This window comes from Acidobacteriota bacterium, assembly GCA_040754075.1.
Classification (GTDB): domain Bacteria; phylum Acidobacteriota; class Blastocatellia; order UBA7656; family UBA7656; genus JBFMDH01.
Map to the genome: position 1 here is coordinate 304,903 of JBFMDH010000001.1, position 57,671 is coordinate 362,573.

At 49.5% G+C, this 57,671-nt stretch carries 39 protein-coding genes and 1 CRISPR repeat array; of the genes, 12 read left to right on the plus strand and 27 right to left on the minus strand.

The genetic code is table 11. From position 1 onward, the window contains the following. Positions 1-19: 19 nt before the first annotated feature. Positions 20-3,336: direct repeats of the CRISPR family, unit length 36 nt; unit sequence GTGCTCAACGCCTTTCGGCATCAATGGTTCTTTCAC. A 21-nt stretch (positions 3,337-3,357) separates the two neighbouring features. The 7 genes from cas5 to AB1757_01305 all read right to left on the minus strand — a co-directional run bounded on the left by cas5 (position 3,358) and on the right by AB1757_01305 (position 11,838). Continuing rightward, on the minus strand, positions 3,358-4,029 hold the full coding sequence (gene cas5, locus AB1757_01275) for a type I-MYXAN CRISPR-associated protein Cas5/Cmx5/DevS (GenBank protein ID MEW6125666.1): 672 nt from the start codon (positions 4,027-4,029) through the stop codon (positions 3,358-3,360). Next, positions 4,026-4,970 carry a DevR family CRISPR-associated autoregulator gene (locus AB1757_01280; GenBank protein MEW6125667.1) on the minus strand — a complete coding sequence of 315 codons (945 nt, stop codon included), beginning with the start codon at positions 4,968-4,970 and terminating at the stop codon, positions 4,026-4,028. Before AB1757_01280 ends, cas5 begins: the two co-directional genes overlap by 4 nt. A gap of 72 nt (positions 4,971-5,042) precedes the next feature. Beyond that, a complete protein-coding gene (gene cas8a1 / locus AB1757_01285) occupies positions 5,043-6,593 on the minus strand; it encodes a type I-MYXAN CRISPR-associated Cas8a1/Cmx1 (protein ID MEW6125668.1) in 1,551 nt (516 codons plus the stop codon). Further along, positions 6,590-9,073, minus strand: a complete 2,484-nt coding sequence (cas3, locus tag AB1757_01290) for a CRISPR-associated helicase Cas3' (GenBank protein MEW6125669.1) — start codon at positions 9,071-9,073, stop codon at positions 6,590-6,592. The genes cas8a1 and cas3 overlap by 4 nt, the downstream gene beginning before the upstream one ends. 2 nt (positions 9,074-9,075) lie before the next feature. After that, on the minus strand, positions 9,076-9,726 hold the full coding sequence (cas6, locus tag AB1757_01295) for a type I-MYXAN CRISPR-associated protein Cas6/Cmx6 (GenBank protein MEW6125670.1): 651 nt from the start codon (positions 9,724-9,726) through the stop codon (positions 9,076-9,078). A gap of 390 nt (positions 9,727-10,116) precedes the next feature. Further along, positions 10,117-10,710, minus strand: coding sequence for a type I-MYXAN CRISPR-associated protein Cas6/Cmx6 (gene cas6, locus AB1757_01300; GenBank protein ID MEW6125671.1), 594 nt, complete (start codon positions 10,708-10,710; stop codon positions 10,117-10,119). A 108-nt stretch (positions 10,711-10,818) separates the two neighbouring features. Then, positions 10,819-11,838, minus strand: a complete 1,020-nt coding sequence (locus AB1757_01305) for a WYL domain-containing protein (protein MEW6125672.1) — start codon at positions 11,836-11,838, stop codon at positions 10,819-10,821. Between the two features lie 310 nt (positions 11,839-12,148). On the opposite strand from AB1757_01305, the gene AB1757_01310 reads away from it, so the two are divergent. Beyond that, positions 12,149-12,739: a YetF domain-containing protein gene (locus AB1757_01310; GenBank protein MEW6125673.1), complete on the plus strand. Its 591-nt coding sequence runs from the start codon at positions 12,149-12,151 to the stop codon at positions 12,737-12,739. Positions 12,740-12,770: 31 nt separating this feature from the next. On the opposite strand, the gene AB1757_01315 is transcribed toward AB1757_01310, so the two are convergent. Then, positions 12,771-15,533 (minus strand): protein kinase, encoded by a 2,763-nt coding sequence (locus AB1757_01315; GenBank protein ID MEW6125674.1) that lies wholly within the window; start codon positions 15,531-15,533, stop codon positions 12,771-12,773. A 124-nt stretch (positions 15,534-15,657) separates the two neighbouring features. After that, positions 15,658-16,263: a sigma-70 family RNA polymerase sigma factor gene (locus AB1757_01320; protein MEW6125675.1), complete on the minus strand. Its 606-nt coding sequence runs from the start codon at positions 16,261-16,263 to the stop codon at positions 15,658-15,660. 156 nt (positions 16,264-16,419) lie between these two features. Between AB1757_01320 and AB1757_01325 the strand changes: the two genes are divergently transcribed. The 4 genes from AB1757_01325 to AB1757_01340 all read left to right on the plus strand — a co-directional run bounded on the left by AB1757_01325 (position 16,420) and on the right by AB1757_01340 (position 24,791). Further along, positions 16,420-17,208: a hypothetical protein gene (locus tag AB1757_01325; protein MEW6125676.1), complete on the plus strand. Its 789-nt coding sequence runs from the start codon at positions 16,420-16,422 to the stop codon at positions 17,206-17,208. Between the two features lie 311 nt (positions 17,209-17,519). Beyond that, positions 17,520-20,213: a PAS domain S-box protein gene (locus AB1757_01330; GenBank protein ID MEW6125677.1), complete on the plus strand. Its 2,694-nt coding sequence runs from the start codon at positions 17,520-17,522 to the stop codon at positions 20,211-20,213. Next, positions 20,210-20,683 carry a response regulator gene (locus tag AB1757_01335; GenBank protein MEW6125678.1) on the plus strand — a complete coding sequence of 158 codons (474 nt, stop codon included), beginning with the start codon at positions 20,210-20,212 and terminating at the stop codon, positions 20,681-20,683. Before AB1757_01330 ends, AB1757_01335 begins: the two co-directional genes overlap by 4 nt. Further along, positions 20,676-24,791: a PAS domain S-box protein gene (locus AB1757_01340; protein ID MEW6125679.1), complete on the plus strand. Its 4,116-nt coding sequence runs from the start codon at positions 20,676-20,678 to the stop codon at positions 24,789-24,791. The genes AB1757_01335 and AB1757_01340 overlap by 8 nt, the downstream gene beginning before the upstream one ends. Before the next feature lie 89 nt (positions 24,792-24,880). Here AB1757_01340 and AB1757_01345 read toward each other — a convergent pair whose 3' ends face one another. The 3 genes from AB1757_01345 to AB1757_01355 all read right to left on the minus strand — a co-directional run bounded on the left by AB1757_01345 (position 24,881) and on the right by AB1757_01355 (position 29,667). Continuing rightward, positions 24,881-27,037 carry a HEAT repeat domain-containing protein gene (locus AB1757_01345; GenBank protein ID MEW6125680.1) on the minus strand — a complete coding sequence of 719 codons (2,157 nt, stop codon included), beginning with the start codon at positions 27,035-27,037 and terminating at the stop codon, positions 24,881-24,883. 23 nt (positions 27,038-27,060) lie between these two features. Next, the gene (locus AB1757_01350; protein ID MEW6125681.1) at positions 27,061-27,501 is read right to left on the minus strand and encodes a PaaI family thioesterase; all 441 of its coding nucleotides are present in this window, start codon (positions 27,499-27,501) and stop codon (positions 27,061-27,063) included. Positions 27,502-27,618: 117 nt separating this feature from the next. Continuing rightward, positions 27,619-29,667 (minus strand): molybdopterin oxidoreductase family protein, encoded by a 2,049-nt coding sequence (locus tag AB1757_01355; protein MEW6125682.1) that lies wholly within the window; start codon positions 29,665-29,667, stop codon positions 27,619-27,621. A gap of 343 nt (positions 29,668-30,010) precedes the next feature. Between AB1757_01355 and AB1757_01360 the strand changes: the two genes are divergently transcribed. After that, positions 30,011-30,655, plus strand: coding sequence for an ACP phosphodiesterase (locus tag AB1757_01360; protein ID MEW6125683.1), 645 nt, complete (start codon positions 30,011-30,013; stop codon positions 30,653-30,655). Further along, the gene (gene argH / locus AB1757_01365; protein MEW6125684.1) at positions 30,636-32,012 is read left to right on the plus strand and encodes an argininosuccinate lyase; all 1,377 of its coding nucleotides are present in this window, start codon (positions 30,636-30,638) and stop codon (positions 32,010-32,012) included. The genes AB1757_01360 and argH overlap by 20 nt, the downstream gene beginning before the upstream one ends. Positions 32,013-32,121: 109 nt before the next feature. Here the strand turns inward: argH and AB1757_01370 are convergent, their stop codons facing one another. Further along, positions 32,122-35,289: a glycosyl hydrolase gene (locus tag AB1757_01370; GenBank protein ID MEW6125685.1), complete on the minus strand. Its 3,168-nt coding sequence runs from the start codon at positions 35,287-35,289 to the stop codon at positions 32,122-32,124. Between the two features lie 236 nt (positions 35,290-35,525). On the opposite strand from AB1757_01370, the gene AB1757_01375 reads away from it, so the two are divergent. From AB1757_01375 to AB1757_01395, 5 genes are all read left to right on the plus strand, one after another. After that, on the plus strand, positions 35,526-36,647 hold the full coding sequence (locus tag AB1757_01375) for a histidine kinase (GenBank protein MEW6125686.1): 1,122 nt from the start codon (positions 35,526-35,528) through the stop codon (positions 36,645-36,647). Then, positions 36,644-37,426 carry a LytTR family DNA-binding domain-containing protein gene (locus AB1757_01380; protein ID MEW6125687.1) on the plus strand — a complete coding sequence of 261 codons (783 nt, stop codon included), beginning with the start codon at positions 36,644-36,646 and terminating at the stop codon, positions 37,424-37,426. Before AB1757_01375 ends, AB1757_01380 begins: the two co-directional genes overlap by 4 nt. Positions 37,427-37,572: 146 nt before the next feature. Then, positions 37,573-38,061 (plus strand): nuclear transport factor 2 family protein, encoded by a 489-nt coding sequence (locus AB1757_01385; GenBank protein MEW6125688.1) that lies wholly within the window; start codon positions 37,573-37,575, stop codon positions 38,059-38,061. Positions 38,062-38,097: 36 nt separating this feature from the next. After that, positions 38,098-39,336 (plus strand): PQQ-binding-like beta-propeller repeat protein, encoded by a 1,239-nt coding sequence (locus AB1757_01390; protein MEW6125689.1) that lies wholly within the window; start codon positions 38,098-38,100, stop codon positions 39,334-39,336. A 384-nt stretch (positions 39,337-39,720) separates the two neighbouring features. Beyond that, a complete protein-coding gene (locus AB1757_01395; GenBank protein MEW6125690.1) occupies positions 39,721-40,929 on the plus strand; it encodes a hypothetical protein in 1,209 nt (402 codons plus the stop codon). A gap of 129 nt (positions 40,930-41,058) precedes the next feature. Here AB1757_01395 and argB read toward each other — a convergent pair whose 3' ends face one another. The 14 genes from argB to AB1757_01465 all read right to left on the minus strand — a co-directional run bounded on the left by argB (position 41,059) and on the right by AB1757_01465 (position 57,506). Further along, a complete protein-coding gene (argB, locus tag AB1757_01400; protein MEW6125691.1) occupies positions 41,059-41,946 on the minus strand; it encodes an acetylglutamate kinase in 888 nt (295 codons plus the stop codon). A 166-nt stretch (positions 41,947-42,112) separates the two neighbouring features. Then, complete coding sequence (locus AB1757_01405) at positions 42,113-43,120, minus strand: N-acetylornithine carbamoyltransferase (GenBank protein MEW6125692.1); 1,008 nt, start codon at positions 43,118-43,120, stop codon at positions 42,113-42,115. A 27-nt stretch (positions 43,121-43,147) separates the two neighbouring features. After that, positions 43,148-44,479 carry a PLP-dependent aspartate aminotransferase family protein gene (locus AB1757_01410; protein ID MEW6125693.1) on the minus strand — a complete coding sequence of 444 codons (1,332 nt, stop codon included), beginning with the start codon at positions 44,477-44,479 and terminating at the stop codon, positions 43,148-43,150. Between the two features lie 36 nt (positions 44,480-44,515). After that, the gene (locus tag AB1757_01415) at positions 44,516-45,688 is read right to left on the minus strand and encodes an aspartate aminotransferase family protein (protein MEW6125694.1); all 1,173 of its coding nucleotides are present in this window, start codon (positions 45,686-45,688) and stop codon (positions 44,516-44,518) included. 79 nt (positions 45,689-45,767) lie between these two features. Beyond that, positions 45,768-46,799: an N-acetyl-gamma-glutamyl-phosphate reductase gene (argC, locus tag AB1757_01420; GenBank protein ID MEW6125695.1), complete on the minus strand. Its 1,032-nt coding sequence runs from the start codon at positions 46,797-46,799 to the stop codon at positions 45,768-45,770. A gap of 124 nt (positions 46,800-46,923) precedes the next feature. After that, the gene (locus tag AB1757_01425) at positions 46,924-48,030 is read right to left on the minus strand and encodes a hypothetical protein (GenBank protein ID MEW6125696.1); all 1,107 of its coding nucleotides are present in this window, start codon (positions 48,028-48,030) and stop codon (positions 46,924-46,926) included. 75 nt (positions 48,031-48,105) lie between these two features. Continuing rightward, positions 48,106-49,317, minus strand: coding sequence for an argininosuccinate synthase (locus tag AB1757_01430; protein MEW6125697.1), 1,212 nt, complete (start codon positions 49,315-49,317; stop codon positions 48,106-48,108). Between the two features lie 75 nt (positions 49,318-49,392). Next, a complete protein-coding gene (locus AB1757_01435; GenBank protein MEW6125698.1) occupies positions 49,393-49,830 on the minus strand; it encodes an arginine repressor in 438 nt (145 codons plus the stop codon). A gap of 130 nt (positions 49,831-49,960) precedes the next feature. Beyond that, positions 49,961-51,298 carry a hypothetical protein gene (locus AB1757_01440; protein MEW6125699.1) on the minus strand — a complete coding sequence of 446 codons (1,338 nt, stop codon included), beginning with the start codon at positions 51,296-51,298 and terminating at the stop codon, positions 49,961-49,963. A gap of 3 nt (positions 51,299-51,301) precedes the next feature. Beyond that, positions 51,302-53,311, minus strand: a complete 2,010-nt coding sequence (locus AB1757_01445) for a DUF87 domain-containing protein (protein ID MEW6125700.1) — start codon at positions 53,309-53,311, stop codon at positions 51,302-51,304. Then, positions 53,311-54,138 carry a Dam family site-specific DNA-(adenine-N6)-methyltransferase gene (locus tag AB1757_01450; protein MEW6125701.1) on the minus strand — a complete coding sequence of 276 codons (828 nt, stop codon included), beginning with the start codon at positions 54,136-54,138 and terminating at the stop codon, positions 53,311-53,313. Before AB1757_01450 ends, AB1757_01445 begins: the two co-directional genes overlap by 1 nt. 199 nt (positions 54,139-54,337) lie before the next feature. Then, positions 54,338-54,778 carry a type II toxin-antitoxin system VapC family toxin gene (locus tag AB1757_01455; protein ID MEW6125702.1) on the minus strand — a complete coding sequence of 147 codons (441 nt, stop codon included), beginning with the start codon at positions 54,776-54,778 and terminating at the stop codon, positions 54,338-54,340. Then, positions 54,775-55,035 (minus strand): hypothetical protein, encoded by a 261-nt coding sequence (locus AB1757_01460; protein MEW6125703.1) that lies wholly within the window; start codon positions 55,033-55,035, stop codon positions 54,775-54,777. The genes AB1757_01455 and AB1757_01460 overlap by 4 nt, the downstream gene beginning before the upstream one ends. Before the next feature lie 161 nt (positions 55,036-55,196). After that, positions 55,197-57,506 (minus strand): trehalase family glycosidase, encoded by a 2,310-nt coding sequence (locus AB1757_01465; protein MEW6125704.1) that lies wholly within the window; start codon positions 57,504-57,506, stop codon positions 55,197-55,199. Positions 57,507-57,671 lie beyond the last annotated feature (165 nt).

The following is a 57,671-nucleotide window of genomic DNA, read 5'->3' on the forward strand; positions in this document are numbered from 1 at the left end:
GTCTATCAGTGAGCCGTTTGTGCTCAACGCCTTTCGGCATCAATGGTTCTTTCACGAGTTGAGTAATGAAACAGCCGAGGAAATTGAGCAAGTGCTCAACGCCTTTCGGCATCAATGGTTCTTTCACTCGCTTGCGGGTTTTTGACGTGCAGCGTTCCCTGTTGTGCTCAACGCCTTTCGGCATCAATGGTTCTTTCACGCTAGACGCGCCCCAAGTGCCGTCGCCCTTCAACAGTGCTCAACGCCTTTCGGCATCAATGGTTCTTTCACGCGGATTAATTTCATTCCTGGTTAGCCAGGCAAAGCGGTGCTCAACGCCTTTCGGCATCAATGGTTCTTTCACTCGGGGTATTGATTATCATGCTTTTGATTCCAACCGGTGCTCAACGCCTTTCGGCATCAATGGTTCTTTCACAGCGTGAATTTACCGGTCGAACGAACCACCGCTTTTTGTGCTCAACGCCTTTCGGCATCAATGGTTCTTTCACCCCCGCGCCGGGTTTGCGTTTTCGGGTCGGCTTAGTGTGCTCAACGCCTTTCGGCATCAATGGTTCTTTCACATTCAATTACGAATATGCGCGGCGGTTCGTTGGTGTGCTCAACGCCTTTCGGCATCAATGGTTCTTTCACCGAACAGCGAAAATGCCCAGTGGTCAAAGTGGACACGTGCTCAACGCCTTTCGGCATCAATGGTTCTTTCACTCGGCGTACTCATAGGCTGCCAGTGAGTGACAATAGTGCTCAACGCCTTTCGGCATCAATGGTTCTTTCACCTTCCATTGAATCCATCCGTGAGAAATCTCATTAAGTGCTCAACGCCTTTCGGCATCAATGGTTCTTTCACGGGTGGTAATGTGACCTTGGATGCAAAAGGAACACGGTGCTCAACGCCTTTCGGCATCAATGGTTCTTTCACGATTTCCGCTTCTATGTCCTGCACCAGCCAGGTTTGTGCTCAACGCCTTTCGGCATCAATGGTTCTTTCACCGCAAATGTCCAGAAGTCAAAGAGCGCCGGAGTTGGGTGCTCAACGCCTTTCGGCATCAATGGTTCTTTCACTTTGACGAATAAAGCCTCGTAGCCTTGAAAAATCCGTGCTCAACGCCTTTCGGCATCAATGGTTCTTTCACACCTGGTAGACCTGATGCCCATTGTTGCCGTTCCAAGTGCTCAACGCCTTTCGGCATCAATGGTTCTTTCACTGATTTTTTTGTTGACATTATATTTCTATGTGATAAGTGCTCAACGCCTTTCGGCATCAATGGTTCTTTCACTTGTGGTTCAGCGAATATCGTTGCCGAGCAATCGGAATGTGCTCAACGCCTTTCGGCATCAATGGTTCTTTCACACAAGGTTTTAGTTCTTCGCTCATGTTTGCTCCTGTGCTCAACGCCTTTCGGCATCAATGGTTCTTTCACCTGGAGGCACAGATAAAGCAGCGCGATGACCGCGAGTGCTCAACGCCTTTCGGCATCAATGGTTCTTTCACCTGCTTGACCTTGCGGTTGAAGCGCGAAAGCCAAGGTGCTCAACGCCTTTCGGCATCAATGGTTCTTTCACAAGAGGAAACTTCCGGCACCGTTGTTTTTTCAATCTAGTGCTCAACGCCTTTCGGCATCAATGGTTCTTTCACAATCCGGTTATTGGCAATGCCGAGACCATCCAGCGGTGCTCAACGCCTTTCGGCATCAATGGTTCTTTCACCGTTAAAACGCCCGAAGGTTAAGTATTTTTTTTACTACGAGTGCTCAACGCCTTTCGGCATCAATGGTTCTTTCACGGCTGAAACTCTCACAGCGTAATCCATTCTCGGTGTGCTCAACGCCTTTCGGCATCAATGGTTCTTTCACTGTAAGTGCAATGAGTTTCACATTAGCGCCTACAGGTGCTCAACGCCTTTCGGCATCAATGGTTCTTTCACATCTTCACGATTGCAGAACTGGGGGAAAAGTTTGTGTGCTCAACGCCTTTCGGCATCAATGGTTCTTTCACGTTTATCTCCACCTGTTCACTTTTGGAAGGTTTGGTGCTCAACGCCTTTCGGCATCAATGGTTCTTTCACACCAGGTTCACCCGCGCGCGCAAATGCAAATCCGCGCGTGCTCAACGCCTTTCGGCATCAATGGTTCTTTCACTAACGTTGCGGCGCGAACAACTTATTATTATTACCAGTGCTCAACGCCTTTCGGCATCAATGGTTCTTTCACACAAAATCGGGCTTTCGTTTCATTTTTTGACCCAGTGCTCAACGCCTTTCGGCATCAATGGTTCTTTCACACGTCACCTCCCACGCAACGAACGACATCGACAGGTGCTCAACGCCTTTCGGCATCAATGGTTCTTTCACGGCCTGGCATGCTCGAACATTAAACCGGTCCCCCAAAGTGCTCAACGCCTTTCGGCATCAATGGTTCTTTCACCGGTGGCAGCGGTTTAGTGGTCGGTGCTGGCGGGAAGTGCTCAACGCCTTTCGGCATCAATGGTTCTTTCACATTCTGCCGATGTGCGACAGAAGGACGGGAAACTAGTGCTCAACGCCTTTCGGCATCAATGGTTCTTTCACAGCCTCGCAAATCTACACGCGCGCGAGGCTTTTTATGTGCTCAACGCCTTTCGGCATCAATGGTTCTTTCACTGTCTCATTTTCGTCAGGTTCGGATGATGCCGGTAGTGCTCAACGCCTTTCGGCATCAATGGTTCTTTCACGATATAGCGGTGGTTTGAAATCGCCGCGAAAAGCCGGTGCTCAACGCCTTTCGGCATCAATGGTTCTTTCACGCGGCGCTTTTTTGTGCCCGTGTGCGATTTCGTGCGTGCTCAACGCCTTTCGGCATCAATGGTTCTTTCACAATGATATTACAAAACGTATTTATGACCATCTTTGTGCTCAACGCCTTTCGGCATCAATGGTTCTTTCACACGGCGCATTTTGCCGGAAGCGGTGATCGTGCCGACCAGTGCTCAACGCCTTTCGGCATCAATGGTTCTTTCACAGAAAATTCAAGCTGAAATCCCAGCGCAGTTATTTGTGCTCAACGCCTTTCGGCATCAATGGTTCTTTCACTCAAGTATTAAATTTTCTCAAAAAAGCTTAATGTTCGGTGCTCAACGCCTTTCGGCATCAATGGTTCTTTCACTCGCCAGTAATTTGATTTGCGCCACCTGCTGCGGGGTGTGCTCAACGCCTTTCGGCATCAATGGTTCTTTCACAAAAGTTCGGCTAAATCACTGCGAGCATGGGTCAGTGCTCAACGCCTTTCGGCATCAATAAATCAGCGCGTGAAGCGACTGAGTACGCAGGTGCTCAACGCCTTTCGGCATCTTTGAAGGAATGGAGAACAAGGAGTTTGATTGGATTCAACGATTGTTTTTAATTTCAGTCCAATATTCATTGTGCGGTTTCTCTATGCTCCCACTTACGAGTTGATAAGATTCCCACAGAGTTTTTATTGATCCCACATGATCAACCCAATAAGGCATCGTCAAGGAACCATATTCTTTTCGCATCAACCAATGACAAGCTGCTCCGAATCGAAAAGGATTATTTGGCTCGTTTGGAAAATCAATGAGCAATGAAACTGAATCAATCAGGTCTCGGCTTTCGCCTAAGCTGAGACCGCCAAAACGATTGACTTCTTGGGGGTGAGTGAATGCAGCTATCAAGCGTTCCGTAAGTCTTAACTCCTTGTTGGCTTCATTGCTTGAATCAACCCAAACGCCCAAATAAATTCCCGTTAGCACCTCTTGAAAATCAGGTCGCGCATTTGTTGGGTCGCTGATGGGTTTCTTCTTAACTCTGCGAAATGTTCGTAGCACCACTGATCGCTCAGGTTTAGGATATTCATCAGGGCGTGCAATGGCTATTCGCACTCCTATATGTTTGTAGCGATTTTCTTCCCCCACTAACGAAAGCAACATTCCATAAACCGTTGCAGGAGGCGGAATCTCGTATGATTCGGCAAACTCACGAGCATAGGGCATACGAAATGAAGCTATCGGTGTTTCAATTGATAGAAAGACAGGCTTCATAACAATTCTCCTCGCAATCGTTCGATCATCGCATCAACAGCAACCTTTACACCCGAATGCGTTTCTGCGCCAAACTGCTTTAACTTTGTGCCTGTTTCTGTGTTTGCTAAATAACCGCCGATGATTAACTCTTTTGCATCAATGTCCCCTGCTTCAACGCGCTGTAAAAGTTTAAGCGCATCAACTGTTTCAGCGCTCGGAGTGTCAAAGCAGTACAACAGACGCGGCGCGAAATCATGCGTCCATCGCAACACTATTGATTCAGGTGAAAAGTCATAAAGAAAGCGGCTGTGGTTTCCGGCGACTTCACCAAGATTACAGATTGCGTCAAGGACATGAATTGCCCGTGATGCAATATGCAAACGTGAAGGTGTTAGTGCAAAGCCATATTGATAGCGCGTAGCGTGTACCTCTGTTGCATAGAGCGATGTCGAGCTTCTTGAACCACTCTTAGAGTTAAAAGTTAAGTCACCAACAAACGGAGTGGTTGAGACTGCGCGGGTCAACTCTAGAACTCCACGACGATTGTTTATCGTACCAGGCTTTTTCTTGCCTTTTCCTTTAGCTTCTTTTGCTTCACTTTCTGTTTCACTGCCTTCTTCTTTGGCAGCTTCGGCTCGCATATAACCTAAAACATCATCATCAATAAAACGTCTTCCATCAGGTGAGTTCCAGCCTTGCCAGTTTTCATCGCGCCAAGTGTGGGCATTGGCATTGTCATCCCAGCAACGATTTGTTGCCAAATCGTCTTTTTCATCCTTTGCGCGTTGCTGCCAGTAGTAACGCATCGCCCAACGTATTGCTTCAGCAGAAACGGTTGTGTGAAGTTCGCCTTGCCACAATAGTTTCTGTAGCGTTGTTATGTTACCTTCATTTTCGCCGCGATTATTTGCGGCTGTGCCGTTGCTCGTTAAAACTGCTCCAAACAGATGTCTTGTCATGGAATTTTCTCCTTTTTGAAATTGTAGTGGAAAGCTTCCACTTGGCTTTGCTATTTAAGAACAAACAGAAAACTATGTTTGTTCTCCTCCTTGATTGTCACTGCTTTCTGTTTGCGTCTCTGGGCGTTTGTAACTAGCCAGTGCCAGCAATGCCAAATCCCGAGCGCGTGACCAATTCTGTTCGGTAAACATGGGTATAACCGCGCTCCAATTTTCTTGTAGCGTCTTTAATTGACCTGCGCGTGACCAGAAGTCAGTAAGCTCTTTTCTTAATGCGCTTGAACTTTTGCACCGTGCTAACCCGACTCTCAATTTTTCATATTCCCGCTCAAAAAGAGATTTCAAATCCGCACGCTCGCGTTTAGCGCGACTACTTATTTGTCCATAGCGATAGCGCAAAGCTTCATGACAGGCTTCGACTATTACCTTTTCCGGCAACTCCAGATTTACGTTCTTAACCACTTTGTTCAATCCCTCCTTTTCAAATTTGACTAACTTGTAAGTCTCTTTGTTCTGCATGAGACTTGTGAAATTGGTGTACCACTTTCGCCCAAGAGCAAGGTTGTCTGCGAAAAGTTCTAAAGCAATACTCGGCACAATGAAGCCGCTTGCTTCTTCTCCCTTCTTCGATTTGCTTTGCACAACTCGGTTCGGCAGCGAGTGCTTGATGAGATCATAGATTTGCAACTTGTCTTCAGAGCTTAAATCAACAGTGATTGCGGCAGTCCGCGTTTTTTGCTGAGTTGACCAGGGAACTGTGCCAAGGGTGATGACTTTGCATTGCTTACATTCTAAAGTGCGAAGTTGCTCCCGCGCTGTTGAGATCAACCTGAAAGCTGCGTCTCCGGTTCCGCAAGCGGTCAAGTCTAGCAGAGTCGCAGATCGGAGATTGCGCCGAATGGAAGCGTAAGTTTCAAGACTGTTTATCTCAGGAATAACGATTGCAAAACGTGCCTTCTGCGCGTGAATTGTTGAACGTAGATTGAAGTAAAAGCAGCCCACAGGAGCGAACAGTAATAACAAAGCGCGTTGTGGAGATTCTTCGAGTGCGGTATCTGATGTGAATGCCGTGTGACGAACAACTCCACCGGGAGCCAGCCAGCCAGCAAGTTTAACGCTCTTTGCCCACTCGTCTTTATCGCAAAAATCGCTAGCCGCTTTTTGATGACTATATTCTTCAAGTTTCGCATAATTAAGCAACACAGGAATCTCATCAACTATGAAAGTGTGCTGGTACTGACCTTTTATAGTCTTGCGTGTTTTTCCGTGTTGAAGAAAGGTGCCAAGCACACTTTGATGAATAACGGATTTTGCTTCGGGGCTAGGTTTAGCGGGGCGTAATCCGGCAAACTCAATCATTTGTGATTTGTCTCCTTGAGTATCAATACCGAAGGCTTCGGGCAACAACCAATCTAACAAACGCTGTGGTGTGCCTTCCCAATTGATCTCGATGCCATGAGCATCCAACTTAGGTGGGTACTCAATCCAATCAGGCCAATCTATTTTGTCGTCTTCTACGTCTCTAATCAGCGCATCGAGAGTCATCCATAATCCGGCTAATCCTGCGCGATGCAGCGATGAAAGACCCGGTTCATTCATTTGCAGTTTGAGTGTCTGATTCATTTTTTCACCTCCCTCCACTTTGCCCCTGTTTTTTCACAGTAAGAAACCTCATCATTGGGCGCGATTCGGTACAGCCCGTGCTCTTTTAATCGCTCCCAACCATTTACCGATGCTCGACCTGGAATGCTCAGAGAGCAGCGTATCGCTTCTTTTCGCTTCTCCATCCTGCCTTTGGTTTCAGACAAGCCCTTACCCGCGTCACGAATGATTGGAACATCTCTCTCAAGCACGATAGGCACTGAAAAATCGCTTACTCTCAAAGTGTCTACCTGGCTTTTCCAACCATCATCCAGCCAAGCTGAATCTCCGCGACGCGATTGGGTTTGCGCTTGTTGAGAAGTTTGCGCTGAGGAAACAACTTTCAATTCCTCTGCCAAATCTGTTTGGCTCACAGATTGAGGATAATGCAGAAGCCGTTTGAGCCATTCATAGGCTAATAAGAAATCATCCGAAGACGCACCATTTGGTTTGACGTAAGGCATTGCATCATCAGGTTCCAGAATAAGTGCGAGTGGAACTTCTTTCGGTTCGTCTTCGTGTCGGTTGAGTCGTCCAAGTCGTTGAATGAGGGAAGCAGGCGGCGCAAGGTCGGTAATTAACAAGTCTGCCGAAAGGTCGAGAGACATTTCGGCTACCTGCGTTGTTATCGCAAAAGCTGCGCCAATCTTCTTTGGGTCAAAAGCTTCGACAACTCTTTTATGGTTCTCTCGCCGCTCAAAGTAGCGAAAACGACTGTGATAAAGATGAGCCAAAAAATTGTTTTGTTTGAAAAAGTCTCTCTCCCTTGATTCATCGTAAAGCTTGACTGTACGGTCAACGGTGTTAGCAATCCAAAGAACTTTTCCTCCACTCAACAAAACTTTTTCCGCTTCCTTCCATGCTTGAGCCTCGGGGTTTTCTTGTAGATGCTGAAGCTTGTAACGTGGCGCATCCTCTCTCTTCTGCGGCCCTTGAATCGGCACAAGTTGGCCGCAGACTCGCTCAAGGGCTTTGAGCATATGCACTGGAAGCGAAGCGGTCATAAGCAACACGTCCGCGCCTTGAAAGGTTTTTAGAAACTTTAGTAACGCGCCGAATAGCTTTGGGTCGTAAGAGTGGATTTCATCGAAAACGAATGCTGCTCGTGCGAAAGCAGGGAATGAATAAAGCCCACGACGGTTGTTTTGAATCAATCCGAGAACGCTATCAACGGTGCATACGACAAGCGGTGGCGACCATGCTTGCAGCGATTCCAATCTCAAATCGGGAATCTCTTTGACCTCGCCTTTGGAACCAACTTCAATTAAGTCATCAGGTGTTTGAAAAATGTTATCGAGGTCAACTACTGCCCGACTGTGCATCAGTGTTCCCTCAACCTTAGACTTGCTCACGTAGCCATTGAAGCCTTCTGATGCAGTTCCCGTTGTCGGGTAGCAGAAAAACAACTTGCATTGGTTTGCTCGCTGTGAAGCCCAGCGATAAGCTGCAATGGTCTTACCCGCGCCGCATCCCGCACGCACTAAAGTCACGCGAGACTCGCTTTCTTCAACATCTTGTTGGAATCTTTCCCGCTCCTCATTTTTCTCAGAGCCTCGTAATCGCTCGCGCACAAGCTCATTCATGTCTTCGGTACTTAATACATCTTCCAGTGCTTTTTGAATCCAACCCTTGAGCGATTCTCTTGTTTGGCGTGAGACATTTTTTTCATTTGATAGCTCACTAGGCAATGCAGAACCTGCAACGTCTGAAGCAACTACCATTGCTTTAACCGCTGCTAACCATTTTTTCGTTTCTTGGTCAGGTCTATCGAACCAGCTTGGCCCTTCTCTCGTGTAAAGCCTCTCCTTTAATTCAGACAAAGATTCAATATCTGTTCTGTTCTGTTCGTCGCTAAGAGAGTAGATGAACGGAGAGCCAAATTTGGGAGGAGAGCCAAGATTTAGCCGCTTTGCTCCTAATTGCAATAGCCCTTTAAAGTCTTTGTGGTTCAGATAGACTTTTAACTCTAAACCTATTGAATCTCGCGTTGGCTTATCTGTTTTTAGGTGATGCCCGACAACAGCGCAAATAGCCGCTTGAAAAATGAGTTCCGAATCAGAAACCGAAGCAGGGCAAAGCCATTCGCGCAAATCTTTAACTTGAGTGCAAAGTATTCCACTCAGAGCCTCATGTCTAATGCTTTGCGGTTGGGTTTTAACGTCGCGTAATCGGCGCACCATATTTTGAAACTGGTCATTGGCTTTACCGAAGTCGTGAAGAAATGCGCCCAGTGTCACCGCACGTTTGAAACGCTCACTCCAAACCGAGGCGTCAAGCCCAAGCTGTTTAAGTAAATCATCAGCAGTATTTTTGAGTAAGGTTTCTGCCGCGTCTAGTACCTGTGCCGTATGTCCTTGCAGAATTTCAAAGTATTGGAGACTGCCGGTCTTACTGCGTGATTTTGCCAATAAGCGTTTGAAATCACTGTCACAATTTTTTGACGATTGTATCTGCTTGTTCATCTCTAACCTCTTTCTCTGACAGGCACGAAAACACCACAACACATTTTTTGTCGTCCCCCTACACCAATCTCTTGCAGCTTGATTGAATCTTCTACAGAGAGACCGCCAATCTGCACCGAATAACCGACTATTTTTTGTCCTTTGATGTGAATGATACGGCGACTGAGTTCGTGACCTTGATGGTCTGGTTTGTCGTCAATCCAAACATCGCCACTTATATTTTGTTCTTGAAGTTTCTTTCGAATCGCAGTGATGAACATTTCGCGGGTTGGCGCAACAGTGTTTTTTTCGGCATCGCTTATCTTTATGACAACGCAGCGAGAGTAGAGCTTGTCCGATGGCTTTAACGCATAAACTTCTGGCACCCCTAATCTTATGCGGCTTTCTTTGTGAGTATTGAATAGGGCAAGACGCTTGCCAGCAAGTGGAATAACTTCGGACAAACGCTCAGATTGTAGCCGCAACCGTAACCGTGAATTCTTGGTCAGGCGCAATGTTCCATTGCCAGTAGGTAATCCAGATATTGGATGAACAGCAAGCCAATCAACATTGTGCAGAATAGGCAACAGTGTTGAAAGCCCACTATAGAGAACATACCCGTGATCTGTCGGGATGTTGTCTCCAATAAGGCGAAAAGAAATATCTACGATCATTTTGGTACTCCTCAATTCCTGGTTGTCAATTTATTGCTGACAACATATTCTATGCTTGTGAAAACAAGATGTGTGGAAGTAAAGGTTGAAAGACAAAAGGCACATTGGGCGAAGTGGATTCTGCCACTTCCATTCGAGTTAGCCCTGCAAGCCTTGTCTTCACTATGAATCTGTGCCAAGGATTCAACAGTGAGCCCTTGTCATTCAACCATTGTACATCCACACATTGAACAAACGCAGTCTATTAAAATTTTAACTGCGGTGTCAAGATTTTTTTGCACCGTATGTTTGAGTTTGCCGCTAGGCGTTGAGCATTGAGGCTGTACAATGGTCGAGTTTTTCATAGTTTAACTCGCTTTTCGATGATGCCGACAGGCGATATTTATTTTTCTAAAAAGTCTTCTTGTGCGAAATTGGTACGAAGAAACCGCAGCCCATGCGCCGTCTGCCGCCGAGGCCTTGTTCTTGCAACACGAGCGAATCTTCGTCGCGCAAATCATGAATGCTCAGGGTGTAGCCGATGATGTGATGATTGCCGACTTTGAAAACCCGGCGGTTGCCGAGTTCCGGTTCGCCTTTGATGCCGCTTTCGTCCAGTTTATGCGCCACTGCTGTTAGAAAACTTTCCGGCTCGGTATGATTTTTTATCGTCACACAACGCGCATACAGCGACGACGCCGGTTTTAACAAATTAATCTCGGGCACGCTCAGACGAATGACCGAACCGTCAACATCCAGCCGTTTGCCCGCCAGTTTCAACAACAACGGCACACGGTTTTGCGGACAACGCATTCTTAATTTGGCGCGCGGGTTTAATTGAATCGAACCGTCGCCGCGCTTTGCCCCTTGAATAGTCTCTACTGCCAGCCATTCGGCGCTGTGCGCTTCAGGAATCAGTTTTGATATGGATGCGAACAACGCATAACCATGATCGGACGGCAACGAATTGCCGAGCACCGCAAATTTCAATTCGATATAGACCATAAATTATCCCTCCGGGAATTAAAGACAATCTCTCAAAGAAGCCTTTGATAACCGCAATCTTTAACCGGTGATCAAACGGACTACTTAACATCCGACGCATCTTCAATTTCAATGATTTGTATACATCACGCGCATGACTTCGATTTCGTAAGCGACCAACTTGCGCAACTTTTCGGGCGCTACGGCTTTGGCGTGCGAACCATATTGCATCAGCCAGCGGGCAACCTGTTCTAATGCCGCTTCGGTGGTCTGAAAGGTCACCTGCAACCGCCCGTTGCCGAGTTCCTTGTTTTTCTGTGTCGGATGATAAGTACGCTCGCGCGCGTATCGCGCCTGATAGGCGTCAAATTCAATCGCCACTTCAACCGCTTTGCCGCCGCGAAACATGCCAAACCCGCTGCGCAAATATTTTTCCGCATCCCAGTTTTTCGGCGGTTTGAATACCCGCCGCGTCTTGCTCAAAGCCGATATGCGTCCGGCGTGAAAATCCCGCGTTTCACCGCGCAAGTGGTCGTAACAGACGGCGTACCATTCGCCCAGATGGTTATAAACTTTTAAAACATCGACATCGCGCTCACTCTGTTTATTGCTGTGTTGCGAATAATACTCAATGTGCAAAGTCTGCTGATGGGCAGCCGCTTCCGTCAGTTTACGTAAAATATCCGGCGAAGCGTCCAATGCCGGTTCCGGCGCGAAACTGATTGCCGATTCCAAAGCTTCCAAATCAACCTCAACTTCTTCAGGCAACAGCGCCGCCAATGAGCGCACCGCGTCGCGCGCCAGCCGCACTTCGGTAGTATTCCCAAGCCTGCGCAGAATGCGTTCAGCCGTAAAAAAACTGAGCAGTTCGCCTTTCGTCAGATTGATCTTAGGCAAGCGCCAATCGGGGTCGGTAAAATAAAACCCTTTCGCTTTGCGACTGTAAGCAAGCGGCGCTTTGAGTCTTCTGAGCGCCTGCAAATCTCTTTGTATGGTGCGCGGCGTACGCTCGACATCGCGCAATCCGGCTAAGGCGGCTTTCGAGGGATAGTCGCCTTTTTGAATCTCGGCGCAGATGGCGAGTAATCGTTCATAAGCGTGCAGGTGAACCCTTTGAGGTTTCGTTCGTGCTGTCGATTTTTTCCTCATACCCAAATACCATAACTCCACCACAGAGACAGCAAATGTCTCTTTGTAGAATTGAAAAAAATTTTCATTCACGGTTGCCTGTCGCCGTGACGGGTAACGAGCTTGATTGACCCTTGCGAGGTCGGCGTGCAGTGATGTTGCCACCACCGGTTTAAAATTAAGATGGGTTGCGCTTTAAAATAGGGATGGTTGGCTTTGAAGTCAATCCCCGCCTGATTTATTTTTTAGCCCTTATTTTTACCGCGGAGGAGCTGGTTAAAGAGCGAAACTCATTTAGCCGGGCGCGATTCGCAAAATGCTAAGGAGGCTTATGAACGCGAAAATCTGGAGCGATATGTTTCAACTGGGATTACCGCTGCTGGAAAAAATTATCCGTCCGGTTGTCGTTTATGTCTTTATGGTCATCGGTCTTCGATTGGCCGGTAAAAGGGAACTCGCTCAACTGAATGCTTTCGACCTGGTGGTGCTGTTGATGCTTTCAAACACAGTACAGAATGCCATCATCGGTGATGACAATACCGTGACCGGCGGCATAATCGGAGCCACGACATTGCTGTTGAGCAATTATTTTGTGGTGCGCTTTTTGTTCAAGCATCCCGCGCTTGATCGCGTGCTCGAAGGCGACGCCGATGTCTTGATCGAAAATGGCAAGATCAAATCGGAACGCCTGCAAAAAGAGTTGATTACCCTGGAAGAACTCGAAGCCGCAGCGCGTAAACAGGGAATCGCCTCGCTTGCGGAATGCCAACGCGCGGTGCTTGAACAGGGCGGAACCATCTCATTCATTGCCAAAAAACCTTCGGTTGAAGAATCGCGTTATCAGGAATTGCTCGCCCGATTCGACTATCTGACCAAAGAGTTAGCGGAGTTAAAACGCTTGCAGAAAAAAGCCGGAGATTGAAACGGGTAATTCGCGAAAGTGGCAAGTTATCTCATTTCAGTAAAGCCGCGTCGCAGAGCGCGAGTTTCTTTTTGATGCCGTCGGGGACCTGGGCATCGAGTGGACTCAAAGTCCCTCTGCTTTGCATATCGGCGAAGATGTCCAAACTCTTTTGATAAGCCTGACGCGCCGATTGAAAATGCGTCAGGCGTTGGCTTGCCGCAACCTTCGCGTGAGTTGCCAGCGTGTAATAACTCTCGGCGACTTCGAGATAGGCGGTCGCCCGCGCCGTTTGAAAATCGGCATTTTCCGATTCATCGACAGTGGCTTCGATTAATTCAAGGGTTTGCTCCGCATAATGCATGGCTTCCGCGCCTTTCCCGGAAAGCGCCAGGGCGCTTGCGGTCTTTGCCGCCGCTTCAATCATCAACCAGCGTTTCCAGTAATTGGTCGGGTCTTTTTCCAGTAATTCTTCGCGCAGTTGCAGCGCCTTGCGAAAGTTTTCACTGGCTTCGGCAGATTTCCCCGCATCGCGCAAAATATAACCGATGTTCAAATAGGAAATCGACGCGTCGGCTTTGAGCGTAGCGTTTTCCGGGTCTTTGATTGCCAGTTCGTTGCTGATGGCGACGCTTTTTTGGTAGCTTTCAAGCGATTTCGCGAGCAAGCCGCTTGCCGAATAAATCCCTCCCAGATTGGCATAACCGCTTCCCAGTATGCGTTTATATTCGGCATTCAACGGATTTTCCGTCGACAAAATTTTTCTGATTTCCAAAACGCGGTTCTGTTGTTCGAGAGCGCCCGCAAAATCTCCGGTCTGCAAGTAAATCTGTCCGATGGCTTCATGACAAACCGACAGCGCGCGCCGCGTCTCGGCGTCCTGCGGATTGCTGCGCGCCAGCCCTTCGTGAATGCTCAAGGCGCGGCGTTGATTTGCGAGCGCCTCATCCCATTTGCCTTGCGTGGTGAGAAAGCTTCCCAGATCACCGGCGTTCAAGGCGATCAATCGTTGATAATTTTTATTTGCCGGTTCTTCGCGCGCCAGCGTCTCGGCAAGCGCCAGCGCCTGGCGATAACTCGCCAGCGCGCCATCGAGATTCGGGGTTTCCGAAAGCAAGGCGGCAAATTTTCTGTAGGTGTTCGCCAGATTCATCCTGAGTTCATGATTTTGCGAGTCGCGGCTCAATAAACTCTCACGAATGCGCACGGCATTGCTTAAATTTTCCAAAGCCTTTTGCGTATCCCCCAGATTGGCATAAGCTGAACCGCCGAGCACCGAACTGACGCGCTCATAAGCGTCCGCCAGTTCGCTTTGCAATGCCGGGTCGCCTGCGGCTTCAAGGGCAAAACTGTTGAGGTATTCGACCATGTCCTGCGCCAGTTTATTGCGCACCGGAACCGAACCGGGCAAATCGACAATCGCATCGTAATAATCAAAGAGCACCGAACGCGCTAAGCGGCGGGCTTTTTCGCGTTCAAAGCTCGCCAGTTCCCGCTGTTGCTGCGCCACATGCGCCTGCCACGCCGTCGCCACGATGCCGGCGATTAAGGTCAGCAAAACCAAACTTCCGGCAATCACCCCGGCTTTGTTGCGATTAATGAATTTCCAGGCGCGATAGGAAAACGTCCCTTTGCTGGCGCTCACCGGCAGACCTTGCAGATAGCGGCGTAGATCTTCGGAAAGCTGTTCCGCCGATGCGTAACGCTTGAGGCTCTCTTTGCGCATGGCTTTCAAGACGATGTTATCGAGGTCGCCCGATAATCGTTTGTGCAATTTGTCGGGCGAGCCTTCGCGCAACAGGCTCACATCTTCTGCGGTAATCAGTTGCGTCTTGACGTTTTTGACCGTGGCGGTCTTTTCTTCCAGGCGATAAATCACTGTGCTCGGTTTTTCCGGGTCGCTTTCGGAAACAATATGCAGAATCTCCATCGGCGAACGCCCTTTGTAACGATAGGGCGAACGTCCTGTGAGCATTTCATAGAGCACCACGCCGAGCGAATAAATGTCGCTGGCGGTGGTGATGTGATCGCCGCGCACCTGTTCGGGGCTGGCATATTCAGGCGTCATCATGCGCAGCATCGTGGCGGTTTCTTTGGTATAGTCGCCGGAATCGGGGGTCAGAATTTTGGCGATGCCGAAATCCAGCAGTTTGGGAGTGCCGTCTTCGGTGACCAGAATATTGCTCGGTTTGATGTCGCGATGAATGACCAGATTCTGATGCGCATAATGCACCGCAGCGCAGACTTTGCGAAACAGTTTCAGGCGTTGGGTGATGGTGAGTTTTTTTTCATCGCAATAGACATCAATCGGCAGCCCTTCGATGTGCTCCATGACAAAATACGGCAACCCGTTTTCGGTGGTGCCGCCATCCAGCAAATGGGCGATGTTCGGGTGTTCGAGGCGGGCGAGAATCTGGCGTTCATTACGAAAGCGTTCCAAAACATAGTCGGTATCCATGCCGCGTTTGATGATTTTCAATGCCACCCGTTTTTCAAATTCATCATCATCGCGAATGGCGAGCAACACCGCGCCCATGCCGCCTTGTCCGAGTTCACGGATGATTTTATAGTTGCCGATTTTTTGTCCGGGTTGCGGCGTATCGGTCTGGGTGAACAGGTCAACCGCCTGATCGAATGCCGAGCCTTGAATGAAGTGGGATGATTCTTCGTAAGAAAAGAGCAGGGATTCGACCTCTTCGAGTAAGGTCTGGTCATGGGCGCAGGCTTCAGCGAGAAAAACACTGCGACGTTCGGGAGCTTGTTGCAGAGCCGAATGAAAAAGCTCGTTTACTTTTTGCCAGTGTGTTGCGTCCATAGGCATTAGTCCGTAGTTTGTAGCCCGTAGTCCGTAGTTGTTGAGCCTTCTTTATTGATGCGCCAGGTTTCGCGCAACGCCAATGTGTTTTTGAAACTACGGACTACAAACTACGGGCTACGGACTATTTGGTAATTTCCCGATAAAGCCAGGCGCGCGCCATCGCCCATTCGCGTTCGACCGTTGCGTGGGATATTTCCAGGACTTCGGCAATCTCTTCGATGGACAAGCCGCCGAAAAATTTGAGTTCGACGATGCGACTTTTGCGCGGGTCAAAGACCGCGAGTTTTTTCATGGCTTCATCGAGCGCCAGAACGTCGATGTCCTGTTGGTTGTGAAAGACGTAATCGACCACACTCAGAGAAACTTTGACCGCATCGCCGCCGCGTTTTTCCGCCTGTTTGGCAACCGCATGGTTGATGAGAATGCGCCGCATCATTTCCGCCGCGATGCCGAAAAACTGGGCGCGGTTTTTCCAGTCTACACGGTCTTGTTCGATGAGCCGCAAATAGGCTTCGTGAACCAGCGCCGTTGGTTGCAAGGTGTGACCGGGACGTTCCAGACGCAATCTGCCGATAGCGATGCGACGAAGCTCTGCGTAGACCAGCGGCAGGATGGCATCGAGAGCCTGTCGGTTGCCGTTTCGCCAGTCAACTAAAAGTTGCGTCAGTCCCGGTTGCGAATGGGTTTCATGCGAACTCTCTTTTTGCGGTGCGGTCTCTTTTGCCATAGCCATTTTTTCCGCGAAAGATTTTACCTTTGATTAGCCGGGCAAGTCTAAATTTTTTTCAGTGATTTGCCCTGACCGCTTGCCTAACCTGCGCCTTGCGTGGTTCAACTATCTGGCAAACCTTGTTTGAACACTTTCATACGATGAGGTCGAGTGGTGAAAAAATCGATAACCTGGAAAACCTTTCTAAGCCTGACGGCAATCTGTTTATTGACTATACTGGCGGTCGCTTGCAGCGGCAATCACAACCGCAATGCCACCAATAGTGAACCGGCGCGGCAACCCGCGCCGCCAAGTCTGCCCCCGGATACGCCGGTTCCGGCGCTTTGCGTCAACCCTTACTATCCGGTTTCGCCAACCCTCAAACGCCAATACCGCAACACCTATACGGATACACGTTTGAATACCACCTACACGGAAACCTACACCAATATCGCGGCGGATTCGTTTACCTATCATTTCAATTTCAGCAACGGGTCGTCGCAGACCAACGGATTCAAATGCACCGCTGAAGGGTTGGCGACCGTCGAGTTCGCGCAAGTCAACAGTGGCGGCGACCAAGCCAATGCAGTCAAATTTCAAACTTTGAAAGCTACAGGCGTGACCATCCCTGCGCCCGACAAATGGGTGAAAGGTTACAAATGGACGAGCAGTTACGAAGTCGAAGGCAAATTCCCGATGGGCGATGCGAAGGGCAACATCACCATTGCCAATGAAATCGTCGGTGAAGAGAATGTGACGGTTCCCGCAGGCACTTACAAGGCATTCAAAGTCGAAGCCAATATCGTGCAGAAAATGATGGCAAGCGAAGGCGCTGGCAAACCCTTGACCATTCCCATCGACGGTTCCATCAAAGTGGTGAACTGGTATGCCAAAGATGTGGGGATGGTGAAAACCTCGGTTGAAGGTTTGTCGACCGTTGAACTGCTTTCATTTGTGAAATGAGCCTTGATAGCTGAAAAAAATGAGCGGTATAATCGTGCCCCCCCCTTCTTCCTGATTTTTAATTGGATTAAATAGCGAAACCGTTTAAACGGCGTTCCCGATTACCTCACGACCCATGATTTCTACACCTTGACACTCTATAAAATGGACGAAGCCATCATCTGACGAATCAAAGCGGGCGGGGACAAAATAAATTATTGGTGCAATAACCGTCGCAGGCTACAATGGTAACGCTCTACTGCCTGCGAGCTTTCCTTCTTCCAACTTGAGAAAATGGTTATGCGAGAAGCCGCATAACCAAAGTAGGGGTCATGAAAGAAAAAGGGAAATCCTCACCACCGGCTATCTTTCCACCTGAACGCCTCTCACGGCATTTTATTTTCAAGCCCTATTATTTGCCACGATGGGGAAAGTATGTGCTGGCAGTGGCGCTCACCGCAGCCGCCCTTTTATTGCATGTGTTTCTTGGATTTTCACCCAGTGAAGACTTGGGGCTGACGTTGTTTTTGATTCCTATTGTGCTGAGCGCCTATATGGGCGGACTCGGCACCGGTTTGGTCTCGACAGCCATCATCGCCATTTTTACTCACTACTACCTGATCAATCTGATTCATAACTTGCCGGTTTACCAGACCATTCACCGTTTGGAATGGGTGACCTTGGTTGCCATCGGCAGCCTCATCAGTTTTTTAATCGAAGCCCTGCACCGTTCGCGTCAAAAGGCTGAGGCGATGATTGCCGAACGCGACGAGATGCAGATTTCATTGTGTGAGAATGAATCGCGATTGAGCGCCATTTTTCAGGGCATTTCCGACGCTGCGGTGTTTACCGATTTAGAGCGGCGCATTGTGTTGGTGAATCCCGCTTTCACCACGATGTTCGGTTATACGGCTGAAGAGGCGCTGGGCAGGGGCACGGATTTTCTTTATGCCGACCTGGCGGATTTTGAAAGAATGGGCAGAGAACGCTTCAATCCCCATGCCCAGTCAGACCCTTCGCCTTATCAAATCAGTTTTCGTCGCCAGGATGGCTCCACCTTCTGGACGGAATCTCTGGGCTTGCGAATTTATGCGGAAGACGGAACCCCCAAAGGCTATCTCGGCGTGCATCGCGACATTACCGAACGCCGCCGCGCCAAAGCGGAATTATCTTACAGTGAAGCGCGTTATCGCGCTCTGGTTCTGGCAACTTCGCAAATCGTCTGGACTGCCGATGCCACAGGCAGTGTGACGACCGCTTTAAACCTTGAACCCTATATCGACGTTACGCGGAATCCCCAGGGAATGAACTGGCTTAAAGCTGTGCATCCTGATGAACGCGAACGGGTTTTGCAGGTTTATCAAGCGGGAATACGAAATCAATTACCTTTCGAGGTGGAAAACCGTGGAGTTTATGGCGATGGCAGCTATCACGATTATTTAACCCGCGTGGTGCCGGTGAAGAATGCCGATGGCACGGTTCGGGAATGGACTGCCGCCTCAACCGACATCACCGACCGCAAACGCGCTGAAAAAGATTTGCGCGAATCCGAAGAACGCTTTCGCCAGTTTGCTGAAAATATCAAAGATGTTTTGTGGATTAATAATCCCCATATTCCGAAAGTGCTTTACGTCTCTCCGGCTTATGAAAAGTTGTGGGGGCGACCGGCGGTTGAATTATATGCGGATTTCTCGCAATGGCTGGCAGGCATTCACCCGGATGACCGTCAAATGGCGCTTGAGACCTTTGCGAACGGCAGGGGTGAAGGAGGTTACGACACGGAATATCGCGTGGCGCGCCCTGATGGCTCGCTGATCTGGATTCGCGACCGGGGCTTTCCGATTTTTAATGAGCGCGGTGAACTGATTCGCATGTCGGGCATCGCCGAAGACATTACTGAACGCAAACACGCCGAAACCGCATTGCAGGAATCCGAAGAACGCTTCCGCGTGTTGTTTAATGAAAAAGCGGTTGCCAGTTTGATTATTGACCTGCGCAACCATTCGATTGTCGATTGCAATGAAAAAGCTCTGGAACTCTTCGGCTATTCAAAAGTGGAGATGTTGCAATTGGGAATTCCCGATTTGACGGTTAATGAAACCGACGAAAATGTGAACCGGATCAGGGATGAAATTTTAGAGATAAAAATGAACGTGCAGATTGAAAGTTCAATGCGAACCCAATCGGGAGAGGTGTTAAATGTCCTGGCCAACGGTTCGACCGTGCAGATTGGCGGGGGAACCTTCGGTTATTGCTCGATGATCGATATCACCGACCGCAAACGCGCTGAAGATGCCCTGGCAAAATATACTGAAGAGTTGGCGCGTTCCAATAAAGACCTCGAACAATTTGCCTATGTCGCTTCGCATGATTTGCAGGAGCCTCTACGCGCGGTTGCCGGGTGTGTGCAGGTTTTGCAGCGACGCTACGCCGGACGGCTTGATGACCGCGCCGATGAACTCATCCGGCATACGGTGGATGGCGCTGAACGCATGCGAATTTTGATTGAAGATTTGCTGGCGTTTTCCCGCGTTGGAACCCGTGGCGGAAAGTTCGCCACCTGCGATAGCCAAAAATCGCTCACCGATGCGCTGGCAAACCTCCGGCTGGCGATTGCAGAGAGCGGCGCACAGATTACTCACGGGGCTTTGCCTTTACTCACCGCCGATGCCACGCAACTGACGCTGTTGTTTCAAAACCTGCTCAGTAATGCCATCAAATTTCGCCGCGCCTCAGCGCCGCAAATTCACATCGAAGCCCGACACCAAGCCAATGAATGGGTATTTTCGGTGCGCGACAATGGCATCGGCATCGAGCCGCAATATCACCAACGGATTTTCGGTATCTTTCAACGCCTGCATACGCGCCACGAATATCCGGGCACCGGTATGGGCTTGGCGATTTGCAAACGCATTGTCGAACGCCACAGCGGACGTATCTGGGTTGAGTCGGTGTTTGGTGAGGGGGGGACATTTTATTTCAGTTTGCCCGACAAAAAACCAATTGAACGAAATGGAAATTCATGACGGAAGAAAAATTGCACAGGTCAATTGAAATTCTGCTGGTCGAAGATAGTCCGACCGATGCCTTGCTGACGCGCGAAGCCTTTGACCATTGCCCTTTGAACCATCATCTGCACCACGTTGAAAATGGCGCGGATGCGCTCGCCTATTTACGTCGTGAAAACGGCTATGCAAGCAGGTCGCGCCCCGACCTCATTCTGCTCGATTTAAATTTACCGCGAAAAAACGGCATTGAAGTGCTGCGCGAGATTAAAAATGAAGCGCAGTTGGCAAGCATACCGGTCGTGGTGTTGACCACTTCGCAGGACGAAGCCGATATAGTCACCGCGTATGATTTGCACGCCAACTGTTATATCACCAAGCCTGTAGAGTTCGACGAGTTGGTTGCTGTGGCGCGCGCCATCGGCGAGTTCTGGTTTGGGGTTGTCACCTTACCGCGTAATAAAAAAATCGTAGGTAGCTCAAATGTCTAATCAATTAATGATTCGTATTTTGCTGGTTGAAGATAATTTCACCGATGTTCTGCTGCTGCGGGAAACGCTCTCCGGGGTCGCCAATGTCGAATTCGCGCTGACCCATGTTGTGAAATTGTCAGAAGCCTTGTCGCGTATCCAGAATGAAGTGTTTGATGTCGTGTTATTAGACCTCGGACTGCCGGATTCAAGCGGCGTTGATACGATTATGCAATTTCATCAACAAGCGCCCGCGATTCCCGTGCTGGTATTGACCGGAGTGGATAATGAAGACACCGGAATTGCCGCTTTGCAGGAGGGGGCGCAGGATTACCTGGTAAAAAATCAACTGCAACCGGCATTGCTCGGACGCGCCATTCGTTATGCTATCGAGCGGCATCGCGCCGCCACCGCTTTGCAGGAAAGCGAATTGCGGCTTGCGGCGATTGTTGATTCGCCGATGGATGCCATCGTTATTGTTGATGATGAGCATCATATCACTCTCTTTAACTCGGCGGCAGAACAGTTGTTCGGCTATCGCGAAACCGAGGTCATCGGAAAAAGTATCAATCTGCTAATCCCCGAACGCTTTCGCGAGGCGCACATCGAACATATTCGCGCTTTTGGCGAATCTTCAAATTACCCGATTCGCATGGATCAACGGCGCGAAGTCGTGGGTTTGCGCGCCGATGGCACAGAGTTTCCGATTGAAACCTCGATTGCCCAATTTATCGTGACCGGACGCAAAATGTTCACCGCCATCGTGCGTGACATTACCAACCGCAAAAAAGCCCAGGCAGAGATTTTGATGTTGAACCAGAATCTGCAACGGCGCATCGACGAAATGGAAACCCTGCTCAATGTCTTGCCCATTCCGATTGGCATTGCCAGTGACCCCGAATGTCGCCATATCCGCGCCAATCCGGCATTTGCTGAACTGCTGGCAATTTCGCCCGATGCCAATGCTTCGCTCTCAGCCGATGAGGCTGAACGCCCCAAGCATTTCAAAATTTATCAGAGAGACCGTGAACTTGCTCCTGAAGAATTGCCGCTACAGATTGCCGCAAGTCAGGGCAGGGAAATCCGCGACTTTGAAGCCAAGGTGATTCGCAGTGATGGAACCTCGGTTGATATTCTCGGTTATACGTCGCCGTTATTTGATGAGCACGGCAAAGCCCGTGGCAGCGTCGGCGCGTTTGTTGATATTACCGAACGCAAACGCGCCGAACTGCTTAACGAAGGTCAAAAGCAGGTGCTGGAAATGATTGCCAGCGGCGCGCCGCTTAAAGCGACGCTTGAGGCTTTACTCCGGTTTGTGGAAGCCAGTTCTGCGGGAATGCTTTGTTCGATTCTCTTGCTCGATGCCGAAGGGAAACATCTCTATCACGGCGCAGCTCCCAGTTTGCCGCAGGAATACACCACAGCGATTGACGGCATTGCTATTGGTCCGCAAGTCGGCTCCTGCGGAACCGCCGCTTTTCAACGCCAGGCGGTTTTTGTTCGGGATATTGCGACCGACCCGCTCTGGAAAAATTACAAAGACCTGGCGCTGGGGTTCGGGTTACACGCCTGTTGGTCAACGCCGATTTTCGATGACCAGCAACGGCTGCTGGGAACTTTTGCGATGTATTACCATCAGCCCGCTTTACCCAGTGCCTCACAATTGCAGCTCATTGAAATCGCTACCCATACCGCCGCCATCTGTATCAACAAACACCGCACTGAAGAGGCGATGGCAAAAAGCCATGAGCAATTGCGCTTGTTGATTGAACAAGCGCCCATCAGCATTGCCATGTTTGACCGCGACATGCGTTACCTGACGACCAGCCGACGATGGATCGAAGATTATGGCAGAGGGTATGACGATTTGACGGGTCGTTCACATTACGAAGTCAATCCCGATCTGCCCGACGAGTGGAAAGCCATCCATCAAAGAGGGCTGGCGGGTGAGATGTTAAGAAATGACGATGACCAGTGGTTGCACAGTGATGGCACCAGACAATGGTTGAGATGGGCAGTGCTTCCCTGGCGCAATAGTCGCGATGAAATCGGCGGCATCATCATTTCGGCAGAAGACATCACCGAACGCAAACGCGCCCAACTACGGCTGGCAACTCAGGAATCCATCAGCCGGACGTTAGTCGAAGCGAAATCGCTGGCTGAAGCCATGCCCAGGGTGTTAAAGGCGCTTTGCGAATCCGAAAACTGGGATTTCAGCGCCATGTGGCGAGTCGATAAACAAGCCGATTGGCTTGATTGTCTTGAGGTCTGGCATCAGCCTGATTTCAGAGCGCCGGAATTGCTGGAGTTGTCGCGCAAATGTACTTTTAAAAGTGGTGAGGGGTTGCCGGGAATCATCTGGCAGACCGGCAAATCGCTATATTGGGAGAATCTTAAAAACGCCCACTTTTATTTGCGTTCGGCTCCCGCTATGGATGCCGGTTATTATTCGGCTTTCGGTTTTCCGATTCTGCTGGGTGACGAAGTCACCGGGGTGATTGATTGTCTTGGGCATCAACTCCCGAAACCCGACCAGAGTTTGCTCGATATGCTTGAAGTTATCGGCAAACAGATCGGGCAGTTCATCGAACATCGCCGCGCCGAAGAAGCCATTCAGCGATTCGTTGCTTATAGCCCGACCGTGCTTTATGCCTTAAAAATAAAAGGTGACAAGTTAGTGTATGGCTGGACGAGCGACAATATTTTCGATCTCACCGGATATACGGTGAAAGAAACTCTGGAACCGGACTGGTGGGTAAATCATATTCATCCCGAAGATAAAGCGTCGGTTTTGTCTGCTCAGCCGGTTCCGTATGACCTTGACCATCAAATACAGGAATTTCGTTTCCGCCGCAAAGACGGCAGTTATTTCTGGGTGCGCGATGAAAAACGACTGTTGCGTGATGAACAGGGAATGCCTGCGGAAATTATCGGTTGCTGGTCGGACATCAGCGACCGCATCGAACTCGAAGACCAATTGCGGCAATCACAAAAAATGGAAGCGGTGGGACGACTGGCAGGCGGTATCGCTCATGATTTCAATAATCTGCTCACGGTGATTATCGGCTATAGCGATTTGCTGTATTCGCGATTTTCCGAAAGCGACATCAATCGTTCGCTGGCAGACAACATCCGCAACGCCGGACAACGCGCCGCTGTGCTAACCCGTCAACTGCTGGCATTCAGTCGCAAACAGGTGCTTGAACCCAAGGTTCTTGATCTCAATGAGATCGTCACCAACACCGAAAAATTGCTGAAACGACTGATTGGCGAAGATATTAATTTAAAGACCGAGCTTTCGCCCGCGCTTAGCCCGATCAAAGTTGATCCGGGGCAGATCGAACAGGTGATTATCAATCTGGCGGTCAATTCACGCGATGCGCTGCCGCAGGGCGGACAACTGACGATTGCGACGAAGAATATAAAAATTGATGAGAAAAATCATCACCTGTATCCATCAATGCCGCACGGCAATTATGTACAGTTGGTGCTCAGTGATAATGGCTGCGGCATGCCGCCAGAAATTAAAGCCCGGATTTTTGAACCGTTCTTTACCACCAAAGAGGTCGGTAAAGGCACGGGGCTTGGACTGGCAACCGTCTTCGGCATTGTCAAACAAAGCGAAGGCTTCATTGAAGTAGACAGTGAAATTGATAAAGGCACCACCTTTGCGATTTATTTGCCGGCTTTTGAATCGCCGGACTCAGGCAAGTCGACTGATGGCGAGTTGAAACCGTCGGGAACCGGCAGTGAAACGATTTTGTTGGTCGAGGATGAAGAGAGCGTAAGACAAATCGCCAAGTTGACGTTGGAAATGCGTGGCTATCTGGTACTGGAAGCTCGCAATGCGCGCGATGCCATTTTCCTCAGAGAAAATTATTCAGGGAAAATCGACCTCCTGGTGACCGATGTCGTTATGCCGGAAATGAGCGGGCGGGAACTCGCGGAACGATTGCGGATGAACGACCCCACGCTGAATATTTTGTTTATGAGCGGTTATATTGATGATGCGATTTTGCGCCACGGCATCAGCGCCGCGCATCACACCTTTTTATCGAAACCGTTTTCACCGAGTGCTCTGGTTGAAAAAGTTCGCCATATTCTCGATGAACCCAAAAAGCCTTCGTAAAGATTTACGCCTGTCAGTTTTCGGTTGGAAGCCGACAGTGACCGCGCCTGACGCCATACCCGTTGAGTAGCCATCTTTGACCGCGCTGGTTAGCGTTCGATAATTTCGACGCGCTCGATTTTATCGCCGCGCGCGATGCGACCGACGACCTCCATTCCCGCTGTGACCTGACCGAATATGGTGTAACCGCCGTCGAGGTGCGGTTGCGGCGAATGGGTGATGAAAAATTGACTGCCGCCGGTGTCTTTGCCCGATAGCGCCATGCCGACCGCGCCGGTTTTGTATTCCAATAAATTAATCTCGTCGCGAATTTGATAATCGGGTCCGCCGTTTTGATCGCCGCGCGGGTCGCCGCCCTGAATCACGAAATTGGGCACCACGCGAATCCACGCGAGTCCATTAAAGAAACCGCTTTTTGCCAGTTGCAGGAAATTATCGACGGTTATCGGCGCATCCGCCGGTTTCAACTCAATCCGCACATCGCCTTTTGTGGTATGCAATATGGCAATCGGATTTTTTCCCGATGACGTCAGTTGCGCCAGGCGTTTCCAATAGGCGCGGTCGTGTCCGGTCTTCACCGTGCCGATGCTCAGTTTCAATCCGCTCACATCCTGTTTCGATTCGATTAGAAGTTCGGCGGCGCGACGCCGCACGACATAATCATCGTCTTTGGTCTCTTCGGCGAGCGCCTGAATGTTCATCGGTTTTTTTAATTTGGTGAGGGCTTCAACGATAGCGATTCGCGCATCGTTGGCTTTATCGGCTTTGGCGGTTTTGTAAGCTTCGTTGAGCGCCGTAATCACCGTATCCGATGCCTCGCCCGCATCGCCTAAAAGGTTTGCAACGGTAGCGCGCGCCACGACGTCCGGGGTTTTCAATTGATCAAGTAAAATTTTTTGCAAGCCATCGAGTTTCGTCGCCGCCAGCGCATTTAAAATATCGGAGATGGCGCGCGCGTCGGGTTTTGCCGCGAACAGGTCAATCAACGTTGCTTTGGCTTTTTCGGTTCTGAGTTCGCCAAGCCCTTGCGCGAAATTGGCTACGGCTTTCCAGTTGGCGATTTGAATTTTTGCCGATTCGGGAAAATCGAAAAACGCCGCTTCACCAAATTTCGCCAGCGCGATTTCAACTTCAGGACTTGAACCGATGTGATTATCGACAGCCAGACGAAAGGCATTCAAAAACGGCAGGGCTTTCGCATCTTTCAAGTTGCCAAGCGCCGTGGCGACCAGCAGCAATAAATTCTGTTCACTGGGGACGCCGCCTTTGGCGCGGTCAAAGGCGCGAAAACCCGCGAGCCATTTATTGCCCGAATTGATTAACGGTTCGACGGCTTTGGCGTCGCCAATCGCGCCGAGCGCATTGATTGCGGAAGCTACGACCCGTTCATCTTTATCGGTCAGCAATTTGATTAACGGTTCAACCGCTTTTGCATCTTTGGCAACGCCGAGGGCGCGCGCTGCCTGGGCGCGAACCAGCGCGTCCCGGTCTTCAAGCAAGGGAATTAAATTGGGGACGGCTGGGGCGATGTTTTCGCGAATGCGGGCAAGCGCATTTGCGGCTTGCCATCTGAGGTCTGCATCGGTTGAACGCAGTTGATTGATGATTGCCGGAATGGTTGACGCTTGGCGAATGCGCAACAGCGCCGTGAGCGTAAGCGAGGCAATCATTTTGCTGTCGGGCGAAACCGGTTGCGCAGGGTCAGGCAATAATTTGACCAGGGTTTCGGCAATGCCGACCAGACCGTATTTGCCGAGGGCTTCGGCGGAGAGTTTATTCGAGGCGATTTTGCCGAGGGCTTCGGCGGCGCGGGCGCGCACCAATGCGGAGTCTTCGACTTCGGGATTGAGGCGGTCAAACAGTGAAGAAACCGCATAATGGCTTTCGATTTCGCCGAGCGAAAAAGCGGCAAGAGCGCGCAGTTCCGGGTTGCGGTCGATTTTTAAAACTTCGGTAAGCGAGTTGATATAGGATGGGTAGCCGATGCGCCCCAGAGCGAGAATCGCCCGGCGTCGCGCCGCGCCGTTATTGGCATTCAAGGGTGACACCAGATCAACCAACTCTTTGCTATTCGCCTGACGTTCATCTTCGGCTTGAATGATTTTCGGCAGGACGAGTTGCAAGGTGCGGTCGCGTTTCAGCGACGGTTTCTGTTGCGGCGGCAACGTCGGCGGCAACCCTTGCGCGAACAGTTGTCCGATTAAAATTAAAATTGCGATACCCGAAAAGGCTAAACGATTTTTCATAACGTAATGAATTAATCTTAACGTTAATTTGATTCGACTGCCATCATGGTTGCCTGCATGGTGGCGATGAGTTTTTCCGCGCCGTCGCGAATGGCAAAGGCATCGCCTTCACACACCGTTAAGGTCTTTCCGGCTTTTTTTACGCGCCCACGGGCGATGATCTTTTCGCCAAGCGCCGGCGCGACAAAATTGATTTTGAATTCAACTGTGACCACTTCAAAATTTTCCGCAAACAGGCTGATTGCCGCATAACCGCAGGCGGTATCGACAATCGCGGCAACCGCTGCGCCATGCACGAAGCCGTGTTGTTGGGTGAGGTCTTCGCGGCGGTCGAGTTCGATTTCGACTTCGCCGGGTCGCACACTGATAAGGCGCGCGCCGAGAGTGGTCATCAATCCTTGGCGCGCGAAACTGGCGCGCACCTTCGTTGCAAAATTCGCGTCTTGCGGTTCAAATGCGGTCATACAAATTCAGATGATGGAACCGAACGAAATCCGAAACAAAAAGTAGTCAAGATAAACTCTCTGCAAAACTTTAGACGATCAGCATAGCGATTTTTCGGCGTCCGTTTATGCCGTCGTTTATAGCTTTTCAATCTCGACGAGATTATCGTAAAAGGTCGCGCCTGCGCCGATGTCTGTGAGTTTCTGCGAAACCGTTTGATTGACGTTGCGCTGGTCGGGACTGAGTTTATTCCACCAGATGGAAAGCGTCACCGCAACGCCCGGTTTTACACGGTCAGAGATGCGCGCCGTGACCTGAAATTCGCCTCTATCGTTAAACACTCGCACCATTTCGCCATCCGCGATGCCACGCCGGGCGGCGTCTTCTGCGCTTAAATCCACGAACGGTTTTTTCTCCTGTTTGATAAACGATGGCAGATGCGAAAACGAAGTGTTTAAAAATGTCCGCGCCGGGGGACTCAGCAGTTGAATCGGATATCGCGCCGCAAGCTCCGGCGATGATTCGGGCGATTCACGCGGCGGCACAAAATTGGGCAACGGGTCGATGCCGAGACTCGCCAGTTGTTCGGAATAGATTTCGCACTTGCCCGATGGCGTGCGGAAATTGCCTTCGGCAAACGGCGCGAAATTTTCCGGGATGTTCAAGCGCATCCAGCCTTCCTGTTTCAAGCGTTCGATGGTGATGCCTGCAAATGGCGCATAATTCGTTGAAAGCGCCTGGTCGATAATGTCATCTTCGCTGTCTTTGAAACACGGGTCATCAAAGCCCAGGCGGTCGGCGAGCAATTTGAAAACTTCGATGTTGGGTTTACATTCGCCAAGCGGGGCAATTGCCGGTTCGTTGTACATGAAATAGTAATGCCCGTAAGGTTTCACGGCGTCGCGATGTTCGAGTTGTGTGGTCGCAGGCAAAAGTATATCGGCATAATCAGCGGTGTCGGTTTGAAACTGTTCATGCACGACGGTGAATAAATCTTCGCGTTTGAACCCTTCGATAACTTTTGCCTGGTCGGGCGCAACTGCTGCGGGGTTGGAATTGTAAACGTAAATCGCGCGCACCGGCGGGTCGGCTTCGGTTAGCGCATCGCCAAGACATGACATATTGATGGTGCGCGGATTGCCTTTGATTAAATCGGGACGTTCAAGCGCCTCGGTGTTCAACTTGAACATGCCACTGGTTGAAAGCAACACGCCGCCGCCGGCTTCGCGCCAAGCGCCCGTGAGCGCCGGAAGACAGGCAATCGCCCGCACCGCGTTGCCGCCGCCCGCGTGGCGCTGCAAGCCGTAATTGATGCGAATCGCAGTTGGGCGAGTCGTCGCATATTCACGCGCAAAGTTGACGATTTCTTCAACGGTCACGCCGCAGATTTTGGCAACTCGCGCCGGGGTATATTCATTGATACGCGGGCGCAATTTTTCAAAGCCGAGTGTGAAACTGTCAAGATAATTCTGGTCTTGCAAACCTTCGCTTAAAATTACGTTCATCACCCCGAAAGCGAATGCCGCATCGGTTCCCGGACAGAGTTGAATCAATTGATGGGCGCGGTCAAGCGTGTCATTGCGATAAGGGTCGATGCCGATTAGACGCGCGCCGTTATCTACAGCCGCTTTGATTTGCGGCCACAGGTGAATGTTTGAGGCAAGCGTATTCGTGCCCCACAGAACAATCAATTTGGCGCGAGAAAACAGCATCGAATCGGTTCCCATATTCGCGCCAAGCGTGTATTTCATGGCATCGGCTCCGGCGGTCGCACAGATGGTTCGCGCAAGCAAACTTGCGCCCAGTCGATGAAAGAAACGCCTGTCCATGCTTGAACCGTTCGCCAGTCCCATCGTGCCGCCATAACTGTAAGGCAAGATGGATTCGGGATTATCGGCGGCAATATCTTTGAAACGCGCAGCGATGGTGTCTAACGCTTCATCCCAACTGATGCGCTCGAATTTGCCTTCGCCTTTTTTGCCGACGCGACGCATCGGGTAAAGCAAGCGGTCAGGACTGTAGACGCGCTCAAGATAGCGGTTGACTTTGGCGCAAAGAAAACCATCAGTCGGGGGATGCGTCGGGTCGCCTTCGATTTTCGTGGCGCGACCATCTTCGATGGTGATGAGCATCGCGCAAGTGTCCGGGCAATCGTGCGGGCAGGCTGCGTGAATTGTGTGTGCCATAGCTCTCCTTTCAGATAAGGATTGAGCATAGCGAATTTTGCCGAAGAGTTGAACTGCAAAGTTACTTGGTATAAGAATGCGAATTCAAAATCGGGCTTTCTATAAAAAGTTAATCGTTTAGATAGCAACAACTTTTTAAGCTTTCAGGTAAAAATTGAAGCAGTCCCGCTTGAACGTACAAGGTTTATCCTCGGATTAGACGGATAAACTTTTTACGTTCGTCGGCAGATTCTTTAATTGCCATGAGCTGCTTTTATTGTTTGTAGCTTTTTTATCGAGTGAATTTTATCGACAATTTGCCGAATGCTTTCGTAAACGCTACTGTAATACTTTTCAGTGACCGATGAATTACCTGGGGCATCTTTATCTGGCAGAAGATACGGCGCACTCGCTGGTGGGTAATCTTTTGGGCGATTTCGTCAAAGGCTCCATCCCTGACCAATTTCCCGATGAAATTCGCAAAGGCATTTTGTTGCATCGCCGGGTTGATAGCTTTACCGATTCGCACCCGGTCTTTCGTGAGAGTTTAAGAATGTTCAGTCCTGCGCGCCGTCGTTTCGCAGGCATTATGCTCGATATTTTTTATGACCATTATCTGGCAAAACATTGGGCGACCTATTCAAAGGTTGCGCTCGACCAATTTTCACAAAAGGTTTATCAGGTTTTACGCCATCACTATGCGATACTGCCGGAACGCTTGCAGCGAATGTTGCCTTATATCATCGAAGAAGACTGGCTCACCTCTTACCAGGAACTCGACACCATTGACCGCACCTTGCGCCGTTTGGCGAAACGTTTCAAACGACGCAATGATTTAATGAGCGGCATCGAAGAATTGCACGCCAACTACGAATTCTTTGAATCGGGTTTCCATGATTTTTTCCCTGCCGTCATTCACTTTGTTGAAAATCAGCGGAAAACCCTTAATATCACTGACGCAACAATTCATAACGGAGAAAAACTGACTGATGAAACTTTGGGGCGGTAGATTTACAGGCGAAGCCAATAAGGAATTTGCCCAATTTAACGCATCGTTCGCTTTTGACCGGCGCTTGATTGAAGCCGACATCGAAGGCAGTTTCGCGCAAGCCGAAGCCATTTTAAATGCCGGTATTTTAACCGAAACGGAAGCGCAGCAAATCAACGAAGGCTTGGAAAAAATTTTACAACGGGTTCGTGAAGATGACGGATTTTTGAACTCACGCGACGCTGAAGATGTTCATAGCTTCGTCGAAGCCGAACTGGTCGCGCTCATCGGCGAAGCCGGTTACAAACTGCACACCGGGCGCAGCCGCAACGATCAGGTGGCAACCGATTTGCGACTATTCCTGCGCGGCGAAATTGACCGGACGATTGACCTCCTTCGCGATACACAACACGCGCTCATAGAACTAGCAGAAAATAATCGTGAAGTGATCATGCCGGGTTATACACACCTGCAACGCGCCCAGCCGATTCTGTTCGCGCATTACCTGCTGGCTTATTTTGAAATGTTCAGCCGTGACAGAGAACGCCTGAAAGAAATTCGCGCGCGTGTCAATGTCCTGCCGCTTGGCGCGGGGGCGCTTGCCGGAACCGGGTTTCAAATCGACCGCGAAGCCGTTGCCAAACGCCTCGGTTTTGACAAGGTCTGCGAAAACAGTCTCGACGCTGTAAGCGACCGCGATTTCGTCATCGAATTTATCGGCGCGGCGGCATTGATTATGGTGCATCTCAGTCGCCTTGCCGAAGATTTCATTATCTATTCAACGTCGGAATTTTCATTCATCGAGCTATCGGATGCGGTGTCGACCGGTTCGTCGCTCATGCCACAAAAGAAAAACCCCGATTCACTGGAACTGATTCGCGGCAAAGCCGGTCGCGTATTCGGACATCACACGGCGCTGCTTGCGACCATGAAAGGGTTGCCGCTCGCTTACAACAAAGATATGCAGGAAGACAAAGAGGCGCTCTTTGATACGATTGACACGTTGCGTGGCGCGCTCAAGGTGATGACCACCGTGCTTGGCAATACGCGCATCAATGGCGAACGCACAAGGGCTGCGGCGTCTGTCGGATTTTTGAATGCCACGGATTTAGCCGATTATCTGGTGCGCCAGGGCTTGGAATTTCGTCGCGCCCATGAACTCGTGGGGCGCGTGGTTGCCTTTGCGATAGGCAAGGGCATTGACCTCGATGAGCTTTCGCTTGAGGAATACAAAACCTTTTCGCCGCTCTTTGAAGACGACTTATTTGCGGCGCTAAAACTCGAATCCTCGCTTGCCAACAAACCGGCGCGCGGCGGCACTTCGCCCGTAAGAGTCGATGAAGCGTTAGCGCGGGCTAAAAATAGTTTGTCGTTATAAGGATTATCGAGCCGACGGAACCAACGCAATTATCGGAATAAATCGAAGCAGAAAGGCTTTCGCCGCTTCGCGTGATTTTATTCCTTGCGTTGGTTCCGTCGGTTGGCTTTTACTGTGAAACCACAATCGGTTTGCCGGAAATAAGCGTCGGCGCATTGTACTTCTTCAAGGTCTCGTTCATCTTTGGCACTGTTTCATTGATGAATTTATTAATCTCTTCCATCTTTTTGGGAAATTCGGATGACAACTCGGCGATGTATTCGCGTTGCGCCGCGGTTGGCGCGAAATTGCCGCCACTGACGGTAAACATCATGCCGAAAAGATTGTCCGCAAGTTTCGGTGTGCCGCCAATGCCGCCACCTTCTGCCTGGGCGATGCTGTTTGCCAAATCCTCAACCTGCTTTTTGTAATCGGTGAGCGCCTTGGTTAAATCCGCAGGCGCATCCGGCAAACGGTCTTTGACGGTTTTTTCAATCTGTTCGAGTTGCGCTTTATAACTATCGAGGGCGCGCAAGCCTTCATTGAGCGGCGACACCATGTTCTGAACTTTCATTGCCAAATCGAATTGCGTTTGTAAATCTTCGACGGTGACTTTGACGGTCGGGTCTATGCGCACTGCGATTTTCTTTTCCTGGGTTTTGCTGCCAAGCGTCAATTTCACGGTGTAGGTTCCCGGCATTACTTGCGGCCCGCTGAGGCTGCCTAAAAATTGCAACTGCTCTTCAGGAATCGGACGGCGCAGTTTCGGACCTTCGTAACTCAAATCCCAGACGGCGCGGTTGACACCCGGATTTTTCGAGGCGTTTTTAATTTCGCGAACCAACTTTCCATTGGCGTCAAAGATTTCAACTTTCAAAGGATTTTTGTCATCGGGTTTGTCTTTCAAATAATAATAAATCAACGCGCCCGATGGCGGATTTGCGCCGGTGAATACCGCATCACCAATACCATAGCGCGTAAATCGTCTGGTGAAGCGAATGCCGGGACGCACATCAAATAACGTCGCATCGCTTGCCAGGACGTTGGCATTCATTTGTTGAAGTGGTGTCGCATCATCAAACACCCAGAAACTGCGCCCGTGTGTTGCCACAATCAAATCGTTATCGCGTGGATGTACCACGATGTCATGCACGGCGACGTTAGGAAAATTTTTGAGTCCCAAATTTATCCAATTGCCGCCGCCGGTGTACGAAGCAAACAGCCCGATTTCGGTTCCCGCATAAATTAAACCGGGATTTTTCGGGTCTTCGCAGAGCGCGTGAACATAGGCATTCGTCGGAAGTCCGGCGCTGATGTTTGTGAAGGATTTGCCGCCATCCGTGGTTTTGAAAACATAAGGACGATAATCATCGAATTTGTGACGGTCATACGCAACATAAGCCGTGTTGCTATTAACCCGCGACGGTTCAACGTGTGAGATGGATGAATCGACCGGAATGCCCGGCACATTTTTCGCCAGGTTCGTCCAGCTTTTGCCGCCATCGGTCGTCAGTTGCAAATTGCCGTCGTCGGTTCCAACCCAGATCATTCCCGCCTGTTTCGGTGATTCGGCAAGCGAGATGATGGTGCAAAAATATTCCGCCGAGGAATTTTCTTCGGCAATCGGGCCACCCGCAACTTTTTGTCGCTCTTTGTTGTTGGTGGTTAAATCATCGCTGATTTTCGTCCAACTTTTGCCATAATCGGTGGATTTGAAAACCACATTGCTGGCGATATAGACGGTGTTTTTATTATGCGGCGAAGCTACCAAAGGCGAGTTCCAGTTGAAGCGGTATTTATTATTTTCCGCCGCGCCGCCGCCATTTCCCGCATACGGGTCGATGGATTGCTGTTCGCGATTACGCATATCGGTGCGCACGACATTGCCCGCCTGCGATTCGGTCAAATAGAGTTCCGGGTCATCCGGGTGATTGAGCGCATAAAAGCCATCGCCGAAACTGACCATTCGCCAATCGTCGTTGAGGATGCCTGCGGGTTCGCGTGTGCGCGAAGGACCAGTCCACGTGCCGTTGTCCTGCAAGCCGCCCGACAGCCAGTAAAACGGTTGGCGATTGTCTGCGTAAACCTGATAAAACTGACCAATCGGAAAGTTGTTGATATATGCCCAGGTGTTGCCATCCGTAGTGACCGCCACGCCGCCATCCTGACCTTGCCACATGTAGTTCGGATTTTTCGGGTCAATCCACAGCGCGTGATAATCAATGTGAGTGCGCGGTGAAATCATTTGAAAAGTTTTGCCGCCATCTATCGAACGATAGAGCGGTGATGAAACAGCATAGACCTTGTTTTCATTGGTCGGGTCAACGCGCACCCGCGTGTAATAAAATCCGCGCTGCACGATATTGGAATTTTTATAAACCTGCCGAAAGTTTTCGCCTTTGTCGTCCGAACGATAAAGCGCGCCATCTTTCGATTCGACAATCGCATAAACGATGTTGGGACTGCTTGGCGCAACCCGCACGCCGATGCGCCCGATGAGTTTCGGCAACCCGTTGGTGATTTTATTCCAGGTTCTGCCGCCATCGAGCGAACGATATAAGCCGCCTTTTTCGCTGCCGCTCTTAAACGTCCACGGCTTGCGCTCGAAATACCACATTCCTGCATACAAAATGTTGGGATTTGCCGGGTCGATTTCGATATCCGAAGCGCCGTGATTTGCGTCAATGTAGAGCGTCTTTTTCCAGGTCGCGCCGCCATCCGTGGTCATAAACACGCCGCGTTCTTCATTGCCGCCGAAGGTGTGACCGAGGGCTGCGACATAAACGATGTCGGGATTGGTGGGATGGACGAGCACGCGGGAAATGGCGTTGGTGTCTTTGAGTCCCAGGTATTTCCAGGATTTGCCGCCATCTACGGATTTATAGATGCCATCGCCAAAGCCTACGCTGTTGCGCACATTGGATTCGCCTGTGCCGACCCAGATAACGTCGGGGTTGTTGGGTTCAAGGGCAATGTCGCCGATGGATTGCGAACCTTGCTTGTCGAAAATCGCTGTCCAGGTCATGCCGCCGTTGGTGGTTTTCCAGACGCCGCCCGATGCCGCGCCGACATAAACCAGGTTGGGATTGCCGGGCACGCCTTCGACATCCGACACCCGCCCGCCCATATTGCTGGGTCCGATGCTGCGCCATTCGAGTCGCTCGAAGGCTTTGGTTTCCGTCGGTTTTTCGGTTGTTGCAGCCGGTTGTTGAGCAACCGTTTGTACAGCGAGAGTGAGTAATAATGTGAAAAGGATGAACGCGCACCACGATGGGTGAACTTTGCGATTGACCATCATCTGCCTCCTGAAAATTTCTGAAAAGTCATGGTTGATATTGAATATGGCTGGGGTGTTTCCACCGGTTTTATTAAAAGCCAAGCAAGCATAAACCAAAGCGAAGTTGCGCGTCTAATGCTGCGGAGTGTTCTCTCCGATTTTAGCGTCGAACAAATCCCCTCTACACCAGAGGCTTCACCATCGCGAATAAATAATGATTGATTTTTTCTTGCCGTCTATGATTGAGTCAGTGATTGATGAAAGTGTCGAGCCGTAACAAATCGCCTTGGCTGGAACTGGCTGTCATCTTTTTTGCCTGGACACTCTATGGATTGTTTTTTGCCAGTCAAGCCTATATCAGCGAAGCCCATTTCGGCAGAAACGCGAGCTGGCAGCGGGCGCTCGGCATCTGGATGACCTGCGCGTATTCGTGGGCGCTCGTCACGCCGCCCATTTTATGGCTTGCCCGTCGCCTGCAATTTAACCGGCAGACCTGGCGACGCAGTTTATTGATTCACCTGCTGGCGGCTACTTTCTTTTCCACGTTGGTTCTGTTGCTCTATTCAATCTTGCGTTATCTGTTTTTTACGAGCGATAACGCGCCGAGCTTGATGCGCTCGTTTCGCAACCTGTTGATTATCGAATTTCACGCGAGCCTGCTGATTTATTCGGCTATTGTCGGCATCTATTACGGGCTGAATTACTATCGCGAATATAAAAGGCGTGAACTTGCAGCCGCGCAACTCGCCAATCAACTTTCGCAAGCGCAACTCGACGCCCTCAGAAAACAATTGCACCCGCACTTTCTCTTTAACACGCTCAACACGGTTGCGATTTTAATGGAAGAAGATACCAAAGCCGCCAGAGAAATTCTGGTTCGCCTGAGCGATTTGCTGCGCGTGACGCTTGATAAAAACAAAGCCCATGAAGTGGCGCTCAAACAGGAACTCGATTTTTTGCAGAGTTATTTGGAGATTGAACAGATGCGTTTTCAAGACCGCTTGCGCGTGCATCTCGAGATAGACCCGAAAACCCTTGATGCCCGGGTGCCGGATTTGATTTTGCAACCCATCGTTGAAAACGCCATTCGTCACGGTATTGCGCCGCGCGCGCTTCCCGGCATTGTCGAGATTCGCTCCGCGCAAATCAACGGCGATCTGTGCCTTGAGGTGCGCGACAACGGCAAAGGCTTTGATAATGAATTGAGTATGGATAAAGGTTTGGGGCTGGCGAATACCAAAGCGCGGCTTGAACAACTTTACGGCGACCGCCATCGCTTTGAAATCGCCAATCTCGATGAAGGCGGTGTACGGGTCAACATCACCATTCCGTTTCATACCCAAGCGATGACCGTGAACGGCAAAGAGAGTTCAAGATGAAAAAGATTCGCGCGTTAATCGTCGACGATGAACCCATCGCCCGCAAAGGCATTCGCCGCGAGCTTGAAGGCAAGCCGGGTATTGCAATCATCGCCGAATGCGCCAACGGATACGACGCGGTGATGGCGATTCAAAAACAGCAACCGGATTTAGTCTTTCTCGATTTACAGATGCCCGAACTTGACGGTTTCGGTGTCGTTGAAGCAGTGGGCGTCAAGCAAATGCCGACGGTGATTTTTGTTACCGCGTATGATGAATTCGCTTTGCGGGCGTTCGAGATTCACGCCCTCGATTATATTTTAAAACCGTTTAACAGCGAGCGATTTCAACAGGCGCTCGAACACGCCAGACGCCGGATTGAACAGGCAAACTTTGATGGCGTGAGTCAAAAACTCAAGTCGCTCATTGAGGATGCCGGGCGACAACCACCGGCTTCACAAAGTTATCTGGAACGCATTGTTGTGAAATCAGGGGGCAAAATTTTTTTCATCAACACCGAAGCGATTGATTGGATAGAAGCCGCAGATAATTATGTGCGGCTTCACGTCGGCAACGCTTCACACCTGGTGCAAGGGACGATGAATCGTCTGGAAAGCAAATTGAACCCGGAAGTTTTTTTGCGCATTCATCGCTCGACGATTGTCAACCTTCGGCGCGTTAAAGAACTGCAACCGCTGTTTCACGGCGAATATGTGATTACCCTTGCAAGCGGTAAAACCCTGACGTCGAGCCGCAGCTATCGCGATAAATTGCAACGCCTCGTGGCAAATGCTTTTTAAAGCGGTGACGATTTGCCCAATAAACCAAGCCACTCGCCAACCCATATTGCCCATTCGCCCAATTTGAATACAACCGCAAAAGCCCCTGGCGTATGCTGCAAACATAACCCCAGCGTCTTGGAATATTGAATTTTGTCGAGGAGCATATGATGAAAACCAGACAAGTGTATTCGCTAATCGCGGGTTTATTTTTACTGACCCTGTCGGCAATGGCGCAGAACAATGCCAAACCGGAAGCGCAAAAATTGAATGCCGGCGAAGCCGACCTTGCGGCAATCAAACAAACCGCGCTCGATTATGTTGAAGGCTGGTACGAAGGCAACCCCGAACGCATGGAAAGGGCTTTGCACCCCGAATTGGCAAAACGCATCGTGCGTACCGACCCGAAAAGCGGCAGAAGCCGTTTAGACCACATGGGCGCGATGGCATTGGTGCTCGGTGTGCGCGGTGGTGGCGGTAAAAATACGCCGAAAGAAAAACAGATAAAAGAGGTCTACATCCTCGATGTCTTTGGTAACACGGCAAGCGTTAAAGCGGTGATGTCGGATTGGATTGATTATCTGCACATCGCGAAATTTAATGGGCGTTGGGTGATTGTCAATGTATTATGGGAATTGAAACCGCAACAACAATAAATCACATTTTTGCACACGCAAGGCGAGAGCAAGGGAATGAAAAATAAAAGAACCGGTATATTTTTGCTGATTCATTTGTTGGTCATTGCGATGCCCATCAATGCGCAGGAATGGAATCAATGGCGCGGCGCATTGCGCAATGGGGTGGTGAGCGATTTTTCCGCGCCTGCAAACTGGGCGACCCCGCTCAAACAAATCTGGAAAACCCCGGTCGGCAGCGGCTATTCATCGCCTGTGGTGGCGCAATCGAAAATCTATCTTCACACCCGACGTGATGAACAAGAGGTAGTTTCCTGCATTGATTTGACCAGCGGCAAAATCGTCTGGAGTCAAAGCTACGCGGCGCAGTTTGCCAAAAATCAATATGCCGCGCGCATGGGCAAAGGACCGAATTCAACCCCGCTCATTTATGCGGGAAAACTCTACACCCTCGGCGTCACAGCGATTTTGTCGTGCTTTGATGCCAGGAGCGGAAAGCTTAAATGGCGCAAAGATTATTCGCCGTTTGTCGATACCTCGAAACTCTTTTGCGGAACCGCCATGTCGCCGGTTGTGGATAAAGACAAAGTCATCGTTCACGTCGGCGATGACCGCAAAGGCTGGGTCGTGGCTTTTGATGCCGAGAGCGGAAAAGAGAAATGGAAATGGGAAGGCGATGGTCCGGGCTACGCTTCACCGATTATTGTTGACCTCGAAGGCACCCGCCAGTTCGTCACCCTCACGGATAAATCGGTCATCGGCATAGCTGCGGACAGTGGGAAATTATTATGGAAATTTGCTCACGCCGACGAGTGGAATGAAAATATCATCACTCCTGTGTGGTATCAAAAGAGCCTGATTATTTCGGGCGTCAGACAAGGCACACGGGCAATTAAAATCGCAAAAACCGGCGAGAATTGGGCGGCTTCCGAACTCTGGCATAATCCCAAAGTTGCGATGTATATGAGTTCGCCGGTGCTGGATGGCGATTATCTGTATGGACTTTCGACCTTGAAAAAAGGGCAATTCTTCTGCGTCAACGCGCAGACCGGCGAAGCCCTCTGGATGACCGAAGGGCGCAATGCCAATAATGCCACGGTGGTTGCAGCCAGGAATTTTTTGTTTCTGCTTACCGATGATGCCGAGTTGATTGTAGCGGCAAAAGGCAGCAAAGGATTCGAGCAACTTGCGCGCTATACGGTTGCCGATAGCCCGACCTGGTCGCATCCGTTAATTTTTGGGAAACAACTTCTCATCAAAGACGAAAAGAATTTAACCTTGTGGCGTTTTCAATAATCCAGCCAGAACATCAACAGTTGAATCAACCAGAGGATGTTTATGGCAACCCCGCAATTCAATCAACCGCTATCGCGCCGTGATTTCATGTGTCGCGTAATGACCCCCGCTTCAACGCCACTTAGGAAAGCCAAAACTCATCCGGTCTCAAAAACCTGTGAAAGCCCCTGAATATTGCCGGTGATTTCACGAATTCTTGAGTGGGCTTTTCCGGTTAGTCTGTGGCGACGAAAAAATATTTTCTCCTCCTTTGCCCGCCGCCAAAACCGCAAGAATGTTCAAGACAACGCTTTTGCCTTTATTTAATTTCTATCGAGTGACCGTAAAGAAGCAGAAAATTTTTCAAGTATCAGAATTTTGATACCTGGTGTAAGGGGTTTACCGATGAATTCACAAAAACGATGGCTTATTAAAACCTTGGTTCTATTTTTTTTGATGGTGCAATTCGGCTTGATTGGTGTTGCTAATCCGACACCCATTGAATGCCGCAATGCACTCAACTCAACCACGACTGTGGGGTTTGATTCCGAACGCTGGCATATCAAAGACCCCAAGGGGCGCGTCGAAGAGCATCTCGGTCGCCGCAGCCTTTACCTCACCGCTGGCTACGCCTATTTGAAAGATGTGGAATTTGAAAATGGCGTGATTGAAGTCGATATTGCGCCGCCGACGCTCCGCTCGTTTATGGGTATCGTGTTCAGATTTGAAAGCGTCGATGAGCATGAAATTGTCTATTTTCGTCCGCACAAAAGCGGGCTTGATGATGCCGTGCAATACGCCCCTTCGCTCAACGGTTCAACCCCTTGGCAACTCTATAGCGGCAAAGGCTACACTACCGCGACCGATATTCCCAATCAACGATGGGTTCACGTGCGCATCGAAATCGCAGGGCTGGGCGGCAAGGTTTACTTAAATAATGCGCCGCAACCTGTGCTGGTTATCGAAGATTTAAAACGCGGCTACAGTCGGGGTTCCGTGGGACTCTGGGGCGGCGCAAACGGCGGGCACTTCGCCAATTTCACTTATACGGTTGAGCCGGTGAGCGCCAGACCTGAACGCCAACCGCAACCGATACCGGCAGCGATAATCAAACGGTGGGAACTGTCAGAGGCTTTTGAGGTCGAGAAAATCAACCCGGAAACGCTGCCTGCCGCCGCTGAGTTAAACAAATTGAAATGGGACAAAGCCAGTGTCGAAGCGCCCGGAATGTTGGTGATTAATCGCTATCGTCGAGCGCCGGAAATCGTGCGATTTTTCGTTAAACCCGAAGAACGCAGTGGAAAGCGTGAAGGTCGTAGAGCGGTGTATGCGCGGGCAGTGATTTATTCCGACCGCGGGCAAACCAAAAGAATGTCTTTCGGGTACAGCGATGAAGCGACGGTGTTTTTAAATGGTCAACCGCTGTTTACCGGCAAAAGCGCTTTTCGTTTTCGCGACCCGGGTTTTTTAGGAATTATGGATGTGGAAAACGATGCGGTCTATTTGAACCTGAAAAAAGGTCGCAATGAACTCATTCTGGGGGTTGCGGATTATTTCGGCGGCTGGGGGTTGATTTGCCGTTTGGATGATCTACAGGGCATTCGGCTCGAATAAAAGATTAAAAATCGCATTAGCTCTCTCGGAATACTTCAACTGAAAGCGCGATTATTTTAACCAGATGTGAAGCGAAGAGCCAAAGCCTCTCCTGAAGGCAAATAACTAGTCCGTTACTCTTCGCTTCACCTATTCTGTAATCATCGTGCCCGCGCCTTCATCGGTGAAGACTTCATAAAGCAAGGCATTGCGCTTCGACCCGTTGATAATGTGGGCGCTGCGCACGCCGCGACGAATGAGGCTGGCGATTGCGGCAATTTTGGGAAGCATGCCTGCCGACACCACTTTGTTTTTCACTAAGGCTTCGGCTTCATCAACCGTGAGGCGTGAAATGCGCGAAGCCGGGTCGCCTTTATCACGCAGAATGCCGTCAACATCGGTCATCAGAATCAATTTTTCCGCCTGTAATTTTGCGGCGATTTCCGCAGCGATGGTATCGGCATTGATATTGTAAACATTGCCTTGTTCATCTGCGCCAAGCGAGGAAATCACCGGGATGTAATCGTTATCCAACAACAATTCAAGCAAGCGCACATTGATGTCAACAATGTCGCCGACGTGCCCGAAATCAACGGTTTCGATTTGCCCGGTCGCTTCGTTGAGAATTTTTTTTATCTCGCGCCGTTTCGCATGAATGATGTCGCCATCAATCCCTGAAAGCCCGACGGCTGCGGCTCCAGACTTTCTGAGCGCCGCGAGAATATCCATGTTGATTTGTCCTGCGAACACCATCTTGGCGATTTCCAAAGTCTCGTCATCAGTGACGCGCCGCCCGTTGATAATCGTCTGCGCGATGCCTAACCGTTCGGCGACGTTGGTGAGTTGTTTGCCGCCGCCGTGAATCACCGCGACGTGAATGCCGACCTGTTCGCAAAGCGTAATCTCTTCGGCAAGCGCCGCGAGTTGGTCAAAATTTTCGGTGATTTTGCCCGATAGTTTGACGACGAATTTTTTATTCTTGAAACGTTGAATGTAAGGTAACGCTTCGCGCAGCAAATCTAATCGTTCGTTTATCATCAGCCCTCGCTTAATTGCGGATTGCGGATTGGTAACTCAGCGATTGCCTGTTGGCGAATGGCTGGCTTGCGAGACGGCAGCGATTTTGCAGAACCGCAAACGCATCGGTTCGCGCTGTAAAATAACTTCTTCAATCAATCCGCATTTCGCAATCCGCAATCCGCAATTAAAGAATTGATGCCAGCACCGCCTTTTGTACATGCAGGCGATTTTCCGCTTCATCAATTGCCGCCGATTGCGCGCCGTCTAAAACGGCGTCGGTGACAATGACATTGCGGCGCACCGGCAGACAATGCATAAACCAACCCGCATCGGTTGAGCGCATCACCGCTTCATCTATGCGCCAGTGTTTGTATTGTTCACGCGCGGCAATATCGCCCGCCGCGTTGCCGTAAAAATCTTTGCTGCCCCAGCTTTTCGCATAAATGATTTTTGCGCCCGCTGAGGCTTCGCGGTAATCGCGTGAAATCTCGACGTTTCCGCCGTTGGCGTTGGCGGCGTTATGCACTTGCTGCATAATCTCGTCGCCCAAATCGTATTCCGGCGGACAGGCGATGGTTAAATCCAGACCGAATTGCGCGGCGATGAGCGCAAATGAATTGGGCACCGCCATCGGGAGTGTCCGTGGATGCCATGCCCAGGACAACACGACTCGCTGATGATTGAGGGAGCCGAGTTTTTCACGAATCGTCATAATGTCAGTAAGCGATTGAAACGGATGAAAGCGCGACGACTCTAAATTGAACACCGGCACATCGCTGTATTTAGCAAAACCGCGCACCACACGGTCTTGCATATCTTCTGCAAACTCCTGCATCTCTGGAAAGGCGCGAACTCCTATGGCGGTGACATAACGCGACAGCACGCGCGCCGCTTCGATGATGTGTTCGGCTTTGTCTGTATCCATCACCACGTTTTCGCGGTACTCCAGATTCCAGGTGCCTTTGCCAATATCCAATGCAGTGGCATTGCCGCCGAGTTCATAAATCGCAATCTCCATAGAGGTGCGGGTGCGCAGCGAAGGGTTGAAAAAAATCAATGCAACGCTGCGTCCCGCAAGCGGTTTCTCGTTGTATTCGCGGGCTTTCATTTTCGCCGCGAGGTCAATCAGCGCGGTGAGTTCGGCGGTGGTGAAATCGCCTGTGTTTAAAAAATCTTTGCCTTTAATGTTCATCCTGTTTTGTAAGTTGTTACTCTCCTTTTAAACCGGAACCCCTGTGGCTTTCACATTGCTGATGGTTTCCAGGGCTTCCTGCAAATCGCCGATGATGTCTTCGACCGGTTCGAGTCCCGCGCTGATGCGAATGCCGCCGGGGTCTATGCCAGCCTTTTGCTGTTCTTTTGCAGGAATCACCGAATGAGTCATCGACGCCGGATGCTCAATCAGGGTGCGAACCTGTCCAAGCGAAACCGCAAGCGTAATGGTCACGGCATTGTCTGCGAGGTAATCCATCATCTGGCGTCCGGCTTCGCGCGCCGCTTCGGCTGCGCCTTTCAAGACGAAATAAATCATGATGCCGGGCGAAAAATTACCGTTGATGTCAACCATCTGCCGACGCGCAAGCTCATACTGCGGATGGCTTTCGAGTCCCGGATAATAGACGCGCTCGATGAGTGGATGGGCTTCGAGAAACTGGGCAATCCGCATCGCCGATTCAATCTGTTGACGTGAACGTATGGCAAGCGTCGGCAAGCCATGCACCAGCGGTTGCCAGGCGGAACGCGGGCTGAGCGACGCGCCGAAATCTTTGCGAAACAGCAACACATCCGGTTCAAGCAGTTCGGGACCAATCCACACGCCACCCATATCCGTGCCAAATCCGCCGATGTTTTTCGTCAGCGAATGACAGACGACATCCGCGCCAAGCGTCAGCGGTCTTTGCGAAAACGGCGTCGCAAAAGTGTTATCCACGACGATGAAAACTTTACGCGATTTGCCGCGCTGGCGATTTACGCGCTCAACTGCCGCGCGAATCGCCCCGATGTCAATGATTTCAAGCGTTGGATTGGTAGGCGTTTCAAAATAGATGACCATCACATCATCGGTTAAAAGTTTTTCGACTGCATCGACCTGTTTCATATCAACCAGTTTCGCTTTGACGCCGAAACGCGGCATCCAGTTCGTCAGCAGCGAATAGGTGCAGCCATAAAGATTTTGATGCGCCAGAATGGTGTCGCCGGTTTTGACCAACACACCGAGCGCCGCGCTGATTGCCGCCATTCCGGTTGAAAAACAGACGGCGCATTCGCCTTCTTCAATCGCCGCGAGTTTGTCTTCGAGCATCGAACGCGAAGGTTCGTCCAGCCGGTCATAGATATAAATCGGCGGATGGGTGTGGCGGTTAAATTCGGGATTGGCGAAATGCTGAAAACCTTCCGCGCCGCGTTCCGCGCTCTCTAAACGATATGCCGCAGACGCGGAAATCGGCGGAATGATGTGGTCTTTGTAATCCCAGTGAACCGAATAAAAATCACCATGAATCAGGCGAGTCTCTTTTTGATATTTGCGACGAGATTTTTTTTCTTCGCTCATCACTTGCGCTCCTTTGGAAGAAATTCTCGTGCCTGCTTATATGATGATTGTCGAAAGCGCCTGCAAAAACAAGTCTATCTCTTGGCGCTTTAAGGTAAGCGGCGGCAACAGTCTGAGGACGCTCGCATCGTCGGCAAGCCCGGTGATGATTTTCTTTTCAAGCAAGCCCTGTTGATAGGGCTTTGCCGAATCGCTTGTGAATTTGATACCGATGAGATAACCAAGCCCGCGAACCTCTTCGACGAAATCGAGATTGCGGAGTTCATTCAATAAATAGGCAGAATTGACGCGAACATTTTCCAAAAGGTGTTCATCACGTATCACATCAATGGTCGCTTCAAGCGCGGCTGAGGCGATGGGTCCGCCGCCAAAGGTGGTTCCTAAATCGCTGGTCTTGATATGCGCGGCAATGGTTTCAGTCATCAAGACTGCCCCCATCGGGATGCCACTGGCAATACCCTTTGCGGTCGAAATCATATCGGGTTGCACACCGAAATGACCTGCAAAGAAAAATTCGCCGGTGCGCCCCATGCCGGTTTGCACTTCGTCGTAAATGAGAAACGCGCCGTGCGTGTCGCAGAGTTCGCGCAAGGCTTGATAAAACGCCGCGTCACCCATGCGCGCGCCGCCCATCGATTGAATCGGCTCCAGCAGAATCGCCGCCGTATCGGAATCCATCAAGGCTTCAACCGAACCAATGTCGCCGAATTTGGCATAGACGTGACCGTCGAGCATCGGGCGCGCGCCTTCGCGATATTTCGGAAGCCCGGTTGCCGCAAGCGACCCCGGCGTGCGCCCGTGAAAACTGCCGTCAAACGAAATGACTTTCAATTTGCCGGTGATTTTGCGGGCGAGTTTGATGGCGTTTTCGTTGGCTTCGGTTCCCGAATTTACGAAAAAGACTTTGGCGAAAACCCCGGGCGCGCATTCGATAAATTTTTTCGCGGCGCGCGCCCGCGTATCGTTATAAACCAGATTGGAATAAAAAATAATTTTCGCTGCCTGGTCGCTGATGGCTTGCACGATGCGCGGATGTGAATGCCCCGTTGAGACAACAGCGTGTCCACCATAAAGGTCTAAATATTTTTCACCTTCCGTGGTGTACACCCACACGTCTTCGCCGCGTTCGATAACGAACGGAAATTTTTTATAAGTTGCGACCTGATATTTTTCTTCAACGTCAATGATGTTTTCTAATTTTGGTTGCATAGAGATTTGTCCATAGTCGGTAGCCAGTAGTCGGTAGCCAGTAGTTTGAATCTTGCTACGGACTCCTGACTACTGACTGTTAAGGATTGGTTCCGGCAACGACCAGACTGGTTCGTTCTTCAACGGCGAACATCAAGTTCATATTTTGAATCGCCTGTCCCGCCGCGCCTTTGACTAAATTATCGAGCGCCACGAATACGACAACCGTATCGCCGCTTGCTGCCCATCCGATGTCTGTAAAGTTAGTGCCCTTGACCCAATTAATATCGGGCGAGCCACTGACGAGACGAATAAAAAATTCGTTGCCGTAAAAATCGCGCAGAATGCCGCCGACTTCGTCATGCGTCATCGCTACACGCGTGGTGAAATAGATTGAAGCGAAGATGCCGCGCACCGTTGGCAGCGAATGCGTCTGCATAATGAGCGTTGCATCCTGCGACCAGTCGCTGTTGACCGACGAGAGCAGTTGTTCAACTTCGGGTTGATGCTGATGCTCCAGAATTTTATAGGCGTAAAAACTGTTGGCGCGTTTCGGATGATGCGTGCCGGCGGCAGCTTTTGCGCCCGAACCGGATGAACCGGTCTTCATATCGGCGATGATTTTTCCGGTCACCATTCCCGAAGCGATGAACGGATACAATCCAAGCTCAAGCGCCGTTGCAAAACAACCGGGATTGGCAATGCGCGAAGCCTGTTTGATTTGTGTGCGATTGACCTCGGTGAGTCCGTAAACAAACTGGCGTTGCGCGTCCATCGCCGAATGCTCGCGCCCGTAGGCTTCTTTGAAAATGTCCGCATCGGTTAAGCGAAAATCCCCCGATAAATCAACGATTTTTACATTCGCAGGAATTTGCGGCACGATGTCCATCGCCTGACCATGCGGCAATCCTAAGAAAACACAATCGAGGTCTGCGAAATCGCGCGTGTCATGGGTCGAAGCAAAAGTTAAATCCGTCAGCTTCGCTAAATTGGGATGCACCGCATCAACCCGTTTGCCCGCGTGTTCATTCGCTGTTACCAGTTTGATTTCGACCTGCGGATGAAATAACAGGAAGCGCAACAATTCGCTTCCGCCGTAACCTGAGCCGCCGATAATGCCGATTTTTATCATGTCAACTTCCTGAAGATTTATTCACCACAGAGACCCAGAGCAAATAAAAAATATAACCCGGTTTGAATGATTCTTTTCTTCTCTCTATTAAATATCTCAGTGCCTGGGTGTCTCTGTAGTTATCTTATAAAATCCTGAGGTTCCAATTATTGACCTTGTTTTGAACAATCTGCGCCAGCCGTTCGCCCGTATGCACAGCATTAGCAGCTTCGAGTCCGAGTTCGGTTCGCACATACGCTGCGCCCATCTGCGAATCGGTGACTGCGCCGGATACCACATCAATCTTGACGCCGCGTCTTGCCAGCAGTTCGCGCCCGCCCCACGCGCCGACGAAATCGCTGGCGCAAAACACCAATACGGCAGTCGCTTTCATTAATTCATCGTCGGCGAAAATCGTATCGACGCCGTAACCGCCTAAAATGCCATCACCCATTTCGATGACGATGCAATCGGGTTCCTCTTTGCAGAGTTCGTTTATCACCCCTTTGGCGATGGGCGCGAGGTTATCGACATTTACCGTCGAAGGCAGCCCGCAATCGAGAAAACTCAGAGTTTTCACCGCCCCGTGGTCGTGCATATTCAAAGTGTCGCGCAAACAGGCAACGCCCGAAAGCTTCGCTGCGGCAACCCGCATTCCTGCGCGCGCCAGATGCTTGATGATTTCGGTTGCCGCATAAGTTTTGCCGGAATTCATACAGGTTCCCGCGACCATAACGATTGGTGTAGTGATTTTAGCAGTCGGCAGCGGCGCAATCGCGTTTTCCGAAATGTTTAAAATTTTTCCGGCGCGCACCGGCATGCCGATGACTTCGACTTCGATGGCGTTGCTCAAACTGTGATGATGCCCTTTGCATTCGCCGACGAGTCCGCCGAGATTCAATAGGTGCAAACGGTCGCCCGCTTTGATGGATTGGGGCACATCGCCGATGAAACCTTTCAAAGCGCGCCGGAAACCTAAAACGCCCGCGATGATGTCGCCCGGATTGATTTTCGCCATTCTGCCTGTAACCAATTCAAGGGTGTTGTAAGTTGCGTTGTCGGTAATCGTGCGCACGATGACGACGTTGCCGGCGTGGGCTTCGCAATCTTTGGTGATTTCCAGATCGTGCGAGAGGTGCAGATTCACCGTAGCCGACGCGACTTTATCCACACGCACCAGGTGTAAATCGGTGGCATATTGATTTTCGCTTTCATCCATCGTAGAGGTCAGTTTTTCTTTGGCTTGTAACATGGTCTTCTCTCCTTGAAGAAACGATGAACGATGAGTTCGGATTCATTTCAAAAGTTCATCGTTCATCGTTCATCGTTATTTTTGTTCGGCTGCGAGTTTTCTCAGTCTCAATCTCAAAGCATTCAACTTGATAAAGCCTTCGGCATCGCGCTGGTTGTAAACCGTATCGCGTTCAAAGGTGGCGAAAGCTTCCGAGTAGAGCGAGTAGGGCGATTGGCGACCGACCACCGTGCAATTGCCTTTGTAAAGTTTCAGACGCGCTGTGCCTGTGACATTCTTTTGCGTCTCATCCAAAAGCGCGCGAATCGCTTCAAACTCCGGCGTGTACCAGAAGCCGTAATAGATCATTTCGGCGATGCGCGGCGCGAGCGAATCTTTGAGGTGCATCACTTCGCGGTCTAAGGCGAGCGATTCGACGGCGCGATGCGCGGCGTGCAAAATCGTCGCGCCCGGCGTTTCATACACGCCGCGAGATTTCATGCCGACGAAACGATTTTCGACAAGGTCAACCCGACCGACGCCATGTTCGCCGCCGATTTTATTCAGACGGTCAAGCAAAGCGGCGGGCGACAGCGGTTCATGGTTGACGGTCACGGGTACGCCCGCTTCAAATCCGACCTCGACATACTCGGCTTTGTCCGGCGCGTCTTCGGGCGCTTTCGTCAAGATGAAAATTTCTTTCGGAGGTTCCGCCCAGGGGTCTTCGAGAATGCCGCCTTCATAACTGATGTGCATTAAATTGCGATCCATCGAATAGGGTTTATCTTTGGTGGCGGTAACCGGAATGTTGTACTTTTCGGCATAAGCAATCAGGTCTGAACGCGATTTGAATTCCCACTCGCGCCACGGGGCAATGACTTTGATTTGCGGCTCCAAAGCGTAATAGGTGAGTTCAAAGCGCACCTGATCATTGCCTTTGCCGGTTGCGCCGTGGGCGACTGCCTGCGCTCTTTCTTTTCGAGCGATTTCGATATGGCGTTTGGCAATCAGCGGGCGGGCAAGCGAGGTGCCCATCAAATAGACGCCTTCGTACACGGCGTTGGCTTGAATCGCCGTGAAGACGAAATCGCGCACGAACTCTTCGGTTAAATCTTCGACATAAAGTTTCGATGCGCCCGTGGCTTTGGCTTTTTCATCAAGCCCCGTGAGTTCTTCGGCTTGCCCGATATCTGCGGCGTAGCAGACGACTTCGCAACCATAGGTCTCTTTGAGCCAGCGCAAAATCACCGAAGTGTCGAGTCCGCCGGAATACGCCAGCACGACTTTCTCTATTTTTTCATCAGACATTTATCATTCCTCCAAAAATGTTTAGAGGCGGCGTCGAGCCGCCCGCATATGAATCGCATTCAATGAATAAAAATTTCAACGGCTGAGGCGAGGCTTTGACAGCCCAAAAAGTTTCCGTATCGCCTGAATTGCCGCTTTTTGATTTGCCAAATCTTTCACCGCAATAAACACCGTGTCATCGCCCGCCAGCGTCCCGACGATGGTTTTGAGATTCGCGTAATCAATTTTCAAAGCCACAGGTTGCGCCTGTCCCACTTCAGTTTTCAGCACGATGAGATGATCGCCTGCCGTATTCAACTCAATTCTCGGCAGGGTAACGCCCGCGCCGTTCAGTTGCGGGGCGACATAACGCCCGCCGAGTTTGGTGAGGCGCAGTTCGACAATATCGCGCGAGACGCTTGATTGGGTCGCATCAATGCCGCGCGCCGACAGGCGTTTAACCAGTTCTTCCTGGGTGCCGACGGCGTGCGCTTTGATAATTTCAAGTATCTTTTTCTGCCGCTCTCTTTTCATAAGTCATTTCGGTTTATGCAAAAGTTTGCATATTTTTTGCATAAACATTCAAAAAGATGAATAAGTATGCACTTTAGTTGCGGCTGCGTCAAATCTTTTTTTTGAGAAAATTGATCTTGAGGAGTACGGCTTATCGTTTCGGAGAATTATTAGGGATTGAGGATTCAGCAAAAAGTTTTAAAACTTGAGCGGATGGATAGGTTGACAAAGATGCAACAGCATTTGCCAACTCTATTGGAAGCAATCCATTTTCATGCTTACTGCTTAATATATTGGGTAAGGTCTGCAAAATACGACTCAACCCTATAACATTATCTAACCTTGGGTTTGAAATAAAGTTTTTCATTTCGCAACTAACTGGAATTGTAAGTACAAAGCGATAACGTTCACCGATTGTAACAAAGGCTTTTGCTCCGTAATTTGTATCTTGACCATATAAATAGGCAGTGTTTGAGGAACGGTGTTGAATTTCCTCACAGATATATTCGTGGTTCGGAATGAATATATGATTGGCAGGCGCATTTCTTCCAATTAGATTTAAGTAATCAACAAATGTTCCCGTTTTTTCTTGACCTATGAGGTAAATAGGAACGTTTTGCTCAAGCGCAAATAGGAAAAAACGACGAATCGGCGCAACTAATTTTGAGTAGTGAGCGCGAAGTTGTAAGGGGCCATCTTTCAAAAATAAACACCGCCGTAATATTTGGCGATTGGTTTCCCAAAAATGTCGTACCCCTGTGAAAAGGAGCAGTAATTCGTGGATGTTCATATAGGCTGACGCAACGGTTTCACGAGCCGCTTCTTCTGCCATTTCAAGGTGAAAACCAAGCATATCTGAAATGAATATTTCTTTGCCACACGTCGGACAATTTCCTTTTTCTGCATCATAAGGCAGAGTTGCGTCGTTGCTTTCGCAATGCGGGCATTGAAACGGCGGTAATGATTTTGTTTTGCCTGACCATTTTTCGTATGCCAACCATTTTAGCGTTTCAATCGGCTCGCCGTTGAGCGAATCGTCTTTGAGGGATTCATAAATGATTTGACGAACAGCTTGAGAAACTGAAACGCCTGGCACTTTAATGTGGCGAAGTGGAAACACTGTAGCATGGTATAATGCAGAATCTGCCATTAAATCACGCAGTTCAAAAGGGTGTGGCGACTCTCTGTCAATTTTGTTCAATGCTATTTGGTCGAGTCGCAGAAGTGCGGTTTTGATAAAAGCTAAGGCTTTATATGGGGGTGTTTCGTCTTGAATAGGTTGCCAAGAGCCGTCAACACTAAAAATTATATCAAGCGGCAGTTTTGCCGACGGAAACGATTCCCAGTAAACAGTATCAGTTTCTTCACCCTTTGATGGTTGTTCAAAACTAGCCACTAATTTTTGAACAAGGGAACTTTTCAAAACTTCGAGATGCCCAAGTTTACTAGCTTTCTCACTAGGTAAGTTTTTTCCAGCTTGATAAGGCATAGGTTACTTCCCATCTTGTACTTTTGGCTCAAACTTAAAAGCTTGCACAGGAACCACAAAACGATGTGAGCGCGTCAACATCCTAATATAGCCGGGGGTTTTGGCGCGAAGAATATCATCCTTCAAACTCTCATAAGCTACATTCATCTTGGCTAGTGCATTCACTTCATCTTGCGATGACAAATGAGCAATAAAAAAGTTTTCCGTTTGCGCCAATAAGTCCCCATTTACTGTTGTCGGCGACTGTGTTGAATAAACCATACCGATTTGATACTTTGCGCCTTCCTTCGCGAAGCGATTGTAAATTTTCGTTGGGTCTTCGTGGCGCGGGAAAAGATTATGCGCCTCTTCAAAATAAATTTGAATGAAATGATTTCCTAAACGATCATTACTGAATTTCTCAACTTGATGCTCAAAAACTGCGTTAGAAAGCATATCTGAAAAGTAATCTCTGAGTGTCGGATGTGCATTTCCTAAATCCAAAATGACTGTTTGGCCTTCGTCTAAAGTTTGCAAAACACCTCGCACGAAATTGTCAGCGTTTGGGTCGTGATATCTTCTATAAGGAGAGATCAAAGATGTTCCGCTCCGTCCGGTTTGCGGCTCTAGAAACTCCAACAAATGAATATCGTCGGTATCAAAAATTGAGCCGCCACTGCCAGTAGAAATTAAGGCGGCGTGGTTAGGATTGTCACGGCGAAACCGATTGATATTTTCAAGTTCTTGTTGTAGCGAGCTAAGGTTTTGCGGTTGGGCGGGAAGCGCGGAAGCGTCTTGAGCGCGGTATACAGCCATTCGTAGGTTTTGATTAAAATTTGGATTGAATCCGATTGGTCTTATTCCAGTGGGAGCAGAATTTTGTAGTCGTGTTTCGTTAGCTTGAAAGCCTGCTTTGAACAAAATTGCCCAAAACATTTGAATTTTTCTCACTGCTCTATTTCGTTCGCCGCCGGGCGGCATTTTATAAACTTCATCTAAAGCGGGAAGTTCGACACTTGCATAACTAGCAACGTAACCGGAAAGCCTGTTATCTTGCGCCAGAAAACTATAAATAATGCCTTGTGAACTATCGGGCTGCTCGTAAAAATTCAATTTTAATGGCTTTGATTCGCGTTTTTCTTTTTTAGTCAAAGCATAAACTTCACATCTGTCTGGGTAAACTGTTGGCAAAGATGTGTTTTGCGGATTGTCGTTAGCATATTCACCATTGATGTCAAAAATCAATTGCCCGACGGTTGTTTGTTTTTCATTTTTCCGTTTCTGGTAAGTTTCAAGCAAACTTTGTGCAAGCAATTTGACAACATTGCTTTTCCCGAGCCGTGTTTTGCCAAACATTGCTGTCCTTGCTCCGAGAAAGTCCGTTGTCGAAACGCAAACGTCAACTTTCGGTTGTGCTTTATTCGGCAATGGCAAACGACATTCGGTCAAACGCAAGTTTCCGATTGGGAATTGGTTTTCGGTTGCAACCAAACTGTTAATAACAAGATTCAATAAATTATCATCGGGCGCATAAACCTTGTACTTATGTGCACTGACGAAGTTATTCACATCACCAGAAAACTCAACTGTATCGTCTTGGTGAGGGTGGGGGTAGAACATTCCTAAAACCCCTGTTGTTAATGCGCCCCATTGCAACTCCGCTTGAGTGAATCGGTCTAGCTCAGGCATCGATTTCTTCTGGAGTTCAAAATAAGTTTGCTGCGTTTCTTTTGAAAGAGGCGTCGGTGCAGAATCAAGAACGCGCAGCAAGGTAAAATGAGGTGTTTCGATGGAATCTTTAAGTGCTGGAGTCATAATCAGTAGCGAATTGCGCGGAACGCCACCGACGGCGATTTTGAAAGGATCTGAGGTGATAATTGTTATTGTGTCGTAACCAATATCAAGAACATAACCGACAAAGCGAAGTTCAGAATATTTTTTCGCTATTTCATTAGCGGTTTCACGCTCTAAAAACTCTTTGAGTATGCGTAGGGGATGTGTTTGTTGGGCGGCTTGATTGAAAAAAGTTTGCATCAGTTTAATCCTCCTCTGTTTTTATAACTTGTAATGAGAACCTCACCTGAATTATTTGACAGAATTCCGGGTCTTCGCCCTGTGCCTTTTGGAATAGAATGGATTTTATAACCTTTGAATAAATTTGTAATTTCAGGATGGCTGGAAGTTGTTAATGCCCAATGAAGACCCCGTTTCTTTGCTCGTATTAAAGTGCTTGCCAATCGCTGATGGTCAGCAAAACTAAACTGCTGTCCCACATAATGTGCATGAATTTGCTCTTTATCACCTGGGCGATATGGAGGGTCGAGAAATAGAAAATCTCCTGTTTCGCAATTATCAATGACTGTTTCAAAATCTGCACATTTCAATTGTATACCCTTCAATGCTTTTGAAGTCAGAAGTAACGTTTCTTCTGTGATAACCCAACGCCTATCCTGTCCGCCGTACCCAACATTGAATTCCCCATTTGTATTGTGCCGCCACATTCCTTTGAAACAAGTGCGATTTAAGTAAAGCATTCGCGCAGCACGTTCTGGAAGAGAACTAGCCTCACTTTTATCACGGATTTTGTGATAACTATTTTTATTATTGCCAAACGAATGGTACAGTTTCCAAACAATGTGCGGTGCATAACGAACGCCACAATAAATGTCTATTAAATCGGAGTTGATGTCAGAAAGAAGAGCCTGCGAAGGGTTTAAATAAAAAAATAACGCTCCGCCTCCAACAAACGGCTCCACATATTTACCAGTTATTTGCTCAGCAGTTGGAATATGTGGAATGAGAAAACTCAATAACCGCCGCTTGCCACCTGGGTAACGAATTAGATGCGCTATTTGACTCATTTATTATAAATGTAACTTAAAGGGGTAATACGTTTCTTCCTCACTCCTAACCACATCATAGACGAATTGCTAAATTCCTGATTTCAAGAATATGCCAAAAATAATATGACTGATTTGGGGCTGTCACCCAATCAAAATAACAGGAGAAATCTAGCATAAAATTTTTGTACAAGAAACACAGCCACATATTGTTGTGGTTTTATTTAATATCAGCAGGGTTTACTGATGTTATCTCTGTGAAGCGTTTAAAATCATCCGTGTTGAAGGTGAGCAGGTGACTGATGGTGTGAACTTTCATCGCCGCAGCGATACGCGCATCAGGCGAGGGTTTGCCCAAGACCTGGTGTTGCGAGACCAGAAGTTTCCATTCGTTATAGATGGCAGGAACATCGGGTTTTAAGAAAAAGACGGTGGTGAATTTCTCCAGGTGCAAGCGTGCTTCGTCGGCAGTCAAACCTAAACCGTTCGCCTTTTGCGGACGAGTAGCAATCGCCCAGAATTCGTATAAATTCTGAGCGAGAACAAAAATTTCTTCACCTCTGCTGAGAAGCGTTCCCACTGACTGTTTGGCGATGCCGTGCATGGGGTGGCTTGCTTCTATGCTACGCGCCAGCACGTTGGTATCTAAAGCGTAGCTCATAATTGGTTATTTTCGCGTTCTTGATAAATGCTCTCGCGGGTATCATCGGCTATCGCGCCAATGACTGAATGGCTCTCTACCCACTCGCGCCAGAGGCTGGCTTTTTCAGAAGAACTTAACTGCTGAGTTTCTGATGGCGGAATTTTATCTCGAAGAAGACGGTTCAAATACTCATCTATGGAAATGCCAAGCGCGTTTGCCTGAGCCGCCAAACGTTCAGCCGTCTCCGGTTTTATCGTTTCAAGTATTGCGCTCATGGGCGCATTTTAACACGAGGTCATTTGAATGTTCACTGATTTTTTGGCGATTCATTTCAAGGCTGCGAACACGAATGATGTCAGGTTGTTGCGGAAATGTAGGAGAATGCTTGTTCTAAAAAATTATCCAGATTGTTTGGACGCGGGTTCGCGGATTCGCGTCAGGAAACAAACTTTCCGGTCTTAGGATTGTAAATAATTCGCCTGATGAACGGGCGATGAAAAATCGTTTTGCTGTCAACTGCAATGGAAATGCTGCGACCGAAGTTCACCGAAATTTTATGACCGCGATAGCGCACATCTTTAATCGAAAACCGTAGCGGCGCACGCGCAAGCGGCGCGATTTCAATCAACCCATCTTCACGCGGAGTGATGCCGATTAGAAAACGCATGAGCAAATCGTTATAGGAGGAATGAAAATAATCCGCAAGCCAGCGAATCGGTTCGCCGGTGTGCGAATTGTAATGTTCGACGACACAAGGGACAGACAAATCATTATTGCGAAATTGCATCTTCGTATGACGGTTTAATAATTCCAGCCAGGCTGTACGCAAACGCTCATCATTGGTCATTCGCGCGCCGTTGGCGAGCGCGTCCAAGACCAGCGCGTTACTGAAAACCCAGGTCGGCCCGTTCCAACTGTCAACGTAGCTGTAAGGTTTGTCAGGCGAAGCGTGCGGTCCCACTTTCCACCGTCCCGCGGCATCGAATGCCGGTGAATCCTGCGAAGCCGATGGCACAGGAAAAGCCGTCCAGAATGCTTTCGGGTCTAGCAAGTGATTGAAAACCGCTGCTTCATCTTTGGTTGCGAGCAGACCGAATAGAAAAGGGAAGAAACCATCAGCCTGTTTGGCTTCCAGGGCTTTTTCATCGGTGGTCGGATGAATATCGTAAAAGAATTGGGTGCGCTCGTCCCAGAGTTTGTCTTTGACGGCACGGCGAATATTTTCCGCGCGCTTCAGGTAGTCGGTTGCGGTTGGCGAATCGCCAGATATTGCCGAGGCTTTGGCAATTGCCAGGTTATTTAAAAAGTAATAGGTCGCTTCATCAACGCGCTCTACGGACAGGTATTTTTTGTAAATCGTCGGGTCTTTGGTGAGGTGATTATCGGTTACGAATTCATCGCCTTTCGTATGATCCCAGCGCGGCACGGTGAAATAATGAAAACTCGGTTGATATTCCATTCCGGTAATCCAGGTGCCCCAGGTAGTCGGTAAAAAATCCTGGTCTTCATCTTTGGCTTCTTCCGAAGCGACAAACCTTTTCATCACCGGCAAAGCTTCTTTGATTAACTCCGGGTTCGGCGCGACCAGATGCAGTTGCCAGATGGCAAACGGCGTCCAGTTGAGGTAATCAAAAAAATCGTCTTTGGTAATGGCGACGCGAGCCTGTCCGTTTGCAAGCGATTTGTCATTGAGCCAACGCGCTTCCATGATTTGCAAAGGCAGGGGCAAGCCGATGACTTTGGTAAACCACCGACCGGCGACGCCTTCGTAGATGACGCGGTCGCGATACGGATGATTGGAGACGAATTTGCGCGTGTTGATTGAACATTTTTTTACCAGATACCAGCGATAGTAATACATCTTCTTTATCGCTTCATCGGAACAATTAAACTCCGGCACGCTATCAGCGAACCATTGATTGAATTCTGCGATTCGTGCATCAAACGCATTCCGCTTAATCGCTGATGCAAGTTTATCGGCGCATTCTTTCTGAGAGTTTCCGAAGATCATTCGCACGGAAAATTGTTTGGTTGATTTAGGGTTAATCGTTATTGGCTGCGTCAAGTCAGCATTCAAGGTGCTGCCAAAGCCGCTGCCGTTCATTAAGTAAAATTTTTCGATTTGCAAATCTGTAAAGTAATAGGTGGTCGGTTTGAATCGGATATGCCCTTGAACTGTGTTCGATGCCCGCGAAACATCAGGTTTGGGTTGGTCGGATGTTCCCGCCCTGAGCAAATCTATCACCCGAATGCTGAGCGTGTGACTGAGTGAAGGGGATGAATTAAAAACCATTAAATTACTGAAAACCTCTTCGTTATCGTTGATAAATTTGGTCTCTTCGATTTCAAATGTGATTGCGCCGCTCGCATCGTTCAATTGATAACGAGTTTTTACGTAAGCCGGTGTCCAGGTGTTCTTGATGGGTTTTGCCGTGAGCGGTTTGCCGTTACTGGTGAATTCATATTTGAACAAGCCTTTGAAATCGGTGGCGTGAACGTAGTAGACCTGTCCGACGAATCCGGGTTCAGCGTCGAGCCAGCGCGTCAGTTTGCTGTCGAGTTGCGGCAACCATAACCCTTCGCCGCCAACATCCGCGCGTACACTGTTTTTCAAATAGTTATTGATATCCGGCGGATTTTTAATCGCCGGTCGTTTGGTCTGCGCTTGCTGAGAATCGATTAAAGAAATAATGACGGCAAAAGCCAGGAGCAAAGTTCGCGCAAGATGAATGCCGTTTAATTTCATACTTACCACCTGAAAATGTTCGTGTGGTTTATATCAAAATGGCGTACACAACACAAAATTGTAAGAGATGGATGAGATTTCTGTGAGCCTGCGATAAGAAAAATAACTTGAGCATCCTTTCCGAAAAATTGCTCATCCATAGCCGCCGACAAACAAGGGAGAAAT

Excerpts from the sequence above, each read along its gene's own strand:
- cas5 (MEW6125666.1), bottom strand. The coding sequence starts at position 4,029 with ATGAAGCCTGTCTTTCTATCAATTGAAACACCGATAGCTTCATTTCGT.
- AB1757_01280 (MEW6125667.1), bottom strand. The coding sequence starts at position 4,970 with ATGACAAGACATCTGTTTGGAGCAGTTTTAACGAGCAACGGCACAGCC.
- cas8a1 (MEW6125668.1), bottom strand. The coding sequence starts at position 6,593 with ATGAATCAGACACTCAAACTGCAAATGAATGAACCGGGTCTTTCATCG.
- cas3 (MEW6125669.1), bottom strand. The coding sequence starts at position 9,073 with ATGAACAAGCAGATACAATCGTCAAAAAATTGTGACAGTGATTTCAAA.
- cas6 (MEW6125670.1), bottom strand. The coding sequence starts at position 9,726 with ATGATCGTAGATATTTCTTTTCGCCTTATTGGAGACAACATCCCGACA.
- cas6 (MEW6125671.1), bottom strand. The coding sequence starts at position 10,710 with ATGGTCTATATCGAATTGAAATTTGCGGTGCTCGGCAATTCGTTGCCG.
- AB1757_01305 (MEW6125672.1), bottom strand. The coding sequence starts at position 11,838 with ATGAGGAAAAAATCGACAGCACGAACGAAACCTCAAAGGGTTCACCTG.
- AB1757_01310 (MEW6125673.1), top strand. The coding sequence starts at position 12,149 with ATGAACGCGAAAATCTGGAGCGATATGTTTCAACTGGGATTACCGCTG.
- AB1757_01315 (MEW6125674.1), bottom strand. The coding sequence starts at position 15,533 with ATGGACGCAACACACTGGCAAAAAGTAAACGAGCTTTTTCATTCGGCT.
- AB1757_01320 (MEW6125675.1), bottom strand. The coding sequence starts at position 16,263 with ATGGCAAAAGAGACCGCACCGCAAAAAGAGAGTTCGCATGAAACCCAT.
- AB1757_01330 (MEW6125677.1), top strand. The coding sequence starts at position 17,520 with ATGAAAGAAAAAGGGAAATCCTCACCACCGGCTATCTTTCCACCTGAA.
- AB1757_01335 (MEW6125678.1), top strand. The coding sequence starts at position 20,210 with ATGACGGAAGAAAAATTGCACAGGTCAATTGAAATTCTGCTGGTCGAA.
- AB1757_01340 (MEW6125679.1), top strand. The coding sequence starts at position 20,676 with ATGTCTAATCAATTAATGATTCGTATTTTGCTGGTTGAAGATAATTTC.
- AB1757_01345 (MEW6125680.1), bottom strand. The coding sequence starts at position 27,037 with ATGAAAAATCGTTTAGCCTTTTCGGGTATCGCAATTTTAATTTTAATC.
- AB1757_01350 (MEW6125681.1), bottom strand. The coding sequence starts at position 27,501 with ATGACCGCATTTGAACCGCAAGACGCGAATTTTGCAACGAAGGTGCGC.
- AB1757_01355 (MEW6125682.1), bottom strand. The coding sequence starts at position 29,667 with ATGGCACACACAATTCACGCAGCCTGCCCGCACGATTGCCCGGACACT.
- AB1757_01360 (MEW6125683.1), top strand. The coding sequence starts at position 30,011 with ATGAATTACCTGGGGCATCTTTATCTGGCAGAAGATACGGCGCACTCG.
- argH (MEW6125684.1), top strand. The coding sequence starts at position 30,636 with ATGAAACTTTGGGGCGGTAGATTTACAGGCGAAGCCAATAAGGAATTT.
- AB1757_01370 (MEW6125685.1), bottom strand. The coding sequence starts at position 35,289 with ATGATGGTCAATCGCAAAGTTCACCCATCGTGGTGCGCGTTCATCCTT.
- AB1757_01375 (MEW6125686.1), top strand. The coding sequence starts at position 35,526 with ATGAAAGTGTCGAGCCGTAACAAATCGCCTTGGCTGGAACTGGCTGTC.
- AB1757_01380 (MEW6125687.1), top strand. The coding sequence starts at position 36,644 with ATGAAAAAGATTCGCGCGTTAATCGTCGACGATGAACCCATCGCCCGC.
- AB1757_01385 (MEW6125688.1), top strand. The coding sequence starts at position 37,573 with ATGATGAAAACCAGACAAGTGTATTCGCTAATCGCGGGTTTATTTTTA.
- AB1757_01390 (MEW6125689.1), top strand. The coding sequence starts at position 38,098 with ATGAAAAATAAAAGAACCGGTATATTTTTGCTGATTCATTTGTTGGTC.
- AB1757_01395 (MEW6125690.1), top strand. The coding sequence starts at position 39,721 with ATGAATTCACAAAAACGATGGCTTATTAAAACCTTGGTTCTATTTTTT.
- argB (MEW6125691.1), bottom strand. The coding sequence starts at position 41,946 with ATGATAAACGAACGATTAGATTTGCTGCGCGAAGCGTTACCTTACATT.
- AB1757_01405 (MEW6125692.1), bottom strand. The coding sequence starts at position 43,120 with ATGAACATTAAAGGCAAAGATTTTTTAAACACAGGCGATTTCACCACC.
- AB1757_01410 (MEW6125693.1), bottom strand. The coding sequence starts at position 44,479 with ATGAGCGAAGAAAAAAAATCTCGTCGCAAATATCAAAAAGAGACTCGC.
- AB1757_01415 (MEW6125694.1), bottom strand. The coding sequence starts at position 45,688 with ATGCAACCAAAATTAGAAAACATCATTGACGTTGAAGAAAAATATCAG.
- argC (MEW6125695.1), bottom strand. The coding sequence starts at position 46,799 with ATGATAAAAATCGGCATTATCGGCGGCTCAGGTTACGGCGGAAGCGAA.
- AB1757_01425 (MEW6125696.1), bottom strand. The coding sequence starts at position 48,030 with ATGTTACAAGCCAAAGAAAAACTGACCTCTACGATGGATGAAAGCGAA.
- AB1757_01430 (MEW6125697.1), bottom strand. The coding sequence starts at position 49,317 with ATGTCTGATGAAAAAATAGAGAAAGTCGTGCTGGCGTATTCCGGCGGA.
- AB1757_01435 (MEW6125698.1), bottom strand. The coding sequence starts at position 49,830 with ATGAAAAGAGAGCGGCAGAAAAAGATACTTGAAATTATCAAAGCGCAC.
- AB1757_01440 (MEW6125699.1), bottom strand. The coding sequence starts at position 51,298 with ATGCCTTATCAAGCTGGAAAAAACTTACCTAGTGAGAAAGCTAGTAAA.
- AB1757_01445 (MEW6125700.1), bottom strand. The coding sequence starts at position 53,311 with ATGCAAACTTTTTTCAATCAAGCCGCCCAACAAACACATCCCCTACGC.
- AB1757_01450 (MEW6125701.1), bottom strand. The coding sequence starts at position 54,138 with ATGAGTCAAATAGCGCATCTAATTCGTTACCCAGGTGGCAAGCGGCGG.
- AB1757_01455 (MEW6125702.1), bottom strand. The coding sequence starts at position 54,778 with ATGAGCTACGCTTTAGATACCAACGTGCTGGCGCGTAGCATAGAAGCA.
- AB1757_01460 (MEW6125703.1), bottom strand. The coding sequence starts at position 55,035 with ATGAGCGCAATACTTGAAACGATAAAACCGGAGACGGCTGAACGTTTG.
- AB1757_01465 (MEW6125704.1), bottom strand. The coding sequence starts at position 57,506 with ATGAAATTAAACGGCATTCATCTTGCGCGAACTTTGCTCCTGGCTTTT.